General features: G+C 57.2%; 53 protein-coding genes, 1 tRNA gene and 2 rRNA genes (1 of these 56 running past the window's edge). 28 read left to right on the top strand and 28 right to left on the bottom strand.

Annotated elements, in window-relative coordinates; all coding sequences use genetic code 11:
* From proB to gpt, 6 genes are all read right to left on the bottom strand, one after another.
* Positions 1–656: the 5' portion of a glutamate 5-kinase gene (gene proB, locus OB87_RS17070; RefSeq protein ID WP_033570608.1), read on the bottom strand. 448 nt of this gene lie to the left of the window's left edge; only the first 656 of its 1,104 coding nucleotides appear in the window; it begins with the start codon at positions 654–656; its stop codon lies beyond the left edge, outside the window.
* A 125-nt stretch (positions 657–781) separates the two neighbouring features.
* Complete coding sequence (gene crl, locus OB87_RS17065) at positions 782–1,141, bottom strand: sigma factor-binding protein Crl (RefSeq protein WP_033570607.1); 360 nt, start codon at positions 1,139–1,141, stop codon at positions 782–784.
* Positions 1,142–1,297: 156 nt separating this feature from the next.
* On the bottom strand, positions 1,298–2,566 hold the full coding sequence (locus OB87_RS17060) for a diguanylate cyclase domain-containing protein (RefSeq protein WP_033570606.1): 1,269 nt from the start codon (positions 2,564–2,566) through the stop codon (positions 1,298–1,300).
* Positions 2,567–2,569: 3 nt separating this feature from the next.
* The gene (locus OB87_RS17055; RefSeq protein ID WP_033570613.1) at positions 2,570–3,109 is read right to left on the bottom strand and encodes a YfiR family protein; all 540 of its coding nucleotides are present in this window, start codon (positions 3,107–3,109) and stop codon (positions 2,570–2,572) included.
* A 101-nt stretch (positions 3,110–3,210) separates the two neighbouring features.
* On the bottom strand, positions 3,211–4,461 hold the full coding sequence (gene frsA / locus OB87_RS17050) for an esterase FrsA (protein ID WP_033570605.1): 1,251 nt from the start codon (positions 4,459–4,461) through the stop codon (positions 3,211–3,213).
* Positions 4,462–4,614: 153 nt separating this feature from the next.
* Positions 4,615–5,073 (bottom strand): xanthine phosphoribosyltransferase, encoded by a 459-nt coding sequence (gene gpt, locus OB87_RS17045; protein WP_033570604.1) that lies wholly within the window; start codon positions 5,071–5,073, stop codon positions 4,615–4,617.
* 231 nt (positions 5,074–5,304) lie between these two features.
* On the opposite strand from gpt, the gene OB87_RS17040 reads away from it, so the two are divergent.
* Complete coding sequence (locus OB87_RS17040) at positions 5,305–5,499, top strand: hypothetical protein (RefSeq protein WP_033570603.1); 195 nt, start codon at positions 5,305–5,307, stop codon at positions 5,497–5,499.
* 245 nt (positions 5,500–5,744) lie between these two features.
* The gene (gene pepD, locus OB87_RS17035; RefSeq protein WP_033570602.1) at positions 5,745–7,205 is read left to right on the top strand and encodes a beta-Ala-His dipeptidase; all 1,461 of its coding nucleotides are present in this window, start codon (positions 5,745–5,747) and stop codon (positions 7,203–7,205) included.
* A gap of 66 nt (positions 7,206–7,271) precedes the next feature.
* On the opposite strand, the gene dinB is transcribed toward pepD, so the two are convergent.
* Positions 7,272–8,330: a DNA polymerase IV gene (gene dinB, locus OB87_RS17030; RefSeq protein WP_033570601.1), complete on the bottom strand. Its 1,059-nt coding sequence runs from the start codon at positions 8,328–8,330 to the stop codon at positions 7,272–7,274.
* A gap of 315 nt (positions 8,331–8,645) precedes the next feature.
* Here dinB and dpaA point away from each other — a divergent pair, with 315 nt between their 5' ends.
* Positions 8,646–9,368 carry a peptidoglycan meso-diaminopimelic acid protein amidase gene (dpaA, locus tag OB87_RS17025; RefSeq protein ID WP_033570600.1) on the top strand — a complete coding sequence of 241 codons (723 nt, stop codon included), beginning with the start codon at positions 8,646–8,648 and terminating at the stop codon, positions 9,366–9,368.
* Here the strand turns inward: dpaA and OB87_RS17020 are convergent.
* Both OB87_RS17020 and lpcA read right to left on the bottom strand, forming a co-directional pair.
* Positions 9,339–10,106, bottom strand: coding sequence for a class II glutamine amidotransferase (locus OB87_RS17020; RefSeq protein WP_033570599.1), 768 nt, complete (start codon positions 10,104–10,106; stop codon positions 9,339–9,341). The genes dpaA and OB87_RS17020 overlap by 30 nt on opposite strands.
* A gap of 61 nt (positions 10,107–10,167) precedes the next feature.
* A complete protein-coding gene (gene lpcA, locus OB87_RS17015; RefSeq protein ID WP_033570598.1) occupies positions 10,168–10,749 on the bottom strand; it encodes a D-sedoheptulose 7-phosphate isomerase in 582 nt (193 codons plus the stop codon).
* Between the two features lie 344 nt (positions 10,750–11,093).
* On the opposite strand from lpcA, the gene fadE reads away from it, so the two are divergent.
* Complete coding sequence (gene fadE, locus OB87_RS17010) at positions 11,094–13,538, top strand: acyl-CoA dehydrogenase FadE (protein ID WP_033570597.1); 2,445 nt, start codon at positions 11,094–11,096, stop codon at positions 13,536–13,538.
* A gap of 63 nt (positions 13,539–13,601) precedes the next feature.
* Here the strand turns inward: fadE and mtnK are convergent, their stop codons facing one another.
* Positions 13,602–14,804: an S-methyl-5-thioribose kinase gene (gene mtnK, locus OB87_RS17005; RefSeq protein WP_033570596.1), complete on the bottom strand. Its 1,203-nt coding sequence runs from the start codon at positions 14,802–14,804 to the stop codon at positions 13,602–13,604.
* A gap of 338 nt (positions 14,805–15,142) precedes the next feature.
* Here mtnK and mtnA point away from each other — a divergent pair, with 338 nt between their 5' ends.
* Positions 15,143–16,174, top strand: a complete 1,032-nt coding sequence (gene mtnA, locus OB87_RS17000) for an S-methyl-5-thioribose-1-phosphate isomerase (RefSeq protein WP_033570595.1) — start codon at positions 15,143–15,145, stop codon at positions 16,172–16,174.
* 55 nt (positions 16,175–16,229) lie between these two features.
* On the opposite strand, the gene OB87_RS16995 is transcribed toward mtnA, so the two are convergent.
* From OB87_RS16995 to OB87_RS16985, 3 genes are read right to left on the bottom strand one after another with little or no spacing between them, the layout of a single operon-like run.
* Positions 16,230–16,772, bottom strand: a complete 543-nt coding sequence (locus OB87_RS16995; protein ID WP_033570594.1) for a 1,2-dihydroxy-3-keto-5-methylthiopentene dioxygenase — start codon at positions 16,770–16,772, stop codon at positions 16,230–16,232.
* A 13-nt stretch (positions 16,773–16,785) separates the two neighbouring features.
* Entirely contained in the window at positions 16,786–17,478 is a 693-nt protein-coding gene (gene mtnC, locus OB87_RS16990) for an acireductone synthase (RefSeq protein ID WP_033570593.1), read from the bottom strand.
* Positions 17,475–18,089: a methylthioribulose 1-phosphate dehydratase gene (locus OB87_RS16985; RefSeq protein ID WP_033570592.1), complete on the bottom strand. Its 615-nt coding sequence runs from the start codon at positions 18,087–18,089 to the stop codon at positions 17,475–17,477. Before OB87_RS16985 ends, mtnC begins: the two co-directional genes overlap by 4 nt.
* A gap of 221 nt (positions 18,090–18,310) precedes the next feature.
* Here OB87_RS16985 and OB87_RS16980 point away from each other — a divergent pair, with 221 nt between their 5' ends.
* Together OB87_RS16980 and OB87_RS16975 are read left to right on the top strand one after the other, a co-directional pair.
* Positions 18,311–19,468: a pyridoxal phosphate-dependent aminotransferase gene (locus OB87_RS16980; RefSeq protein ID WP_033570591.1), complete on the top strand. Its 1,158-nt coding sequence runs from the start codon at positions 18,311–18,313 to the stop codon at positions 19,466–19,468.
* Positions 19,456–20,223: an amidohydrolase gene (locus tag OB87_RS16975; RefSeq protein ID WP_033570590.1), complete on the top strand. Its 768-nt coding sequence runs from the start codon at positions 19,456–19,458 to the stop codon at positions 20,221–20,223. Before OB87_RS16980 ends, OB87_RS16975 begins: the two co-directional genes overlap by 13 nt.
* Before the next feature lie 26 nt (positions 20,224–20,249).
* Here OB87_RS16975 and hpxK read toward each other — a convergent pair whose 3' ends face one another.
* The 7 genes from hpxK to OB87_RS16940 form a co-directional block, all read right to left on the bottom strand.
* Positions 20,250–21,515, bottom strand: a complete 1,266-nt coding sequence (hpxK, locus tag OB87_RS16970) for an allantoate amidohydrolase (protein ID WP_033570589.1) — start codon at positions 21,513–21,515, stop codon at positions 20,250–20,252.
* Entirely contained in the window at positions 21,512–22,756 is a 1,245-nt protein-coding gene (locus OB87_RS16965; RefSeq protein WP_033570588.1) for a pyridoxal-phosphate-dependent aminotransferase family protein, read from the bottom strand. The genes hpxK and OB87_RS16965 overlap by 4 nt, the downstream gene beginning before the upstream one ends.
* A 62-nt stretch (positions 22,757–22,818) precedes the next feature.
* Entirely contained in the window at positions 22,819–23,550 is a 732-nt protein-coding gene (locus OB87_RS16960) for an amino acid ABC transporter ATP-binding protein (protein WP_033570587.1), read from the bottom strand.
* A complete protein-coding gene (locus tag OB87_RS16955) occupies positions 23,531–24,187 on the bottom strand; it encodes an amino acid ABC transporter permease (protein ID WP_033570586.1) in 657 nt (218 codons plus the stop codon). The genes OB87_RS16960 and OB87_RS16955 overlap by 20 nt, the downstream gene beginning before the upstream one ends.
* Positions 24,187–24,852, bottom strand: a complete 666-nt coding sequence (locus OB87_RS16950) for an amino acid ABC transporter permease (RefSeq protein WP_033570585.1) — start codon at positions 24,850–24,852, stop codon at positions 24,187–24,189. The genes OB87_RS16955 and OB87_RS16950 overlap by 1 nt, the downstream gene beginning before the upstream one ends.
* A gap of 13 nt (positions 24,853–24,865) precedes the next feature.
* A complete protein-coding gene (locus tag OB87_RS16945; protein WP_033570584.1) occupies positions 24,866–25,657 on the bottom strand; it encodes a transporter substrate-binding domain-containing protein in 792 nt (263 codons plus the stop codon).
* Between the two features lie 275 nt (positions 25,658–25,932).
* Positions 25,933–26,772, bottom strand: a complete 840-nt coding sequence (locus OB87_RS16940) for a MurR/RpiR family transcriptional regulator (protein WP_033570612.1) — start codon at positions 26,770–26,772, stop codon at positions 25,933–25,935.
* A gap of 160 nt (positions 26,773–26,932) precedes the next feature.
* Between OB87_RS16940 and OB87_RS16935 the strand changes: the two genes are divergently transcribed.
* From OB87_RS16935 to hpxZ, 4 genes are read left to right on the top strand one after another with little or no spacing between them, the layout of a single operon-like run.
* A complete protein-coding gene (locus OB87_RS16935; protein ID WP_033570583.1) occupies positions 26,933–28,522 on the top strand; it encodes a gamma-glutamyltransferase family protein in 1,590 nt (529 codons plus the stop codon).
* Between the two features lie 43 nt (positions 28,523–28,565).
* Entirely contained in the window at positions 28,566–28,763 is a 198-nt protein-coding gene (gene hpxX, locus OB87_RS16930) for an oxalurate catabolism protein HpxX (RefSeq protein ID WP_033570582.1), read from the top strand.
* Positions 28,760–30,172: an AtzE family amidohydrolase gene (locus tag OB87_RS16925; RefSeq protein WP_033570581.1), complete on the top strand. Its 1,413-nt coding sequence runs from the start codon at positions 28,760–28,762 to the stop codon at positions 30,170–30,172. Before hpxX ends, OB87_RS16925 begins: the two co-directional genes overlap by 4 nt.
* Positions 30,169–30,549 carry an oxalurate catabolism protein HpxZ gene (hpxZ, locus tag OB87_RS16920; protein ID WP_033570580.1) on the top strand — a complete coding sequence of 127 codons (381 nt, stop codon included), beginning with the start codon at positions 30,169–30,171 and terminating at the stop codon, positions 30,547–30,549. The genes OB87_RS16925 and hpxZ overlap by 4 nt, the downstream gene beginning before the upstream one ends.
* 54 nt (positions 30,550–30,603) lie before the next feature.
* Here hpxZ and puuE read toward each other — a convergent pair whose 3' ends face one another.
* The 3 genes from puuE to OB87_RS16905 are packed head-to-tail and all read right to left on the bottom strand — an operon-like array spanning position 30,604 to position 33,075.
* Positions 30,604–31,551 (bottom strand): allantoinase PuuE, encoded by a 948-nt coding sequence (puuE, locus tag OB87_RS16915; protein ID WP_033570579.1) that lies wholly within the window; start codon positions 31,549–31,551, stop codon positions 30,604–30,606.
* 46 nt (positions 31,552–31,597) lie between these two features.
* The gene (gene hpxA / locus OB87_RS16910; protein WP_033570578.1) at positions 31,598–32,335 is read right to left on the bottom strand and encodes an allantoin racemase; all 738 of its coding nucleotides are present in this window, start codon (positions 32,333–32,335) and stop codon (positions 31,598–31,600) included.
* A complete protein-coding gene (locus OB87_RS16905) occupies positions 32,332–33,075 on the bottom strand; it encodes a GntR family transcriptional regulator (RefSeq protein ID WP_033570577.1) in 744 nt (247 codons plus the stop codon). The genes hpxA and OB87_RS16905 overlap by 4 nt, the downstream gene beginning before the upstream one ends.
* 152 nt (positions 33,076–33,227) lie before the next feature.
* On the opposite strand from OB87_RS16905, the gene OB87_RS16900 reads away from it, so the two are divergent.
* The 12 genes from OB87_RS16900 (at position 33,228) to emrB (ending at position 48,190) form a co-directional block, all read left to right on the top strand.
* Positions 33,228–34,712 (top strand): NCS1 family nucleobase:cation symporter-1, encoded by a 1,485-nt coding sequence (locus OB87_RS16900; RefSeq protein WP_033570576.1) that lies wholly within the window; start codon positions 33,228–33,230, stop codon positions 34,710–34,712.
* 201 nt (positions 34,713–34,913) lie between these two features.
* Complete coding sequence (atzF, locus tag OB87_RS16890) at positions 34,914–36,758, top strand: allophanate hydrolase (protein ID WP_152605906.1); 1,845 nt, start codon at positions 34,914–34,916, stop codon at positions 36,756–36,758.
* A gap of 17 nt (positions 36,759–36,775) precedes the next feature.
* A complete protein-coding gene (locus OB87_RS16885) occupies positions 36,776–37,492 on the top strand; it encodes a GntR family transcriptional regulator (RefSeq protein WP_033570573.1) in 717 nt (238 codons plus the stop codon).
* A gap of 825 nt (positions 37,493–38,317) precedes the next feature.
* The gene (gene proV, locus OB87_RS16880) at positions 38,318–39,520 is read left to right on the top strand and encodes a glycine betaine/L-proline ABC transporter ATP-binding protein ProV (protein WP_033570572.1); all 1,203 of its coding nucleotides are present in this window, start codon (positions 38,318–38,320) and stop codon (positions 39,518–39,520) included.
* The gene (proW, locus tag OB87_RS16875) at positions 39,513–40,730 is read left to right on the top strand and encodes a glycine betaine/L-proline ABC transporter permease ProW (RefSeq protein WP_033570571.1); all 1,218 of its coding nucleotides are present in this window, start codon (positions 39,513–39,515) and stop codon (positions 40,728–40,730) included. The genes proV and proW overlap by 8 nt, the downstream gene beginning before the upstream one ends.
* A 121-nt stretch (positions 40,731–40,851) precedes the next feature.
* Entirely contained in the window at positions 40,852–41,850 is a 999-nt protein-coding gene (gene proX / locus OB87_RS16870; RefSeq protein ID WP_033570570.1) for a glycine betaine/L-proline ABC transporter substrate-binding protein ProX, read from the top strand.
* A 351-nt stretch (positions 41,851–42,201) separates the two neighbouring features.
* On the top strand, positions 42,202–43,407 hold the full coding sequence (locus OB87_RS16865) for an MFS transporter (protein ID WP_033570569.1): 1,206 nt from the start codon (positions 42,202–42,204) through the stop codon (positions 43,405–43,407).
* A gap of 100 nt (positions 43,408–43,507) precedes the next feature.
* The gene (locus tag OB87_RS16860; RefSeq protein ID WP_033570568.1) at positions 43,508–44,269 is read left to right on the top strand and encodes an AzlC family ABC transporter permease; all 762 of its coding nucleotides are present in this window, start codon (positions 43,508–43,510) and stop codon (positions 44,267–44,269) included.
* Positions 44,266–44,607: an L-valine transporter subunit YgaH gene (ygaH, locus tag OB87_RS16855; protein ID WP_033570567.1), complete on the top strand. Its 342-nt coding sequence runs from the start codon at positions 44,266–44,268 to the stop codon at positions 44,605–44,607. The genes OB87_RS16860 and ygaH overlap by 4 nt, the downstream gene beginning before the upstream one ends.
* A 174-nt stretch (positions 44,608–44,781) precedes the next feature.
* A complete protein-coding gene (gene mprA / locus OB87_RS16850) occupies positions 44,782–45,294 on the top strand; it encodes a transcriptional repressor MprA (protein WP_033570566.1) in 513 nt (170 codons plus the stop codon).
* 170 nt (positions 45,295–45,464) lie between these two features.
* Complete coding sequence (gene emrA / locus OB87_RS16845) at positions 45,465–46,640, top strand: multidrug efflux MFS transporter periplasmic adaptor subunit EmrA (RefSeq protein WP_033570565.1); 1,176 nt, start codon at positions 45,465–45,467, stop codon at positions 46,638–46,640.
* Between the two features lie 17 nt (positions 46,641–46,657).
* On the top strand, positions 46,658–48,190 hold the full coding sequence (gene emrB, locus OB87_RS16840) for a multidrug efflux MFS transporter permease subunit EmrB (RefSeq protein WP_033570564.1): 1,533 nt from the start codon (positions 46,658–46,660) through the stop codon (positions 48,188–48,190).
* An 88-nt stretch (positions 48,191–48,278) separates the two neighbouring features.
* Here the strand turns inward: emrB and OB87_RS16835 are convergent, their stop codons facing one another.
* Complete coding sequence (locus OB87_RS16835; RefSeq protein WP_033570563.1) at positions 48,279–49,382, bottom strand: tRNA/rRNA methyltransferase; 1,104 nt, start codon at positions 49,380–49,382, stop codon at positions 48,279–48,281.
* A 242-nt stretch (positions 49,383–49,624) separates the two neighbouring features.
* Between OB87_RS16835 and trxC the strand changes: the two genes are divergently transcribed.
* The 5 genes from trxC to OB87_RS16810 all read left to right on the top strand — a co-directional run bounded on the left by trxC (position 49,625) and on the right by OB87_RS16810 (position 55,495).
* Positions 49,625–50,050 (top strand): thioredoxin TrxC, encoded by a 426-nt coding sequence (gene trxC / locus OB87_RS16830; RefSeq protein WP_033570562.1) that lies wholly within the window; start codon positions 49,625–49,627, stop codon positions 50,048–50,050.
* Between the two features lie 87 nt (positions 50,051–50,137).
* Complete coding sequence (locus tag OB87_RS16825; RefSeq protein ID WP_033570561.1) at positions 50,138–50,854, top strand: tRNA-uridine aminocarboxypropyltransferase; 717 nt, start codon at positions 50,138–50,140, stop codon at positions 50,852–50,854.
* 33 nt (positions 50,855–50,887) lie between these two features.
* Positions 50,888–53,554, top strand: a complete 2,667-nt coding sequence (locus OB87_RS16820; protein ID WP_033570560.1) for a bifunctional acetate--CoA ligase family protein/GNAT family N-acetyltransferase — start codon at positions 50,888–50,890, stop codon at positions 53,552–53,554.
* Between the two features lie 154 nt (positions 53,555–53,708).
* Positions 53,709–55,064: a CDP-diacylglycerol--serine O-phosphatidyltransferase gene (gene pssA / locus OB87_RS16815; RefSeq protein ID WP_033570559.1), complete on the top strand. Its 1,356-nt coding sequence runs from the start codon at positions 53,709–53,711 to the stop codon at positions 55,062–55,064.
* A gap of 107 nt (positions 55,065–55,171) precedes the next feature.
* The gene (locus OB87_RS16810; protein WP_033570558.1) at positions 55,172–55,495 is read left to right on the top strand and encodes a YfiM family lipoprotein; all 324 of its coding nucleotides are present in this window, start codon (positions 55,172–55,174) and stop codon (positions 55,493–55,495) included.
* Here OB87_RS16810 and OB87_RS16805 read toward each other — a convergent pair.
* The 4 genes from OB87_RS16805 to rrf (OB87_RS16790) all read right to left on the bottom strand — a co-directional run bounded on the left by OB87_RS16805 (position 55,492) and on the right by rrf (OB87_RS16790) (position 57,569).
* Complete coding sequence (locus OB87_RS16805; RefSeq protein ID WP_033570557.1) at positions 55,492–56,790, bottom strand: MFS family transporter; 1,299 nt, start codon at positions 56,788–56,790, stop codon at positions 55,492–55,494. The genes OB87_RS16810 and OB87_RS16805 overlap by 4 nt on opposite strands.
* A gap of 415 nt (positions 56,791–57,205) precedes the next feature.
* Positions 57,206–57,321 (bottom strand): 5S ribosomal RNA (rrf, locus tag OB87_RS16800).
* 42 nt (positions 57,322–57,363) lie between these two features.
* A tRNA-Thr gene (locus OB87_RS16795) sits at positions 57,364–57,439 on the bottom strand.
* A gap of 14 nt (positions 57,440–57,453) precedes the next feature.
* Positions 57,454–57,569: ribosomal RNA gene (rrf, locus tag OB87_RS16790) — 5S ribosomal RNA — on the bottom strand.
* Positions 57,570–57,671 lie beyond the last annotated feature (102 nt).

Below are 57,671 nucleotides of genomic sequence, written 5' to 3'. Positions count from 1 at the left end.
TGTAATTTAGTAGACATCCCGCCCGTGCCCAGGCCGGAGACGCTACCACCCGCAATCTGGCGCAGTTCGTCGGTCACACCCTGCACTTCGCGGATCAACTCGGCATCAGGGTTGGAACGCGGGTCGGCGGTAAACAATCCAGCCTGGTCGGTCAGCAGCAGCAGTTTGTTAGCATCCGCCAGCATAGCGGCCAGCGCCGACAGGTTATCGTTGTCGCCGACTTTAATTTCGGCGGTGGCAACCGCATCGTTCTCGTTAATCACCGGGACGATATGGTTGTCTAGCAAAGCACGCATGGTGTCGCGGGCGTTGAGGAAACGTTCGCGGTCCTCCATATCGGCACGGGTCAGTAGCATCTGGCCGACGTGAATGCCGTAAATGGAAAACAGCTGCTCCCACAGTTGAATCAGTCGGCTTTGCCCTACCGCAGCCAACAGCTGCTTGGTGGCGATGGTCGGTGGCAGCTCCGGGTATCCCAGATGCTCGCGGCCGGCAGCAATCGCCCCGGAAGTCACAATGACGATGCGATGCCCTGCGGCATGTTGCTGGGCGCACTGGCGCACCAGTTCGACAATATGGGCACGGTTGAGACGGCGCGAACCGCCGGTCAGCACACTGGTGCCCAGTTTTACAACCAAGGTCTGGCTGCCACTCATAATTTTTCTGCCGTTGCGTTAAACAATAAATAATTAAGGATGAAAAAACGTTGTAACAGGAGAGACGCGCTATGCCAACCGGCACAACGCGAAAACCCCAGGCTCCGGCGCGATGCCGGACAGCATCATGGTCGTGCGGAGAGGGAAAAAGGTGGGTCGAGTTGTTCTACCAGCGCCTGCAGGCGGGTATGGAAATCTTCACGGGTAGCCAGCACTTTCTCATGTACCTCAGTATCGTTGATCGTTTCTTCGCACCAGTTGCCAGCCTTATCAAACAGACCGATACGGTAGGCATAGAACAGGGTTTGATCCTGCCACTCCAGATCAAGCCACCAGCCCCAAAATTCTCGTTTTTCCGGCGCAGGTTTTACATTGACACAAACCGCAAGGCAATCAAAGAAAAAACGATTTTCTTCGCACTGGCCTTCACGCAAATAAGGCCCCAACGAAGCAAAGCGCTTCATAAGCCTACTTTTCACTGCCATGACACCCTCCTTAAATCAGAAGACTTCCAAGCATTCACAGTGTTCGAAGATGGGTCAACCCTGCCGGACTTCACACATGGGTTCAAGTTTTTTCGCATCCGACGTTTCAGGGCGCGAGCCGTGTCACACCAATGTGCATCATATTGATAAGCAACGCTACTGATTCACCATCGCATCTTCATCAAAATAGCGTAAAACACGCTCAAAATCATGACGACGCTGACGCTGTTTATCCTGATACATCGCCTTGTCAGCCAGTTCGATCAACATTTCTGGCGTCATCGACGGCAACGCCTGCGCCATACCGATGCTGAGCGACATGACGACTTCCTGCCCGTCCGGCAGAACAACCGGCTCCAGCATAACCTGCCGGATCGCCTCCACCCGTTGTTGCACATCCTGCATGTCGTGTACCCCCACCAGAATCAACGCGAACTCGTCGCCCGCCAACCGCGCCGGTAAATCCTGATGGTATGCGCAGAGCGTTAACCGGTTGGCTACCGCCAGCAGCACTTGATCGCCCGCACCATGACCATAGGTGTCATTGATTTTCTTGAAACGGTAACCATCCATAAACAACAGTGCTGTATTGGTTTGGTATTGCGGGTCCTGCAAGACACCGGCAAGCGCACTAAGAAACGCAGTACGATTCGCCAGCCCGGTCAGTGGGTCACGTAGCGAATGTCTGAGTAGCGAATCATTTTCATGCTGCATCTGGCGCTGCCAGCACTCAATCTCGTCCAACAGGCTGTTAAGGTCGCGCCCAAAGCCATCCAGCTCAGCAAGCTTAACCGTCGGCACCCGGCGGGAAAAATGGCGGTTTTCGCGAATGTCATGCACCACTTCGGCAATATGATGCAGCGACAGGATTAATCCGCGGTGCAGGCGGCGGGAAATCACGATGGCGAGCAACGACGCCAGCAACATGCATAAGGTCAACGACCCCAGCGAGAAGAACACAAAATTTCGGGCGGGCGTGTCCACACCGCTGATCTCCAGATACCCGATTCGCTGGCCGCGGTGGGTAATGGGCTGTATCACACTGCCGGGAAACAACCATTTTGACGTCAGATGACTGAGCCAATCTGGCTCCGTCAGGCTCTCCGCACGCCATTGCGCCAGCAGTTTGCCTTTAGCATCCGTCAGCAACGCGCTACTGAACTGCCCCTGTAGCCCCAAACTGCTTAGCGTTTCGTTTGCTGCCGTCACATCGCGAAACACCACTGCCGCTTCGACGTTGCGACTTAGGGTATACCCCAGCAGTTGCAGGTTTTTCTCAGCATATTGCTTGAAGCAGAACATGGAGGCGACGGTAATCAACAGCCATGAAAACACCATAGCGATCACCACCCCCAGCGTATTGATACGGGTCAGTGCCTGCCTGAACGTTTTCTGCCGATAAGCGTGTGGTACAGGAATCGTCATGGTTCAGTTCCTGACTCGGGCCAGCATTAACGCATCCGGATTCACCCTGACCCCGGTACGAGATAGCGCCTCCATGTTGATGGAGAACCCGACGGTCTTCCCGATAAATACCAGGCAGAACGCACTGCCTTCATGGCAGTCGGGGGACTGTTCGGCGATAGTCATCAGCGGGTGTCCAATAGCGTAACTGGCGACATTCACCTGCTCAGGAACCGTTTCTTCACCGAAGTACACCGCGTCACAATCGGAAGCAAACAGCTCCTGAGTGTCTTTGATGATTATGGTGTTAAAGAGTCGCTTTTCCTGCGTCTCTACCGGCATGGTCAACCCCGATAAAAAATGCGCGGAAGAGAACACACACAGCGTGGGAAGCTGGGTTAGGCGTGGCCAGTGGGAGTAACTGATGATCCCGGAGACGGTACGGCGTACATCGGCATCCGAAACCTGTGTCAGGTCATCATGCGGTGCCTGCGCTCTTAATGAGGGACAAATTCCTATCGATGCCAGTACTATCACGGCAAATAACGTCGCTTTTCCTACCATGTCAGCTCTGGTCGTCCGTTGAAACGAAATTGCCATACAGTAGCTGACGCCGCGGCGACGAACCAGACACCGCGGCATAATTTTTTCACATGATGCGAGGGCTACCGCAACTGGCGACGCAACCAGTCGGTCATCTGCTGCAACGCCAGGTGAAACGACTGATACACCGGCGAGAAACTCAGCGACAGCAATTTCCCCTGCAGCGATGAATTGACGATCAACGTCGACTCCTCTTTCGGGCTTATCAGGTCGTCCTTCCAATAGCCGGAACACATCGGTGTTGGGCAGCGCCGCCCCAATAACCCCTGCGTTTTCAGTGAATAACGCCCCACTTCCACCAACAGTGCCGCATCAGAGGAATAGGTCATACCGAGTCGGCTCGCCAGCACATCCATAAACATGTCTGGCACCTGCTGCTGACGCCGGGCATCCGAGAGCAGATGATGGACGATCGGCCCCAGGCAAGCGACCGCCCGCAACCGGTTAGCCTCCAGATAAGCCAGCCGTACCGCGATGTTCGCGCCGAAACGAAAACCAAAAGCACCAACACGGGTATGATCAACCCAAGGCACATTCGGCAAAGCCTGCAATACCTGCTGATGCAAAAAGCTGGAATCCTGATCCAGTTTCCAGCGCGAAGAGAATCCTACCGACGGTATATCCACCGTCAGCATTGCGATCCCTGCCGGGGCCAGATAGTCCTGAAATAAACGATGATAATCACATTGCAACGTATCCAGGCTGCCACACATCAATACGGTCGGAAACGGTGCCTGCCCCTGAGCAGGCAAATGCAAGAACGCGGTCACCTGCCCCCCTCCGTCCACCGGCAAGGTCAGGCTTTTCAGTTCATAAGACAAGTGACCGGCAGCCTCTTCATAAGCGCGATTAGCCAGCGTTTGAGCCTGTTCCGCCAGTTCATCGCCTTTGAGATGAGGATAAGCGGCGATACTGTACAGGTTAGCGGCCTTCAGCCAGCACTGTCCGGCCTGCTCGCCTTGCGAATACTGCCCAGCCTGTTGTTGCCAGCGCATACCTTGCGATACCCACTCGTATATCCAGTTGCCGCCCCGATAGCCGATGACCGTATCCAGTAATTGATCATCGCTGCGTTCCGCCTCGCTGGCGGCAATGCGCGCCAGGACTTCTTCAATCTCCCACGGGTGCACACCGCGCCAAATCCACAACAACCGGTTGATCATACGATACCAGTTGCGGGTGTTTTCCCCCTCCAGTGCCGATTGTATAACAGCCACATCAGCCGTATTGCGTGAACGCTGGATCAGCGTGGACGTTTCCTGATGCGTTACCGACGGTTTAAATAAGGTTTCGGACAGGTTGGCCTGGCTCACAGCAGCCTCCGGGACGAATAAAACAAGAAAGATAACGGCAGAAGGGGAAGTGTACCGAACCGCAGCAGTGAAAAACAAATACGGCGCGTAATCTCGCTCACAGAAACAAACACGCCCGGCATAACCGGGCGTATCAGAAGCGATCAGGCGGGATTAACGGCCGACCAGAGGCGGTATGAACACCACACCCATGTCCCACGGCTGTTCAATCCAGGTATCTTGCGGGATATCGACTTCGTAGTCATCGACCAGCGGCTTACCAGCCGGTTTGGCGAAGATAGTAATAAAGTGAGCTTTCGGATACATATCGCGGATAGCTTTGGCGGTGCCACCGGTATCCACCAGATCGTCGATCACGATGTAGCCTTCGCCATCGCCTTCAGCCCGTTTCAGCACTTTCAGCTCGCGCTGGTTGTCATGGTCGTAGCTGGAGATACACACGGTATCGACGTTTCGAATACCCAGTTCACGGGCTAGCAGAGCCCCAGGCACCAGGCCACCACGGCTCACGGCAATAATGCCTTTCCACTGTTCGGCAGGCAGCAAACGCTGAGCCAGTTTACGGGCATGGATTTGCAACATATCCCAGGTGACGATGTATTTTTCACTCATAAAACATATCCCAGCCAACAGAGAAGTCGGCTTAATCAGAGTCAGAAGGGGAAAATAAGGTTGCGCGAGATTATAGATAGCTGGTCGGACAAAAACCAGTATTTATGCGCACACTAACAAATGGTAACTCACCGTAATTAATTAACCATTCGTAATGTAAAAAAGTTATTAGACGTCATGTTTCATATAAGTTACAAACAAGGAGAACAAAAAACAGCCAGGAGAACACCTATGACGATTTTTGACAGTTTCCTCCTCGCACAACTGGACGTGTTCGCCCCTTTCTTCATCATTACCGTAGTGATGCTACTTTGCTTCGAACTGAGCGTCAGCTTACGTCTGCTGCGTCAGCGACAACCCACCTTGTTGCCGATAGCCATACGTCAGCAAAGCACAGTACCTGATAAGCATCATCACAACGATTAATCACCAGGCATGGGAAGAGATCACCGCTCTTCCCTCTGATTCTGCCACACGACGATACATTCATCGCCTTCATGGCATCACCATCCCCGTTAGCCATGCATAATCCTTATGTCGTGGACATTCTCCCCGATCGCGGGAAAGTGTTATTCTTTCCTGACGAGCCTGCGTTTTCAGGCGATCAATAACGGTTTTTCGGCATCGCACGCCATCTGTCGCGTGGATGCCTTAACTGGAGAGCTTAAATAGTGTCTGCCTTGTCTCAACTCTCCCCACAGCCGCTGTGGGACATTTTTGCCAAAATCTGTTCTATTCCGCATCCGTCCTATCATGAAGAAGCGTTAGCCGCTTACATTCTGTCGTGGGCGCAGGAGCGCGGTCTTCATACAGAGCGCGATCAGGTGGGCAATATTCTGCTGCGTAAACCGGCGACGCCCGGCATGGAAAACCGCAAACCGGTGGTGATTCAGGCGCATCTGGACATGGTGCCGCAGAAAAACAACGACACAGTGCACGACTTCACCACCGACCCCATCCAACCTTATATCGATGGCGAGTGGATCAAGGCCCGTGGCACCACGCTGGGCGCTGACAACGGCATCGGCATGGCCTCGGCGCTGGCAGTGCTGTCTGACGACAGCGTGGAGCACGGTCCGCTGGAAGTACTGCTGACCATGACGGAAGAAGCCGGTATGGACGGCGCATTCGGCCTGCAACCCAACTGGCTACAGGGTGACATCCTGATCAATACCGATTCCGAAGAGGAAGGCGAAATTTACATGGGCTGCGCCGGTGGTATTGATTTCCTGACTCGTCTGCCGCTGCAACGCGAAGCGGTTCCGGCCGGTTATCAGACGCTGAAACTGGTTATCAAAGGGCTGAAAGGCGGCCACTCCGGTTGTGATATCCACCTGGGGCTGGGCAACGTCAACAAACTGCTGGCGCGTTTTCTGGCCCAGCACGCCGCAGCACTGGACCTGCGGGTCATCGACCTGCACGGCGGCACGCTGCGCAACGCCATTCCGCGTGAAGGTGCCGTCACGCTGGCGGTATCAGCCGACAAGGCGGACGCGCTGAACGCCGCGGCACAAACCTATCTGGCGGTGCTGAAGCACGAACTCGCCACGGTGGAAAAGAACATCACCCTGCTGCTGGAAGCGACAGACAGCACGGCGGCAGCGCTGACCACCGCCAGCCGAGATCGTTTCATCGCCCTGCTGAACAGCACGCCGAATGGCGTGATCCGCATGAGCGACGACGTGAAAGGCGTGGTGGAAACCTCGCTGAACGTCGGCGTGGTCGGCATGACCGACACGCAGGCAGAAATTCACTGCCTGATTCGTTCGCTGGTCGACAGCGGCAAAGACTACGTGGTGAGCGTGCTCACTTCACTGGGTCAACTGGCGGGTGCCGACACCCAGGCCAAAGGTGGTTACCCTGGCTGGCAGCCGGATGCCCAGTCGCCGGTGATGCATCTGGTGCGTGAAACCTACCAGAAGCTGTTCGACAAAACGCCTAACATCATGGTGATCCACGCCGGGCTGGAGTGTGGTCTGTTCAAGAAACCGTATCCGGATATGGATATGGTTTCCATTGGGCCGACCATCACCGGTCCGCACTCGCCGGATGAACAGGTGCATATCGAAAGCGTCGGCCAGTACTGGAAACTGCTGACCGCACTGCTGAAAGCCATTCCAGAGCGCGCGTAACCCGCGCCGGAGACGCCCGCTCCGTCGGGCGTCTCCGCCCAATGCCGATGCCCTCGCCGCAAGGCGTTACTCCCACTGAAATACCAGTTGCCGTTCAAGTTGCGGGTCGATCAACGCAACATGCAACCCCACTAGCCGCACACCCCGCGCTTCACGGCGCTGCTCCCAACTCTCCCGCGCCAGCCTCAGCAAATCGGGTTTATTCAGCACCGGCCAGACATGTTCCTGCGTCGTCTGGCGAAAATCGTCGAACTTCAGCTTTACCCCTTGTCGGGCAATATGCAGGTCCGGGCGAACACGCCGCAGGCGTAATTCCAGTTCATCGTATAATCGTTCAATCAGTGCTTCGCAGGCCGTCCAGTCGTGAATATCCCGTGCCAGCGTTTTCTCAACGCCAACCGATTTACGCAGACGATCCGGTGACACCTCGCGCTCATCAATACCGTGGCAGCGTTCCCACAGCACTCGACCGAATTTACCGAATTCCCGCAGCAGTTCGGTCAGCGCATAACGGCGAACATCGGCACAGGTGTGTAGCCCACATTCCGCCAGCCGTTTGGCGGTCACTTTGCCGACGCCAGGGATTTTTTCCAGCGGCAGCGCCAGCAGGAATGCCTCCATTTGCCCCGGTGAAATCACAAACTGCCCGTTGGGTTTGTTCTGTTCAGAGGCAACTTTGGCAAGGAACTTGATTGGCGCGACGCCAGCCGAAGCCGTCAGGTGCAGCTCGTCAAAAATCGTCTGGCGGATTTCCTGCGCCATTAAGGTGGCGGAACCGCCACAGTGCGGACTGTCGGTCACATCGAGATAAGCCTCATCCAGCGAAAGTGGCTCAATCAGCGACGTGTAACGAGAAAAGATCTCCCGAATCTGGTAGGAGGTGGCTTTGTAGACCTCCATCCGACCGGGCAGCAGCGTCAAATGAGGGCACAGCCGCAGTGCAGTGGCGGTTGCCATAGCACTGCGCACACCATAACGACGGGCGGGATAGTTGGCGGTGCAGATCACGCCGCGCCGATCGGCACTGCCGCCAATCGCCAGCGGAATATCACGCAGGCGCGGGTTATCCCGCATCTCTATCGCCGCGTAAAAGCAATCCATATCGACATGAACTATCTTGCGCATCGCCCCTCCAGATTACTGTATAAATATACAGATTGATTTTGCAACAGGCAACACCTCTGCTGACAAGGTGCCAGTGCATCAAAACGGGCAGCGAGCGCTATTGGCCGGAATAGTCCGATTTTTTATTCTTTTTTCCTTCCTGAATAAAACGGATACGGTGATAATGTGGTTACGCGACTTGACATCAGCCTATCCCCCGCTATGGGGCATAGCCTAATGGCAGGACAAAGCCTGACAGAGAAGAGACTGTGGAGCGGCACCTCCGCCGCCACACACCGTACCGGATAAAAACAGCGCCAATAATCAGGATTAATGATGCACAAAGTCGCGTTTTCGCTTGCGATGTTGTTTATTTTGCCTTCCGTCGCCATCAGCAACAGCTACGCCAATCAGGTGTCACCGACGACAGAAATGAAACAGCAGGTGGCAGGATCACCGGTTTATATTCAGATCTTCAAAGAAGAGCGGATACTGGAGCTTTACACCAGAACAGGCGGTGAGTACAAGCTGGTACAAAGTTACCCGATCTGTAAATACTCAGGTGGCCTCGGCCCCAAAATGACCGAGGGCGACTTTAAAAGTCCGGAAGGGTTTTATCAGGTTGATTTAAAACAACTGAAACCTGACAGCCATTATTATCGCGCCATCAACGTCGGCTTCCCGAACGAGTACGATCGCGCACATGGCTATTCCGGCCGCTACCTGATGATCCACGGTGAATGCGTGTCTATCGGCTGCTATGCCATGACCAACAAATACATCGAAGAGATTTATACTTACGTGGAGAAAGCACTGCGCAACGGGCAGCAGAAAGTCGAGCTGGCGATTTATCCGTTCCGTATGACCGAGCAGAACATGAAGCGCCACAGCCGCTCCAGCTACTACAAATTCTGGAGTCAGCTGCAGCCGGGTTACGCCTACTTCAACCGGACCCACCAACCCCCAGCGGTGTCGGTGCTCAACGGGCAGTACGTGGTTAACCAGTCCACGCCCGTCGGTCAGCCTGAGTCAAATTACACGCTCGCCAAAACAAAATAACACGAACTCGCCTGGCGCAATCGGGTGCCAGGTTTCGTTGCCAGTCAACGGCTGAGTCGCCAGCACCGTGACCACATCGTTGGGTGTGGTCTGCTGCTGGAAGTCGATTTCCACATCATCATCCAGTAACGTTGCCTTGCCAAACGGTGCCCGCCGGGTAATCCAGTGCAAGTTGGTTGAACTGAAGCCCATCACGAACTGCCCATCCGACAGCAGCATATTAAATACGCCCTTTTTACGCAGTTGATCCGCCAGCGTGGCGATATAACGGAATACCGCTGGCCAGTTGGACGGCGTGCGCGGATAACGCTGCGACAGCTGATACAACAGCCAGCAAAAGGCGTATTCGCTGTCGGTTTCTCCAACCGGACGAAAATGGCCGGTTTTCAAACGGCGATAGCCTTTGAGTTGTCCATTATGGGCAAAAGTCCAGTTTCGGCCCCATAGCTCACGGGTAAACGGGTGAGTATTTTCCAGCGCCACGGCACCACGGTTGGCCTGACGAATGTGCGAAACCACCGCACGGGACTTGATGGGATAGTTCTGCACCAGTGCGGCAATCGGCGAATTGAAGCTGGGCAGCGGGTCTTTGAAGGTACGGCAGCCGTTGCCTTCATAGAAGGTAATTCCCCAACCATCACGGTGCGGCCCGGTACGGCCGCCCCGCTGCATCAGGCCGGTAAAACTGAAACAGATATCCGTTGGGACGTTGGCGCTCATCCCAAGCAGTTCACACATGTCCGATTCCTTTAATTAACGGCGTCTGATTTTTTGAGCTGCTGTGTGCGATGGCCGGCGATCAGTTGCCGACCATTTCCTTTTCAATCAATTGAATCAGAATGTGGATCGCCTTAATGTGCACTTCCTGAATGCGGTCGGCGTAACCAAAGTGCGGCACGCGAATTTCCACATCGGCGGTGCCCGCCATCTTGCCGCCGTCTTTACCGGTCAGCGTAATCACTTTCATACGCTTGGCGCGCGCGGCGCTGATCGCCTTGATGATGTTGCCGGAATTGCCGGAGGTAGAGATGCCGAGCAGTACGTCCCCTTCGCGCCCCAGCGATTCCACATAGCGGGAGAACACAAAATCATAGCCGAAATCGTTGCTGACGCAGGACAGGTGGCTCGGGTCGGAAATGGCGATCGCCGGATAACCGGGGCGATTTTCGCGATAACGGCCGGTCAGTTCTTCCGCGAAGTGCATGGCATCACAGTGAGAGCCGCCGTTACCGCAGGAAATCACCTTCCCGCCCGCTTTAAAGGCATCCGCCAGTAAAACGGCCGCATCCTGAATCGCCTGAATATTGGCATCATCACTTAAAAATGTGTTCAGCGTGGACGCCGCCTCTTTCAGCTCATTACGGATTAAGTCCTGGTACATGGAATCCTCTCATTCAATGACATCATGATATTTAGGCTGTGTCCCTTAGATGCTGCACGGGCCGCGGCAGGCGGTGTTGTCAGGCTACGCCAGCGAGAGCGGCATGAAGGGACATAATCTGTGTTGTCGTGCAGTGTAGCGGATCACCCAAACCACGAGAAGCAGACAATTGCCAAACGGCGGCATCACGCCTCTGCAGTGCCGTTCGGGTGTGACTTTGTGAGTCAAGTTGTAATTGCGTTGTAAAAGAATTGATAAAAACATTTCACTGAACTAAAACCACAGTATACCAACAGGTCAGACCACCAAGCGTGAACTGATTATACGGACTGGAGAATAAAACCATGGTTGCAGTCAGTGTCCTGATCGTTTTGATGCTTATCGGTGCTCTGTTCTACCACCGGTTGTCACTGTGGCTGAGCAGTGCGTTGATTGTACTTTGGGTCGTCGCGATGGCGGTGCTGAAGCTGTGGTCAGCCTGGCTGCTGATTCCGCTGGGCTTATTGTTATTGCCGCTGCTGGTGACGCCACTGCGGCAACGGTTTTTTTCCGCACCGGCGCTGGCAGTGTTCCGGCGTGTGATGCCGCCGATGTCCAAAACCGAAAAAGAAGCCATTGACGCCGGTACGACCTGGTGGGAAGGCGAACTGTTTCGCGGCGCGCCCAACTGGCATACCCTGCACGCCTATCCCCGCCCGACGCTGACGCCGGAAGAACAGGCGTTTCTGGATGGACCGGTGGAAGAAGCTTGTCGCCTGGCGAATGACTTTGAAATCACCCACGAACGCGCCGACCTGCCGCCGGTGTTGTGGGCGTTCCTGAAACAACATCGCTTCTTCGCGCTGATCATCAAAAAAGAGTACGGCGGATTAGCGTTTTCCGCTTATGCGCAGGCGATGGTGCTGCAAAAACTGGCCGGGGTATCGAGCATTCTGGCGATCACCGTCGGGGTGCCCAACTCGCTCGGTCCCGGTGAGCTGCTACAGCACTACGGCACCGACGAACAGAAGGATCACTACCTGCCGCGGCTGGCGCGTGGCGACGAAATCCCCTGTTTCGCGCTGACCAGCCCGGAAGCCGGGTCCGATGCCAGCGCCATCCCGGATTTAGGGGTAGTGTGCTACGGCCAGTGGCAAGGCCAGCAGGTGCTGGGAATGCGGCTGACCTGGAACAAGCGCTACATTACGCTGGCTCCCGTCGCCACCGTGTTGGGCCTGGCGTTCCGTTTGTACGACCCGGACCACTTGCTGGGCGACCGGGACGACATCGGCATCACCTGCGCGCTGATCCCCACCCGTACCGAAGGCGTGAAAATCGGCCGCCGCCACTTTCCGATTAATATCCCGTTCCAGAACGGCCCGACGCAGGGCGAAAACATTTTTGTTCCGCTGGACTACATCATCGGCGGGCCGCAGATGGCGGGTCAGGGCTGGCGGATGCTGATGGAATGCCTGTCGGTCGGTCGCGGCATCACGCTACCGTCCAACGCTACCGGCGGCCTGAAAAGCGTGGCATTGGCGACCGGCGCTTACGCCCACATTCGCCGCCAGTTCAAACTGCCGATCGGCAAAATGGAAGGCATTGAAGAGCCACTGGCTCGCATGGCCGGTAACGCTTACGTGATGGACGCTGCTGCTACGCTTATCACCAGCGGCATCATGCAAGGTGCACGGCCGTCGGTGCTGTCCGCCATCGTCAAATACCACTGCACCCACCGCGGCCAGCGCGGCATCATCGACGCGATGGACATCACCGGCGGCAAAGGCATCTGCCTGGGTCCGTCCAACTTTGTCGCCCGTCACTATCAGGGCGCGCCGATCGCCATCACCGTCGAAGGGGCCAATATTCTGACCCGCAGCATGATCATCTTCGGACAAGGCGCTATCCGCTGCCATCCATACGTGCTGAAGGAGATGGGCGCGGCGCAGGACAACGACCTGAAAGCCTTTGACCGGGCGCTATTCGGCCACCTGGGACATATCGGCGGTAATACCATGCGCAGCCTGTGGCTGGGGCTGACCAACGGGCGCACCAGTCACGCCCCCGTCAGCGATGCCACCCGCCGTTACTACCAACGTCTGAACCGGCTGAGCGCCAATATGGCGCTGCTGGCGGATGTGTCGATGAGCGTGCTGGGCGGCAGCCTGAAGCGCCGCGAGCGTCTTTCCGCCCGGCTGGGCGACGTACTGAGTCAGTTGTATCTGGCGTCCGCCACGCTAAAACGCTACGACGAGGAAGGCCGTCAGCAAGCCGACCTGCCGCTGGTGCACTGGGGCGTGCAGGACTGTCTGCATCAGGCGGAACAAGCGATAACCGAGCTACTGCGTAACTTCCCTAACCGGTTGGTAGCTGGGCTGCTGCGGGCGATCCTCTTCCCGCTGGGCCGCACCAGCCCGGCCCCCACCGACCAACTGGACCATCAACTGGCGCGGTTGTTGCAAATGCCATCGGCGACCCGCAGCCGACTGGGGCGCGGTCTGTATCTTAAAACAGGGGCTAACCATCCAGCTGCACAGCTGGAGCAATCGTTGCAGGATATTTTGGCAGCCGAGCCTATCCATCAACGGCTGTCACAATCCGCTGGTCATCCGTTACCTTTCATGCAACTGGATAAACTGGCGGAACATGGGTTGGCGGAAGGCGTGATCACGCAGGAAGAAGCCGACATATTGATGCAGGCGGAAGCCAGTCGGCTGCGTGCCATCAACGTTGACGACTTCGCACCGGACGCACTGAGCGCGCACAAGGCGGCGACAGAGCGACGACTGCCTGCTGATACCGCCGCCTGAAACAATAATGGTGCCTTTTCTGTCTGCACAGAGGCGCCATTTTTCTGCTATTGGCTATCCGAATCAGGCACCGCATTGACGCACCCGAGCCAGCAACGCTTCCGGGCCGTCGATGTGTGCGGCGGCCAGAATCAGCGTCTTGCCAAGCTGAATGGCATGACGCTGACAGGATTGACGGGCAGCAGCATCGGCAATGGTATCGAGGTCCGCGACATGCGCCAGCCCAATGGTACGACGAATCAGCTCAGTGCCGCCGTACCCCACCGCATCCTGCCATACCTGTTGCAGGAACCGCTCAACGTAGCCTGCCACCGTCAGCGCCGGATCCCGGCTTTTCTCGCGACCTAATGCCGCAAAGCGGCTGGCGAAGGTCTGCCACAGCGTCACAATGTCCTCCAGACGCCGTTCACGTGCGGCACTCGCTTCACGTGGTGGCAGCAATCCCGGCAGCCCGCAGTAGTTCAGCAGCAGGTTGCCCAGCGCCGTACCGATATCAAAACCCGCCGGGCCGTAGAAACCGAACTCGGCGTCGATCACTTTCAGGCGGTTTTCCGCCACGAAAATCGAGCCGCTGTGAATATCGCCGTGCAGCAGCGTTTCCGCTTTGCTCAGAAAGGCATGTTTGAGGGCGGCGACGGCGCATTTCAGCGGCTGGTCATCGCGTAACGCCAGCACATCAGGCAGCAACGCCAGGTCAAACTGGTTACGTTCATGATCGATGTAGGGATCGGTGAAAAACAGATCTTCGGTGATCTGGCACAGTTCCGGGTTGGTAAAACGGCTCACCGCCGCCTTCTTATCATGGGGCAACTGGTAGAAATCCGTGTGGTGAAATAGCGCTTGCGCCAGGTATTCCCCCAGTTGTGCCGCCGCCAGCGGATAGTCACGTCCTTTCACCAGTTCGCGCCGCCAGATTTCATGATCTGACAGATCTTCCTGCACCATCACCGCCAGCTCCGGATCATGATGCAGCACCGTTACCGTGTGCTGCGGGCAATACTGCGCGTGCGCCAACAGCGTTTCCGCTTCGATGCGTGCGCGATCCAGCGTCAGCGGCCAGGACTCACCCACACACCGGACATACGGCAACGCCTGCTTGACGATCACCCGGCTGATACCCTGTGTATCACGAATCTTGAACACCAGATTCAGATTACCGTCGCCGATTTCATCGGCAGTCACCAACGACTGCGGATCGGTAACCCCGCCATACTGTCGGGCGTACTGCACGGCATCGTCCGCGTTAAAAGTACGGTAAAGCGACATGACCCACCTCATGATATGCGTTTGTGTTTGCTTGTTACCAACGCCGAGCTTTATACCCAAAATAATTCGAGTTGCAGGACAACACGCTCGCGTGTTGAACAACGCCATGCGTTGGCCCTTTAGGGCAAGGCTCGTTAGAGCCTTGTAACGCGGCAACCGAGCTAGTCCCCAGGCGCTTACTCAAGTAAGTGACTGGGGTGAGAGAGGGCAGCCAACACACCTGCAACTTGAAGTATGAAGGGTATAGACATAAAAACGTTTGGACGTCTATACTTCTGTATCGCATATTGGCAGAATAAGAATCCTGATGCAATAACGCAACACGGATTTAACCACCCATGCAGACCGTTAACACCACCAGCCTCAAAGTCGTTGATAATCAGCTCTGGATCCTGGATCAACAGGCGTTGCCGCAGGAAAAAATCTGGTGCCATTGCCCGGATACCGATGCGTTGGTCGACCATATCCGCACCCTGCGGGTACGCGGCGCGCCGCTGATCGGGCTGTCTGCCAGCCTGTTGCTGGCGCTACTGGCGGAACAGGGTCTGTCGCAGGCGCAACTGGCGCAGGCGCTGGATACGCTGCGTGCTTCCCGCCCGACCGCCGTCAACCTGATGAACAATCTGGACCGCATGAAGCAGGCGCTGGCCGCCGATGATTTCATCAGCGCCATGACGCAGGAAGCACTGCGGCTGATTGAGGAAGATAAAGCGCTGTGCGAGAGTATCGCCAACAACGGTGCCGCGCTGGTGAAACCGGGCAGCCGTCTGCTGACCCACTGCAACACTGGCGGGCTGGCGACGGCGGGCGTCGGCACGGCAATTGGAGTCATACTGCGTGCTCACCAGCATGGCAAGGTGGAAAACGTCTGGGTGGATGAAACCCGGCCGCTGCTACAGGGTGGCCGTCTGACCGCCTGGGAATTGGGCGAACTGGGGATACCCTATCATCTGATCTGCGATTCGATGGCCGCGTCGCTGATGGCGCAGGGCCGGGTCGACGCCATCTGGGTCGGCGCGGACCGCATCGCCGCCAACGGCGACGTCGCCAACAAGATAGGCACTTACAGCCTGGCGGTGTTGGCGCACTACCACGGTATTCCGTTTTACGTCGCCGCCCCGCATACCACCCACGATCCGCACTGTCCGGACGGCAATGCTATTCCTATCGAGCAGCGCGACACCCGCGAAGTCACTGGCGTGTCCGGCAGCTTTGGTCAGTGCCAGTGGGCACCGCACGACGCGCCGGTTTACAACCCGGCGTTCGATGTCACACCAGCGGCGCTTATCAGCGGCTGGGTTCTGGATTGCGGTGTGATCACCCCAGAGCAAGTCCAGCACGGTGTTTTTCAGCGCTCGCTGGCTGAGTGAGCGTTGCAAGTAGGGCAGCCGTGTCTGACACAGGCAGACACGGCTTCATGCGGGATTACGCCAGTTTCGGATAGGCATCGGCGATAGCATCGCCAGTGAAGTGGGCAACCCAGCCATCTGGATTGTTGAACAGGCGGATAGCGGTAAAATGCGGCTCAGACCCCATGTCGAACCAGTGCGGAATACCGGCGGGCACCGACAGCAGGTCATTCTTTTCGCACAGGATCTGGAAAATCCGGCCGTCTACGTGCAGGCAGAACAGCCCAGCCCCTTCCACAAAGAAACGCACTTCATCTTCGCCGTGGGTGTGCTCCGAGAGAAATTTGGTGCGCAGCGCCGCTTTCTGCGGGTTGTCGGCACGCATACTAATCACATCCCAGCTTTGATAACCTTTTTCTGCCACCAGCTTGTCAATCTCGTGCTGATAGGCGGACAGCACCTCTTCAGCGACAGGCGTAGCGCTCAATTCACGATCCGCCTGCCAGCGCTCAAAATGGACATTGATGGCGCTCAGTTGCTGTTTGATCGCCTCCGCGTCGCGGCTTTGCCAGACCGGCTGACGGGCATCCGTATCACTGAAAATGGTTAAGGCACTCATGACGGTTCTCCTGTTAGTTGGCCTGATAGGCATTCAGATCGATCTGATCAAAGCGGTTTACCTGACGATGATGGCTGTCAGTATCCGCGTCGTCACGGATCAACTGGCAGGTATGCCAGCCCGCCTGTTCGGCCGCGTCCAGTTCCTGGCGAATATCAGACAGGAACAGCAACGCACCGGCGGGCAGCCCAATAGTACGGGCGATGTTCTGGTACGATGCCGTCTCACGCTTGGCACCGACGCGGGTGTCGAAATAGTCACTGAACAGCGGCCGCAAATCACCGGCATCGCTGTGACCAAACAACAGATGCTGTGCTTCCACCGACCCCGATGAGTAGACATACAGCGCGATGCCCTGCTCGCGCCAGCCGCGCAATTGCGGTGCGACATCCTGATACACATGGCCGCGAAAATCACCGTTACGGTAGCCGCTACGCCAGATAATGCCCTGAAGCAGCTTCAACGACGGTGATTTGCGATCTTCATCCATAAACTGATTGAGTGCGGCCAACAGCTGCGCGGACGACGCGTCCGGCTGCCCCAGTTCCTGACGCGTTAACGTCAGCGCGGCGGCAATCTCCGGGTCACAGTCCGCCTGTGCCACCGCGTCAGCCAGCCTGGCGCGGGCGTAAGGGAACAGCACGTTGTGGACAAAGCGAATATCGCTGGTGGTGCCTTCAATGTCGGTGACAATCGCTTTGATCATTTCGCCTCCAGTAAACGTCGTTGCAGTTCACACTGGAACAGGAATTCCAGCCCTTCCAGATGGCGGCGAGCCGCTTGAACATCATTGCCCCAGCAGTACAGGCCGTGCCCGCGCACCAGAAAACCGTAGCACAGCGGTGCCGCTTCATGATGGGCCGCCACCCGCCGCGCCAACGCCGGAATATCCTGATCGTTGTCGAAAATCGGGATCGCCACCTGATCCAGATGGGTATGCTGACCACTCAGCGATTTCTGCATTTCATACCCTTGCAGCACCAGTGCGTCGCTTTTTTCTACCCGCGACAGCACCGTGGCGTTGACCGAATGAGTGTGCAGCACTGCACCTGTCGCCGGGAATAAACGGTAGATCAGCGTATGCAGCCCGGTTTCCGCCGACGGCGTGCGGCCGCTCGGCACATGGTTGGTGGCGATATCAACCAGCAGAAAATCGTCTTCACGCAGGCTGCCTTTATCCTTGCCGGATTCGGTAATCAGGCACTGCTGTTCATCAAGGCGAACAGACATGTTGCCGCCCGTCGCCGGGCACCAGCCTTTCTCGCCAATCCAGTGGCAGGCCGCCACCAGCGCGGCCAATTGTGGAGTATCACGCATAAATCATCCTGTACAGGTGAAGGCATCACTGGGTTGCCAAACCGGATAGGGTCAAACCCTATTATTGTCAAACCGATCAATGAGCCTGCTTATTATATTTGGTTATGGCTTAGTAAATTACGGAATTTAGCCGTTTAAACGTCCAAGCGTCTTGATTGCCAAATACTAGCATCCTGTATATAGTGGCAGCAATAACAGGCTTGCAGGAGTCCTTTTCAGCCATGAGCGCCGCACTGATCCCCGACAGTAAACTCCCTTCCCTCGGCACCACCATTTTTACTCAGATGAGCGCATTGGCGCAGCAGCATCAGGCGATCAACCTGTCGCAAGGCTTCCCGGATTTTGACGGCCCGGACGACCTGAAACAGCGTCTGGCTTATCACGTCAGTCAGGGCGCTAATCAGTACGCACCGATGACGGGCGTAGCGCCGCTGCGACAGGCGATTGCGGAAAAAACCGCCGCGCTCTATGGCTGGCAACCGGACGCCGATAGCGAAGTCACGGTTACCGCTGGTGCCACTGAAGCGTTGTTTGCCGCCATCAGCGCGCTGGTACGGCCGGGTGATGAAGTTGTCTGCTTCGATCCCAGCTACGACAGTTACGCTCCGGCGGTGCAACTGGCCGGTGGCGTATTGAAACGGATCGCCTTGCAGCCCCCGGCGTTTCACGTCGACTGGGCTGCTTTCGGTGCATTGTTGAATGATCGCACCCGGCTGGTGATCGTCAATACACCGCATAATCCCTCTGCCACCGTCTGGCAGCAGGAGGATTTCCGCCAGCTCTGGCAGGCTATTGCTAACCGCCACATCTATGTGCTGAGCGATGAAGTGTACGAGCACATTTGTTTCGCCGCCGACGGTCACGCCAGTGTGCTGGCACATCCGGAACTTCGCCAGCGGGCGATTGCCGTGTCCTCCTTCGGCAAAACCTATCACATGACCGGCTGGAAAGTGGGTTATTGCGTCGCGCCAGCAGCGCTCAGCGCTGAAGTACGCAAGGTTCATCAGTACCTGACGTTTTCCGTCAATACACCGGCGCAGTTGGCGATTGCCGACATGTTGCAACACCAACCACAACACTGGCGCGAACTGCCCGACTTCTATCGTGCTAAACGCGACCGGTTCGTTAACGCGCTGGCAGGCAGCCGACTGGAGATTCTGCCCTGTGAAGGCACCTACTTCCTGCTGGCGGACTACCGTGCCATTTCCAGCCAGGATGACGTCAGTTTCTGCCGCTGGCTGACCGAGCACGTCGGCGTAGCGGCGATTCCTCTGTCCGTTTTTTGCGCAGCCCCCTTCCCACATACGCTGATTCGGTTATGCTTTGCCAAACAGGAATCAACCCTGGATGCTGCTGCGGAGCGCTTATGTCAACTTTAAAGGTTACCCTGTTACAACAACCGCTGGTCTGGATGGACGGTCCCGCCAACCTTAGTCATTTCGACGGCCTGTTAGGCGAGATTACCGACCGCGATCTGATCGTGCTGCCGGAAATGTTCACCACCGGTTTTGCGATGGAGGCAGCCAAAAGCAGCCTGGAACAGTCGGTGGTGGAAGCCTGGCTGAAACAGTGGGCGCAGCGCAGCAATGCGCTGGTGGGCGGCAGTGTGGCGGTGCAGACCGGCAAAGGCGCGGTCAACCGTTTTCTGTTGGCCGACCCGCAGGGCCGGGTGTACCAGTACGACAAGCGTCACCTGTTCCGCATGGCGGGCGAGCACGAGTATTATCAGTCCGGCCAGACGCGGGAAATCGTGGAGTGGCGCGGCTGGCGCATTCTGCCGTTGATCTGCTACGACCTGCGTTTCCCGGTGTGGTCCCGTAACTGTCAGGATTACGATCTGGCGCTGTACGTCGCCAACTGGCCAGCGCCGCGCGCGCTGCACTGGAAAACACTGCTGGCAGCTCGGGCGATTGAGAATCAGGCTTATGTGGCTGGCTGCAACCGCGTCGGCACCGACGGCAACGGCCACAGCTATCAGGGCGACAGCCTGATTATCGACGCACAGGGCGCGATTCTGGCTTGTGCGCCGGAACATCAACCGGCCCGTCTTGACGCCGAGCTGTCGCTGGAAACGCTGCAAAGCTACCGTGAAGCCTTCCCCGCCTGGCGCGACGCCGATAAGTTCGGTTTGTAATATCAAGCGCGCTCAGGCGCGCTTGATTATCGATACCCCAACACCGTCAACAGCAGCGCCTGCACCGCCAGCGCTACATCGTCCGTCAGCACTGACTCGTCAGGATGGTGGCTGACACCGCCCTTGCAGCGCATAAACAGCATCCCCACCGGCCAGCGTTCGGCGATGGCGATGGCGTCATGGCCCGCACCGCTCGGCAGCAGCAAATTATCGCCCTGCACCTGCGTCACCGCAGCGGACAAGCGCTGTTGCAGCGCGTTGTCGCAGCGGGTAGCGGCGATGCGGTAATACTCTTCAGCACTGAACGCACAGCCGCGCTGCATGGCGATGTCGTGCGCCAGCGTCAGCAACCGTTGTAACAGCGCATCCAGCGGTTTGTCGTCCGGGCCACGGATATCCAGCGTCAGCCTGACCTCACCGGGAATCACGTTGGCGGCCCCCGGCAGGCACTGCAAGGTGCCAAAAGTCGCCACCAGATAGGGATCGCTGTCGCGCGTCACCTGTTCAGCCTGGGTCATCCACGCCGCCGCTGCTGCCAGCGCGTCCTGCCGCTGTGACATCGGCACCGTACCAGCATGGCCAGCATGACCGACAAACGTACAGTTCAGCCGCCGTGCACCGTTAATGGCCGTGACCACGCCCAGTGCCAGTCCAGCCTGTTCCAGACACGGGCCTTGTTCGATATGCAATTCCAGATAGGCCAGAATATCCGCAGCCGGACGTGCCGCCAGTGCGATAGCCTCCGGATCCAACCCGGCCTGCGTCAGCGCCTGTGCGACGGTGATGCCATTGGCGTCCGGACGCGACAGCCAGCCGTCGGGCCAGGTGCCGGTCAGTCCGCGGCTGCCGAGTAGCGTGACGTCAAAGCGGGTGCCTTCCTCGTCGCCAAAACCGATCACTTCCAGCGCCACCGGCAAACGGATCCCACGCTGATTCAGCAATGACACGGTTTCGATGGCCGCCAGCACCCCCAGCATACCGTCGTAACGGCCAGCGTTGCGCACGGTGTCGAGGTGTGACCCCAACAGCAGAGCGGGCGCACCCGGCACACGGCCTTCATAGCGACCACAAATATTTCCGACGCTATCCTGCCACACGCGCATACCCGCTTCCCGCATCCACGCCCCCGCCTGCTGATTAGCCTGCAAGTGTTGCGGCGACAGATAAACCCGTGTGAGCTGGCCTGCGGTTTCACTGATGGCCGCCAACTGATCGCAACGCGTCATCACCCGACGGGCGGCCGCCTGCGCATTGAAATCCGTCATCACGCTGTCCATCAGCACCTCGCTCATGTCGGCGCCTGCGCGGCATCATACACATTCCAGGCGGCTTGCAACGCCGCCCCCTGAACGGAGCGGAACCCCAGCCGGTTCAATACCGCTTCCAGCGCAGTCAGCGTTTGCATCACGCAGTCTTTGCGGGCGTTATAACCCATAGTGCCGATGCGCCAGATCTTGCCCTGCAACGGCCCGAACGAGGTGCCGATCTCAATGGCAAAATCCTCCAGCAGCAGCTTACGCACCTGCTCGCCGTGCACGCCTTGCGGGATCACCACGCCCAACACATTGTTCATTTTGTTGGCAACATCGCCGTAAGCTTGCAACCCCATGCCTTCGATACCGGCCAGCAATGCATTACCGTGCAACTGATGTCGGGCGATACTGGCATCCAGCCCCTCTTCCAGAATAACGCGGGCGCATTCACGGGCGGCGAACAGCATACTGGTGGCCTCGGTATGGTGGTTCAGCCGCTCCGGCCCCCAGTAATCCATGATCATGCCGAGGTCGAAATAGTTGGAATAAATCATTTCGTCGTCACCGTCCTGATGGTCGGTGGTACGGATACCCTGCTCTACGCACTTACGCTGGCGAATCACCGCTTCCATGCGCGCGCTGAGGGTCACCGGCGAACTGCCGGACGGCCCGCCCAGGCATTTCTGCAATCCGGCAGATACCGCATCCAGCCCCCAGGCGTCGGTTTCCAGCGGGTTGCCGCCGAACGAGGCGGTAGCATCGGTGTAAAACAGCACGTCATGACGGCGGCAGATAGCGCCCAGCTCCGCCAGCGGCTGCAACATGGTGGTGGAGGTATCACCCTGCACGGTCAGCAGCAGACGCGGTTTCACCCGTTTAATGGCGTCTTCGATCTGGTCCGGCGTGAACACCTCACCCCACGGCGCTTCGATAGTGTGCACCTCCGCGCGGCAGCGGCGGGCAATCTCGCACAATAGGTGACCGAAGCGGCCGAACACCGGCACCAGCACGCGATCGCCAGGGCGGATCGCCGAGACAAGAATCGCCTCGATACCAGCGCGCGACGTCCCGTCCACCAGTAGGGTCCAGCGGTTGTCGGTGCGGAACAACTGGCGGTACAACGCCATCACCTGATTCATGTACTCGGTCATCGCCGGGTCATACTGCCCGACCAGTTGGCTGGCCATCGCACGCAATACACGCGGGTCGGCATTGATCGGGCCAGGCCCCATGAGTAAGCGATGGGGCGGATTGATCTGCGCAAACAGGTCGTTAGGCATGTGATGAACTCCTGATGTCCTTGATAACATTAAAATCGTAATGGCTCATACCGCTCACGGTGCTACAGCCGCACCGAGGCGATAAACTGTTTCAGTTCGGCAGTCTGCGGGTTGGCGAACAGTTCATCGCCTTTGCCTTGTTCCCACACCTTGCCCTGATGCATGAACACCACCCGGTCGCCGACCTCGCGGGCGAAATTCATTTCGTGGGTGACCAGAATCAGCGTCATGCCTTCGGCCGCCAACTGCTCCAGCACTTTCAGCACTTCGCCGACCAGCTCCGGGTCCAGCGCGGAGGTGATTTCGTCGCACAGCAGCACCTTCGGGTTCATCGCCAGCGCACGGGCGATCGCCACACGTTGCTGCTGGCCGCCGGACAGGCTGGATGGGTAGTAATCGATACGCTCGCCCAGCCCGACCTTCTCCAGCATCTTCACACCCAGTTCACGGCACTCGGCGGCGCTTTTCCCCAGCACCAGTTTGGGTGCCAGCATCACGTTTTCCAGCGCGGTCATGTGCGGGAACAGGTTGAAGTTCTGAAAAATCATACCGACCGAACGGCTAATTTCCCGCGCCTGCGAGTCGCGGTCGGTAATGGTCATGCCACCGAGCTTGATGCTGCCGTCCTGATAGCCTTCCAGCCCGTTGATGCACCGCAGCAGGGTACTTTTGCCGGAACCGCTACGGCCGATGATGGAGATCACCTCGCCCACGTCGATATCCAGATCCACCCCTTTCAGCACGTGGTTCTGGCCGTAATATTTATGGACCTGATTAATGGTGATGAGCGGCATTGAATTTCTTCTCCAGATAACGGCTGTAGTACGACAGCGGATAACACAGCAGGAAATAGCCCAGCGCCACCAGCCCGAATACCTTAAACGGCTGGAAGGTGACGTTATTGAGCATGGTGCCAGCCTTGGTCAGCTCAACGAAACCGATGATCGACGCCAGCGCGGTGCCCTTGATCACCTGCACCGAAAAACCGACCGTCGGCGCAATAGCGATACGCATCGCCTGGGGGGCAATCACCCGACTCAGCGTTTGGGTAAAGGTCAGCCCCAGGCAGCGGCAAGCTTCCCACTGCCCTTTCGGCAACGCCTGCACGCTGCCGTACCAGATATCCAGCAAAAACGCGCTGGTAAACAGCGTCAGCGCCAGGGCGGCAGCGGTCCACGGGCTGACGTCGATACCAAATAATCCCAGCCCAAAAAACGCCAGAAACAGCTGCATCAGCAACGGTGTGCCCTGAAACACATCGGCGTATAACCGGGTCAGACGCAGCGGCCAACGTCGTTTGGTCAGGCGCAACAGCAGCAACGGTAACGTCACCAGCCCACCGCCGAAAAACGCCGCCAGCGACAGCAGTACCGTCCAGCGCCCGGCCAGCAGCAGGTTGCGCACAATATCCCAGTCAGTAAACGTCATCATCAGCGCGGCGTCCCCAAAAAACGTCGCCCGGCCAGCAACAGCAACTGACGCATCAGCATCGACAGCACCAGATAGCAGAGCGTGGTCACCAGATACACCTCAAAACTGAGGAAGGTCCGGGACTGAATTAAATTGGCAGCGAAGGTCAGCTCTTCGTACGACACCTGTGATACCACGGACGAACCGAGCATCACGATGATGCACTGGCTAACCAGCGCCGGATAAATCCGTTGCAGCGCGGGCGGCAGAATCACCCGCGTAAACGTCTGGGTCCGCGACAGCCCCAGTACCCTCGCGGCTTCCCACTGGCCTTTCGGCGTCACCTGAATACCCGCGCGGATAATCTCCGTGCTGTAGGCCCCCAGGTTAACCAGCATCGCCAGCAGGGCGGCCTGCCCGGCGGTGAGTTTCAGCCCCAACCCCGGCAGACCGAACACGATGAAAAACAGTTGTACGACAAACGGTGTATTGCGAATCGCCTCGACGTACAGGCCCCACAAGCGGCTGACCACGGTCGGCTTACCGCTGCGCAATGCCGCGCCACAGATGCCGATGGCGATCCCACCGATCGTCGCCATCGTCGTCAGTTGTACGGTGACCCACAGGCCGGCCAATAACGCTGGCCAGTAAGGCCATAGCGCCGCGAAATGAAGCTGATAGGTCATGGCTTATCCTTACTTACGCGCCAAGATTGGCTGGCAGCGGTGCTTTCAGCCATTTCTCAGACAAGCCGTTGAGCGTGTTATCCTTGAGCGCTTTCTCAATCAGTTCATCAACCTTCGCCTTCAGCGCCGGTTCATCTTTTTTCAGGCCGATGTAACAGGGCGAATCTTTCAGCATGAATTTCGCTACCGGTGCTTTGGCCGGGTTCTTCTCGGCAATCGCCGCCACCACCAGGTTACCGGTGGCGATATACTGCACCTGACCGGACAGATAAGCAGACAGCGTGGTGTTGTTATCTTCATAGCGTTTGATGTCAGCGGTCTTCGGCGCAGCCTCGGTCAGCACCATGTCTTCTACCGCACCGCGAGTCACACCGACGGTTTTGCCCTGCAATGCATCCGGCGCACTGACGCTGGCATCTTTCGGACCAAATACGCCGAGGAAGAACGGCGCATAAGCGCGGCTGAAATCGATCACTTTTTCACGTTCGGCGTTTTTACCCAGGCTGGAAATCACCAGGTCCACCTTATCGGTTTGCAGATAAGGGATGCGGTTAGCGCTGCTGACCGGCACCAGCTGCAACTTTAGTTTCATCTCACTGGCCAGATAGCGCGCCATGTCGATGTCGTAACCTTGCGGCTGCAGATCGGTGCCGACCGAACCAAACGGCGGGAAGTCCTGCGGCACGGCGATACGCAGCACGCCGCGTTTCTGGATATCCTGCAACTGATCCGCCATCGCCTGCCCGGCCTGAACCACCAACAGCGCTGCACCTACTACCGCCAAAAAACGTTTTCCGATCTTCATTGCTGTGCCCCCGGTTAAGTTAATTTGAAACCAAAGATTCTTCAATAAAAATATTGAAACCTTTGTTGCAGAAATAAAAGCAAGATGTATGCCAGATATCGCATAGCCACATCACCACGGCCAGCAAGGGTAGAGACAGCTTGAACTGTGCGAGAAAAGCTATCGTTCAGTGAGTGCGTGCGTCCGGAAACGTCGTCCGCAACGCACAATGACAGGGCATGAAAACGGGAAAAGATTGCACCAAAATAGAACAAACGCACCAGTGGAGCGCGTGTTTATCGCTGTTCCAGTTCGTCGAGTTGCAGGTAAAGGTCGGCAATATCGTGGATGCGCTGACGCCCCTCCGCCAACATCTGATGCAGCAACGCGTTGCTGATCAAGTTAACCAGACTCATGGCGCTGGCGTAGCTGTCAAAGGCCGATACGCTGTCCAGCGGCGCGGTCAACGCCCAGGAAGCCAGCGGTGGCAGCGTATGCGCCTGCGGTTCACACAACAGCAACACCGGAATCTGCCGGGCGCGCAATTGCTGCAACAGCGGCAGGATCAGGCGCGGACGGCGGCGGAACGCCACCACCACCACCACATCGCGTGCGTCCAGATCCGCCAGTTCTTCCGCCAACGTCTGGCCGGGTTGCGCCAGCAGCGGCACCTGCGGGCGGATTTGCAGCAATTGCTGACGCAGGTGCAGCGCCACCGGGTAGCTGTTGCGCAGCCCGAGCACACAGACGCGCTGCGCCTGCTGTAACGCCGCGATCACCGCGCCGAACTGTTGTGGGTCTATCTGGTTGACCCACTGCGTCAGGTTAGCCATTTCCTGTTTGTAATGGCGCGCCAGCAGGGTGTTGCCCTGCACCGCGTCCCGGTTATCGGTCAGCGGCATACCGCTCTGGCGCAGGGTGCGCAGCTCATCGCGCATTTCCCGGTAGCTGGGGTAACCGAGGCGGCGGAACAGGCGGCTGACCGTGGCTTTGGACACGCCGCTCAGCCGCGCCAGCTCCGCGCTGTTATAGCTGATCAGGTCATCGAGATGATCAAAGATAAACTCCGCCACCCGTTGTTCCTGCGGTGACAACTCGCTGTACTGACTACGCAGCCGTTCATCAATTTGTTTCATGCCTGTCTCTGCCATTTTTTGAATCCTGTAACTTTTGTTTCATCCTTTCGGCGCTATGCTGAACATAGCATACAACCGTCGGTCGGCAGCAAGCAGAAAAGGTGGAACGGCTTTTGCTTAGCATCGACCACCCTACAGTCCAACAAGAGCCTTATCCCTCATGATGCAAAGCAATATCGCCCCATCGGGCATGGCGGTCACGCCGCATCATCTTGCCAGCGCCAGCGCGCAACGTATTCTGCGCGCCGGAGGCAACGCTATCGAAGCAATGGTTGCCGCAGCAGCCACGATTGCGGTGGTTTACCCCCATATGAACGGTCTGGGCGGTGATGGTTTCTGGCTGATTGTGCCGCCGCAGGGCGACCCGATTGCCATCGACGCCAGTGGCGCAGCCGGTTCACTGGCAAACCGCGCATTCTATGCGGGGGAAAGCCGTATCCCACACCGTGGCCCCACAGCGGCGCTGACCGTAGCCGGTACGGTAGGCGGCTGGCAGGAAGCGCTGACTTATGCTGCCGAGCAGGATATCAGCCGTCCGTTGCCACTCGCCAACCTGCTGGAAGACGCCATCGGCTATGCCCGCAACGGTATTCCGGTCACCCAGTCACAGGAAGACGCGCTGATCAGTCGTTATCATGAGCTGAGCGATGTCGCCGAATTCTGCCGTGTCTTCATGCCGCAGGGCGTCATCCCACGTACCGGCAGCCGTTTTATCCAGTCGGACCTTGCCGACACGCTGCAACAACTGGCACAAGACGGTCTGGACAGCTTCTACCGTGGCGCGCTGGCGGCACGCATGACGGAACAAATGACGGCGTTGGGTATGCCGGTCACCGCTGACGATCTGGCGAACTACCATGCCCGACGCGCCACACCGCTGGTGCTGAAACACAGCAAAGGCGAGGTGTTCAATCTGGCACCACCGACACAGGGGCTGGTGTCGCTGGCGATTCTGGGCATCACCGATCGGTTGGGGATGGAAGACCTCAGCGACAGCCAGACCATACACCGCGTGGTAGAGGCCACCAAGCTGGCTTTCAGGCTGCGCGACAAGTACATCACCGACCCGAAACGGATTACGCAGGATATTCAGGCGCTGTTATCCGCCAGCCATCTGGATACGTTGAGCAAGCACGTCGACACCCGATCCGCCGCGCCCTGGGGGCAAGGCAAGGGGCCGGGCGATACCGTCTGGCTGGGCGTGTCCGATCGCCACGGGCTGTCGGTGTCATTTATCCAGAGCATCTATCACGAATTCGGCAGCGGCGTGGTGTTGCCGGACACCGGCGTGCTGTGGCAAAACCGCGGTGCCTCCTTCAGCCTGGACCCAAATCACCTGCTGGCGCTGGAACCGGGCAAGCAGCCGTTTCACACTCTTAACCCGGCGGCGGCACGGCTGGCTGACGGGCGCACCATGGTCTACGGCTCAATGGGCGGCGACGGCCAGCCACAAACACAGGCGGCGCTGTTCATCCGTCACGTGGTACAGGGCGTGCCGCTACAGCAGGCCATTACCGCACCGCGCTGGTTGCTGGGCCGCACCTGGGGCCAGTCTTCCGATACGCTAAAACTGGAGGACCGCTTTACCCCCGCTACCGTCGAAGCGCTACGCACGCTCGGTCACGATGTGGAACTGCTCACCGGGTTTAACGAAACCGTCGGCCATGCGGGGGCTATCATCCGCCATGCCAACGGTATGCTGGAAGGTGCCAGCGACCCGCGCAGTAACGGCAGTGCCGCTGGGTTTTAATCTCGCTACCTGGCTACTTTCACCCCTGATGAGGTTTGTGTTGATGGAAAAAAAGGATATCGATCAGGCTGCGCTGGCCGCGTACCTGCAACAGATGGAAACCCTGCTGCAACTGGAGCTGGATGATGCCCGACGCCAGGAGCTGCATATGCAATTCACACGCATCGCCGCGATGGCGCAGCCGCTGATGGCGTTCCCGCTGGACGAACGTCAGGAAGTGGCGGGAGTGTACCGGCCATGAACCCTGCTCAACTGTCTATCCGCGCGCTACGGGCTGAACTGACCGGCGGCCATCTTTCCGCCACCGACATCGCTCGCGACACACTGGCGCAAATCGAACGTGGTAATCCAGCGGTCAACGCTTATACCAGCATCACCGCGCAACGTATGCTGGCGGAAGCCGCCGACATCGACAGCAAACGTCATCAGGGTCATGCGCTGCCCGCGCTGGCAGCGGTGCCCTACGCGGTAAAAAACCTATTTGACGTCGCGGGCGAAACCACGCTGGCTGGTGCCAGGCTGTTCAGCCAGCGCACACCGGCAACGCAAGATGCGTTTGCGGTGCGTCAGCTACAATCCTGCGGCGCTCTGCTGTCAGGGCTGCTGAATATGGATGCCTACGCCTACGGTTTCACCACCGAAAACAGCCACTATGGCGCGACCTGCAATCCACATGATCTGACGCGTATCGCCGGGGGATCGTCCGGTGGTTCCGCCGCCGCGGTCGCCGCCGGGCTGGTGAATTTCTCGCTCGGTAGCGATACCAATGGGTCGATCCGCGTACCCGCTTCACTGTGTGGGATCTTCGGGCTGAAGCCCACCTTCGGCCGACTGTCGCGCCACGGCACCCAGCCGTTTGTCGGCAGCCTCGATCATATTGGCCCGCTGACGCGCAGCGCTGAAGATCTGGCGCTGGTGTATGACGAGCTACAAGGGTTTGATCCGGCGGACCGCTTTCAGGCGATCCAGCCATTGCGCTCGACCGTTCCGTCGCTGACGGACGAGACACCGCTGCGCAGCCGGGTGTTGGGTGGCTACTTCGCGCAATGGTGCGATGAACAGGCCGCCACCGCGGTACGGCAAGTGGCACAGGCGTTAAACGCCGATGATGACGTGGTGCTGGATAATGCCGGTTTGGCGCGTACAGCGGCGTTTATTCTCTCCGCCAGCGAAGGTGGCAACCAGTATCTGCCCGCCCTGCGTGCCACGCCGGATCTGTTTGAACCCCTCTCCCGCGAACGCCTGCTGGCCGGTGCGATGATCCCGGCTGCCTGGTACGTGCAGGCACAGCGTTTCCGCGATCATTTCCGCCGTGAAGTACTGGCACTGTTCGCCGATACCGATCTGCTGATAGCACCCGCCACGCCCTGCCCGGCAACGCGCATCGGTCAGGAAACCCTGCGCATCAACCACACCGATTTGCCGATTCGCGCCAGCATGGGGATGCTAACTCAGCCGATTTCGTTCGTTGGCCTGCCGGTGGTGACGGTGCCGCTGACCACCGCTAGCGGGCTGCCGATCGGCGTGCAGTTGATCGCCGCACCGTGGCGGGAAGATGTTGCGCTGCGCGCCGCCTGGCGTCTTGAACAGCAGGGTATTGCTCAGGCTTTGCCGCCTGCCTCTTTTCACTCACAAGGAATTTCCGCATGACACCCGAGATCAACTTGCCTGACGTTCTGGCCGAGGTAACCACCGCGTTTTATCGTTATGAAAAGGCGCTCACCGGCAACGACATCGAAGTACTGGACGCGCTGTTCTGGCACGATGCACGTACCGTGCGCTATGGCGCGTCGGAAAACCTGTACGGCATCGAACAGATCCGTGAGTTTCGCGCAGCCCGCCCATCGGCCGGGCTGGATCGTCAATTGCACAACACGGTGATCACCAGCTACGGCCGCGATATGGCGGTCGCCAGCACCGAATTTCGTCGTGAAGGCAGTGAAAAAATCGGCCGACAGATGCAAACCTGGCTGCGTACCGAACAAGGCTGGCGGATTGTCGCCGCCCACGTCAGCCTGATGGTGTAACCCGATACGGCTTTTCAGGCCGATAGATTGCCGTATCAGGCCGGTGGCACCTCATCACCCCTGATACGGATGTACCCGATACCAGTGTTCGGCAATATCCTGACGGCGGCACACCCACACCCGCTCGTGCTGCTGGATATAATCGAGGAAACGCTGCAACGCCCGGAAACGCCCCGGCCGCCCCAGCAAGCGACAGTGCATACCGATAGACATCATTTTCGGCGCATCTTCGCCTTCTGCGTACAGCACATCAAAACTGTCCTTCAGATAGCTAAAGAATTGCTCGCCGCTGTTGAACCCCTGCGGTGAGGCGAAACGCATGTCGTTGGCATCCAGCGTGTAGGGAACGATCAGATGCGGTTTCACCCCGCCGTCCGCTCGCTGCACTGGCAGCCAGAAAGGCAGATCGTCACCGTAGTAGTCGCTGTCATACAGAAAACCGCCCTGCTCCAGCACCAGTTGCCGGGTGTGTGGGCTGTCGCGCCCGGTGTACCACCCCAGCGGCGGCTGGCCGAACAATGCCGTGTGCACCGCGATCGCCTGTTGCAAATGCGCACGCTCAGCGTCGATAGCCATATTCTGGTAGTGAATCCAGCGCCAGCCGTGGCTAACCACGTCATAGTCCGCCGCTCTGATGGCCTCGACCACCGCCGGGTTGCGCGCCAGCGCCATCGCTACACCGAACACCGTTAGCGGCAGGCCACGGTGCTGAAATTCCTGATGAATACGCCAGAACCCGGCGCGGGAACCGTACTCATAGAGCGAATCCATCGACATATGGCGTGCCGGGTAGCTGGCCGCACCGATGATATCAGACAGGAACTGCTCGGAACCGGCGTCACCGTGCAGCACATGGTTTTCCGCCCCTTCTTCGTAATTGAGCACAAACTGCACCGCGATACGCGCCTGCCCAGGCCAGCGGGCGTGCGGCGGTTGGCCAGCATAACCGATCAAGTCACGCGGGTAATCAGGGTCAGAGCCCCATTGCTGAGAGAGTGTCATGGTGTCTTTCCTTGTTGCTTTCCTGAGTCGTGGTGACCGCCGCCGATTAACGCAACGTCTCGAAAGGGCCGGTCAACGGTTTGTCCAGCGGATAGTCAAGATCGCCGTGTTTACTGGTGGTCAGCCCCAGCCCGATCAACGACTCCACCATTTTTACCGCCGCGCCCACGCCATCGATAACCGGAATGCCCAGTTCCTGCGTCAGCGCCTGTGCCAGATCGGCCATGCCACCACAACCGAGCACAATGGCACCGGATCCATCCTGCCGCTTTGCTTGTATACACATTTCCCGCACCTTGTGCTGCGCCAGCCCCTGACCGTCTTCCAGCGCCAGCACCGGCAGGTCGATGGCGTGCAGCGCAGCGCAGTGATGCTCGAAGCCGTAACGCTGCAACAGATGACGGGCGATGATCAGCGTGCGTGGCAGTGTGGTGACGATAGAAAAGCGCGTCGCCACCAGCATCGCCAGGTGCATCGCCGCTTCGGCGATGCCCACCACCGGTGCGCGCGCCAGCTCCCGCGCTGCCAGCAGACCGGGGTCGCCAAAACAAGCGATGACATGGCCGCTGACGCCCTGCTCGCGGCCCAGCCGAATCTGCTCTAGTACCCCAAGCGTCGCCACCGCTTCGTCAAAATGCCCTTCTATCGACGGCACGCCCTGCGACGGGCATACCGCCAGAATCTCGGTGCCGGGAGCCGCCACTCGCCGCGCCGCCTCACCGATGGTTTCGGTCATCGCCAGGCTGGTGTTGGGGTTGATCACCTGAATTACGCATTGGCTCATTCGACTTGCTCCTCTTTATTACGACCGAACGGCGTCAGATGGCTGAACAGCCGCGAGAAATCCGGCGTAGTCGCGCCATCACCGTCAAAACGCAGGCTGGCGACGATATCGTCGAAATGTTGCTGCATGGCAGCAGTCAACGCCGTCCGATCCCGGTTACGCAATAACGCCAGCAGATCCTGATGATCGTGACAGCGGCAACCCTGCTGCCAGGGCGCGCCGTAGGCGGCGATCACCAGTGATGATCGCAATGTGAGTTGCGACACCATGTTGGTCAGCACGCTGTTGCCGGAAATCGCCTGCAACTGGATGTGAAACGCCGCCGACAGGCGGATCGCCTCCGGCCCGTTGCGATCCTGATGCGCCTTCTCCTCTGCCGCCATCAGTTTCTCCAGCGCCGCCAGATGCGGCGGTTGGCAGTGTGCGATCACCGCAGGTAGGTTGGCGCACTCCATCAGGCTACGGGTCTGAAAGATCTCACGCGCTTCTTCTACCGTTGGTGTCGCCACCTGTGCACCACGTTTGGGCAACAATGTGACCATTTGCACCGTCGCCAGACGTTGCAGCACTTTGCGGATCCCGGTACGGCTGACGCCGAACACCTCCGCTAACGCTTCTTCTGGCAGGCGAGCACCGGGCAACAATTGATGCTCGACGATCGCGTTCAACAGCGCCTGATAGATAACTTCATCTTTTTGCTCGAAAAATGTCTCTTTTCCAAGACCGTAAATATCGCTCATCAGTTTCTTCCGTTATCACGTTCATCGCCAAATCGTACACACAAAATAAATTTATTGTATACAAAATTCACTGATCTGGCCCAAATCCTGCAACACCCCATAGCCTGATTTTTTCACCTTTATTGTTATCGTCACCAAAAGGAGCAGATTCCATGCCAGAAAACATGACATCCGCCGGAACCACTCCGGCGCATTACAGCCCGAGACTGTGCAATGACGATTTGGCCCCGACGCGTGTACAAAGCTGGTCCTGGTACAACATCTTTTCATTCTGGATGTCGGATGTACACAGCATGGGCGGCTACGTGGTGGCGGCCAGCTTTTTTACGCTGGGCCTGGCCAGCTGGCAGGTGCTGCTGTGCCTGCTGGCGGGTATTTGTATCGTGCAACTGTGCGCCAATCTGGTCGCCAGACCCAGCCAACTCAGCGGCGTACCCTATGCGGTGATTTGCCGTCAGTCCTTCGGCGTGTTCGGTGCTAACATCCCGGCGGTGATCCGTGGGCTGATCGCTTTCGCCTGGTACGGTATCCAGACGTATCTGGCCGCCAACGCGCTGATGCTGGTGTTGTTGAAATTCGTGCCGTCACTCACCCCGCTGACCACCAGCCACTGGCTCGGTCTGTCGACGCTGGGCTGGCTGTGCTTCGGTGTGATGTGGCTGTTGCAGGCGATGGTGTTCTGGCATGGCATGAGCGCCATCAAGCGCTTTATTGATATCGCCGGTCCAGCGGTCTACGTGGTGATGCTGGCGCTGGCCGGGTGGATTGTATACAAAACTGGGCTGGAGAATATCTCCTTCACGCTGGGCAGCAAATCCCTCAGTAGCAGTGAGCAGGTCTGGCAGATGATCACCGCCACGGCGCTGGTGGTGTCCTATTTCTCCGGTCCGTTGCTCAACTTCGGCGACTTCTCCCGTTACGGTAAAAGTATGCAGGAAATCCGTCGTGGCAACCGCTGGGGTTTACCGTTCAACTTCCTGCTGTTCTCCATCGTCACGGTGGTGATCGTCTCCGGTACGCAGTCGTTGTTCGGTCAGATGATCACCGACCCGATCGAAACCGTCAGCCGTGTCGGCAACAGTGTGGCGGTAGCGCTGGGCCTGCTGACCATGATTGTCGCCACCATCGGTATCAACATTGTCGCCAACTTCGTCTCCCCGGCGTTCGACTTCTCTAACTGTGCCCCGCAACGCATCAGTTTCCGTACTGGCGGGATGATCGCCGCAGTCGGCTCGGTGCTGCTGACGCCCTGGAACTTGTTCAACTCACCGGAACTGATTCACTACACGCTCGACGTACTGGGTGCGTTTATCGGCCCGCTGTTCGGCATCCTGCTGGCGGATTTCTACCTGATCAAAGGCGGCAAGGTAGACGTAGATGCGCTGTTCAACGACACCCCCAGCGGGCGCTATTGGTATCGCAACGGCATCAACCCGAACGCGGTACTGGCGCTGCTACCCTCGGTGGCTATCGGGCTGGTCATCAGCTTTGTGCCAGCCTGGCATGAAGTCGCCAATTTCAGTTGGTTTATCGGCGTGGCACTCGGTGCAGGCAGTTATCGCTATCTGGCACGCCGTGAAAAAGCCGCTTCACCAACGGCAGCCGACCTGTCTGGGCTGGTGTTGGGTAAAGAATAAATCACACCGGGATCGCGACGTGGCGTCGCGATCCGTCTTTGTGCCTTTCCATGCTCTTTTCCCTATGCCCATATGCCCTGTTTTCGAGCCCGCACCGAATTTGGCTGTGCCATGACGGTGCGTTCTTCGGCTGCCACAGCAGCCTTGATAGAACATAAAGCAAGTAAAAACAAAACATTAAAAAACTGGCATAAGGTTTGAATGTTGCACTCCATCTTGTATACCAACTGGAATGCATTCATGACATCGCAAACTGTTTATACCGGCTTCACCTTGTCTCAGTGGCAACAGCAGCATCAACAGCACCCAGACCGCCTGACTGAAACCCTGCTGACCGTTTGGCGATCGCTGCGCGCTGACGACCCGGCGTGGATTTATCTGCCCGATGAAGCCCGGTTGCATGAACAAATCACCCACCTGCTCAGCCAACCTGACGCCCATCGCCTGCCGCTTTACGGCGTGCCGTTTGCAGTCAAAGACAATATTGACGTCGCGGGTTGGCCCACCAGTGCGGCCTGCCCTGCATTTACTTACACCGCAGCGCAAGACGCCACGGTGGTCGCCCGGCTCAAAGCCGCCGGTGCCATCGTGCTCGGCAAAACCAACCTTGACCAGTTCGCCACCGGGTTGGTGGGCACCCGCTCACCGTTTGGCGCGGTGCCCAACAGCATTAACCCAGAGTACGTCAGCGGCGGCTCCAGCTCCGGTTCTGCCTCGGTCGTCGCACGCGGGCTGGTGCCGTTTGCACTCGGCACCGACACGGCTGGCTCCGGTCGCGTTCCGGCCGGATTCAACAATATCGTCGGTCTGAAGCCCACCAAGGGCTGGTTGTCGACACAGGGCGTGGTGCCCGCCTGCCGCCTGAACGACTGCGTGTCGGTGTTCGCATTGACGGTGCCGGATGCCTGGCTTGTCACCACGCAGGCGGGCGGTTATGACGAAGACGATGCCTATTCACGTCATCACCCCCGCACCACGCCAGCGGATGTCTCCGCCCAGTTGCGACTGGCGGTGCCGCATCCGCTGGAATTCTTTGGCGATCAGCAGGCGGAGCAGGCGTTTCAACAAGCGCTGTTACACTTGCAGTCAATGGGGGCAACGCTGGAACCGCTGGACTTCAGCCCGTTCGAACAGCTGGCGCGTCAATTATATGAAGGGCCGTGGGTGGCGGAACGCACCGTGGCGGTAGGCAATCTGCTACGCGACCAGCCACAAGCGATGGACCCGACAGTGCGCCACATCATCGCCAAAGGCACCGATTACAGCGCCTGTGAGGTGTTTGAAGCGGAATACCTTCGAGCAGGGCTGGCCCGGCACATTGCCGCCCGACTAAGCGGATTTGACGCGCTGGTGGTGCCCACCGCGCCGACCATTCATACGCTGGAAGAGATGAAACAGCAGCCGGTGGCCTACAACTCACAGTTCGGCTTCTACACCAACTTCACCAATCTGGCGGATTTGTGCGGGCTGGCGTTACCGGCACCGTTTCGTGATGATGGTTTACCTGCGGGGATTACGCTGATTGCGCCAGCCTGGCATGACACCGCCCTGGCGGCATTCGGTCAGCGTTGGCAATCCGTCACGGCGCTGCCGCTGGGCGCGACCGGCAATACCTTGCCGCCTCTTCTTCCGCCACAGGAAACCGCTTCACCGCATCATGTGCGACTCGCCGTAGTAGGCGCTCACTTAAGCGGTATGCCGCTCAATTTTCAGTTGCTGACCCGCAACGCCGTCAAAGTAGAAGAAACCCTCACCTCAGCCGACTACCGCCTGTACGCCCTGGCGAATACCCAACCGCCCAAGCCCGGACTGGTCAAAACCGGTCAGGGACAACCCATTACGGTGGAACTGTGGGATGTCCCGCTGGCGCGCTTCGGCGAACTGGTGGCGGAAGTTCCCGCCCCGCTCGGCATCGGTACGCTGACACTGGCGGATGGCCGTCAGGTCAAAGGTTTCATCTGTGAACCGGCGGCGCTTAACGGCGCGCGGGATATTACCGAATTCGGTGGCTGGCGTGCCTTTATCACCCAAGGCTCGCCAGCCTGACAACGGGAGGAAACAGGATGCAATTCGCTACACCCAACGGCCCAAACTCGCGTCATAAAAGTAAGCCGCCAGTACTGGCAGAACAGGTTTACCAACGGATCAAACAGGATATTTTCGATTTTCGGTTGCTGCCGGGCGATCGCTTTACCGAGAACGAACTGGCGGAGCGGCTGTCAGTCAGCCGTACACCGATCCGCCAGGCGCTGTTCCGGCTGGAAACCGAAGGGTTTGTGAGCGTCTACTACCGCAGCGGCTGGCAGGTCAAACCGTTTGATTTCGCTTACTTCGAGGAGCTGTATGACCTGCGTATCGTACTGGAACGAGAAGCGGTGCAGCGGCTGTGCCTACTGTCGCCAGACACCTGCGCGGCGCTGCTCCAGCCGTTGCATCAGTACTGGATAGACGACCCGCAGCAGGATGACGGTCAGCAGGTTTCCGAGCAGGATGAAGCATTTCATCTGGCGCTGGTCGCGGCCGTTGGCAACCGGGAAATGGCGCGCGTACACCGGGACGTCACCGAAAAAATCCGCATTATTCGCCGACTGGACTTCACCCGTCAGGAACGCATTCAGGCCACCTATCAGGAACATGCCATCATTCTACAGACCATCCTCGCCCAAAATGGCGAACAAGCCTGCCAGTTACTTGCCGAACATATTGCCGACAGCAAAGCCGAGGTTCGCAACATTACTCTGCATCTGTTACAGCAAGCCAGAAATCAGGCTAACGATTGACATCCATACTGCCGCCCAGACCGGCAGTATTTTCTGGTTGTGTTCCACCATTATTCGCGCCGCTGGCGCGGTGTCTCCCCCTGTTCATCCCATCTCCGACCAACGTAAGCCGCCGGGGATTTATACCCGTCATACTTCAAGTTGCAGGTGTGTTGGCTGCGTTCATTCACCCGAATCACTTACCTGAGTAAGCTCATCGGGATTCACTCACTTGCCGCCTTCCTGCAACTCGAATTATTTTGGGTATATACCCGGTTGCCGCCGTTCTGTCCCCTGACATTATTTCGGGCATAAACACTCAGAATCATCCGATTATTTCATCACGATATCGTGACATATCACACCGCATTACCCGGACAAAAACCTGCTCTCAACAGCACGCTATTTCCCCGCGATATAGCCTCATTTCAACGCAACCAGAATCACCATAATCCAGCCATGTCATCCGCCCTATCACACACTTCAAAACACAGGGTTCACGCATTGAATGACATTATTATTTCACTCATCTCTTCATCTTGTAAAAATCATTATCTACCGATATCAAACCCACAAACAAAATCAATTAAATAGCAAAAAACAAAACCAATAAAACATTGAATTAAAACAAAAAATAAACAACAACAAAAAAAATAAAAATACATTTTCATTTTTAAATAGAAAACAATAAATTCAAATAAATATCACCATCCAACCACCAAAAATGGATATCCACCGTCATCAAAGGGTTGTCAGAGCGTCAGTTTATGGTAGGGTATAAAAAGTTTCACTCATCATAAGGCAGCGAGAAAAAACAAATAAACCACACAGGAAACCCTTAATTACATGGCAATTAAACTTGAAATAACACATCTGTATAAAATATTTGGCGAGCATCCTGACAGAGCATTCAAGCTTCTGGAGCAAGGGCTTAGCAAGGATCAAATTTTTGAGAAAACCGGTCTGACGGTAGGGGTAAAAGACGCCAGTCTGGCCATTGAAGAAGGCGAGATTTTTGTGATCATGGGGTTGTCCGGTTCCGGCAAATCCACCCTGGTACGCCTTCTCAATCGCCTGATAGAACCTACCCGTGGTCAGGTGCTGATCGACGGCGAGGATATCTCTCGTCTGCCGGACAGTGCGCTGCGTGCGATTCGCCGCAAGAAGATCAGCATGGTGTTTCAGTCTTTCGCGCTGATGCCTCACCTGAATATTCTCGACAACACCGCATTCGGTATGGACCTGGCCGGAGTGCCCCGCGCAGAACGCGAGCAGAAAGCGCTGAGCGCGTTGCAACAAGTCGGCCTGGAAGCATACGCCAATGCCTACCCGGACGAACTCTCCGGCGGGATGCGCCAGCGCGTCGGCCTGGCCCGCGCACTCGCGAATGATCCCGACATTCTGCTGATGGATGAGGCGTTTTCAGCACTCGACCCGTTGATTCGCACCGAGATGCAGGATGAGTTGATCAAGCTGCAAGCGCGCCAGCAACGCACCATCGTGTTCATTTCGCACGATCTGGACGAAGCGATGCGCATCGGTGATCGCATCGCCATCATGCACAGCGGCGAAGTGATTCAGGTCGGCACACCGGATGAGATTCTTAATAACCCAGCTAACGACTACGTGCGCACCTTCTTCCGCGGCGTGGATATCAGCCACGTATTCAGCGCCAAAGACATCGCCCGCCGCCGCCCGATAGCAGTGATCCGAAAAACGCCGGGTGTTGGCCCGCGATCCGCACTCAAAATCCTGCAAGAGGAGGATCGCGAGTACGGCTATGTGCTGGAACGGGGGCACAAGTTCATCGGCGTAGTCTCCATCGACTCCCTCAAGCAGGCGTTACGTGAGCAGCAACCGCTGGAGCAGGCATTATTGCCCACTCCGACGCCGGTCCCCGCAGAGATGTCGCTCAACGAGCTGATATCTCAGGTGGCACAAGCCCCCTGCGCCGTACCTGTTGTGGACGATAACCATGAATATCTCGGCATTATCTCCAAAGGGATGCTGCTGCAGGCACTGGATAAGGAGAGCACGCTGAATGACTGATTCCACACAAAACCCCTGGGACGAAACCCAGACACCGGATGCAGCGACCAACACTGCCCACAGCCACGCCGCCGCCACACCGAGCGACCCTGTGACGACGGCGGGTTCATCGGGCACACCCGCGCAGGCTGACCCCTGGGCGGCGTCATCAGCACCGGCCAATAGCCCCTCGCCGACGGATAATTCCGCCGACGCCTGGAGCAACGCACCGCCGCCCGCCGCCAGTGACGTACACCAAAGCGGAAGCGACTGGCTGAACAGCGCACCGGCACCAACGCAGGAACACATCAGCCTGATGGATCCGTTCCACCATACCCTGGTGCCGCTCGATCGCTGGGTGACCGAAGGTATCGACTGGCTGGTGCTGCATTTTCGTCCGCTGTTCCAGGGCATTCGCGTACCCGTCGACATGATCCTCACCAGCTTTCAGCAACTGCTGACCGGCCTGCCCGCGCCGATTGCCATTCTGGTGTTCTCATTGCTGGCCTGGCAGGTGTCCAGTTTTGGCATGGGGGTGGCGACACTGCTGTCGCTCGTTGTCATCGGTGCTATTGGTGCCTGGTCACAGGCAATGGTTACGCTGGCACTGGTGCTGACCGCGCTGTTCTTCTGCGTGATCATTGGCCTGCCGCTGGGGATCTGGCTGGCACACAGCGATCGCGCGGCCCGTATCGTGCGTCCACTGCTGGACGCCATGCAGACGACGCCCGCGTTCGTCTATCTGGTGCCGATCGTGATGCTGTTCGGTATCGGTAATGTGCCAGGCGTGGTGGTGACCATTATTTTCGCCCTGCCGCCGATTGTTCGTCTGACCATCCTTGGTATTCGTCAGGTGCCAGCGGACCTGGTGGAAGCGGCGCAATCTTTTGGTGCCAGCCCGCGCCAGATGCTGTTTAAGGTGCAGTTGCCGTTGGCAATGCCAACCATCATGGCTGGTATTAACCAGACCCTGATGCTGGCGCTGTCGATGGTGGTCATCGCCTCAATGATCGCCGTCGGCGGGCTGGGGCAGATGGTATTGCGCGGCATCGGCCGCCTCGACATGGGGCTGGCGTCCATCGGTGGGGTCGGCATCGTGATTCTGGCCATCATTCTGGATCGCCTGACCCAATCGTTGGGGCGTGACGCCCGCAGTCGCGGCAACCGCCACTGGTACACCCACGGCCCACTGGGGCTACTGGTTCGCCCCTTCATGAAATCCCGGGCCTAAGCCCGAGCGTATCGCGTCACCTGACCCTGCGGCTGGCACCAGCTGGCCGCCTTCTCTGACACAGGTGTCTGTGCGTCGTTTACGACTGCTTATTGAATAAAACAAGATGAGGACTCTCCGTATGCGTAACATCAGCATGGCAACGCTTGCCCTGACTACCGTACTCAGTACCAGCCTGTTTGCCGCCGACAACCTGCCCGGCAAAGGCATCACCGTAAAGCCGGTGCAAAGCACCATTTCCGAAGAAACGTTCCAGACCCTGCTGGTCAGTAAAGCGCTGGAAAAACTGGGGTATACCGTCGATAAGCCCAGCGAAGTGGATTACAACGTCGGTTACACCTCAATTGCTAACGGTGACGCCACCTTTACCGCCGTCAACTGGCAACCGCTGCACGACGACATGTATCAAGCAGCCGGTGGCGATACCAAGTTCTACCGCCAGGGTGTCTACGTTTCAGGGGCAGCCCAGGGGTATTTGATCGACAAGAAAACCGCCGATCAGTACCACATCACCCGTCTGGATCAGCTTAAGGATCCGAAGCTGGCGAAACTGTTTGATACCAATGGCGACGGCAAGGCGGATCTGACGGGTTGTAACCCCGGCTGGGGCTGCGACAGCGTTATCAATCACCAGATTCAGGCTTATGGGCTGAGTGATACCCTCACCCACAATCAGGGTAACTACGCGGCGCTGATCGCCGATACCATTACCCGCTACAAGCAGGGCAAACCGATCCTGTACTTCACCTGGACGCCATACTGGGTGAGCGATGTACTGGTGCCGGGGCGTGACGTGGTATGGCTGCAGGTGCCGTTCTCCTCGCTGCCCGGTAAACAGAAAGGCACCGACACCAAACTGCCTAACGGCGCTAACTACGGTTTCCCGGTTAATAATATGCGCATCGTCGCCAACAAAGCGTGGGCAGAGAAAAACCCGGCCGCAGCCGCCCTGTTCGCCACCATGAAACTGCCGCTGGCAGACATCAATGCCCAGAACCTGCGTATGCATCAGGGTGAAGCGTCTCAGGACGATATCGAGCGCCACGTCAACGGCTGGATCAAAGCACATCAGGCGCAGTTTGACGGCTGGGTCAATACGGCCCGTGCAGCGGCAAAGTAAGCCGCGACGTCACCGCCATCCAGAGGATGCCCGCAAGGGTATCCTCTCTCTCTATTCACTGCATTCACTGCATTCACTGCATTCACTGCGGCTTCGGCCCCCGCCTTTCCCTTCGTTCGCTGTTTTGCCTTTTTATCGCTTCCCGGCCTTACCCGCCCTTACCACGCCAAAAGTAAACGCTTACCTTTACCGGAAGCAGAGAATAATCGGCTTATTCTAGTTTGGTTGATAAAACTCCTGATTATTTTCATGGCAATTTATAAGACAAATTGCTGGATTCTCCGACGTGACTGTTCAATACTAAATTAATAATTCCTATTTTAAATTTAACACTAAGCCAACATTTCTCGCATGTCTGCATCGACCACCACTACCGCCGGTCTAAGCCCGGCACTGACGCTGTTAATGTCCGCTGCCACCGGGTTAGCGGTAGCCAGCAACTATTACGCCCAGCCGTTGCTGGACACCATCGCCCATGCATTCAGCTTGTCGGTCAATCAGGCCGGTTTTATCGTCACCGCCGCCCAGTTGGGATATGCCTGCGGCCTGATGTTTCTGGTGCCATTGGGTGACCGCTTCGAGCGCCGCGGTTTGATTGTCGGAATGACCCTGCTGGCCGCTGGCGGTATGGTGATTACCGCAGCATCCCCTTCGCTGTGGTTGATGGTGGTCGGCACCGCCATTACCGGCCTGTTCTCGGTCGTGGCGCAGATTCTGGTGCCCCTGGCCGCCACGCTGGCCTCACCAGAAAACCGCGGTAAGGTCGTCGGCACGATCATGAGTGGTCTGCTGCTGGGGATCCTGCTGGCCCGAACGCTGGCCGGTGCACTGGCGTCACTAGGCGACTGGCGTACGGTGTACTGGGTCGCCAGCCTGCTGATGACGGGGATGGCATTGCTGATGTGGCGCGCGTTGCCGCGTTACCACCCGTCAACCAACCTTAACTATCCACAGTTACTGATCTCCATCTTTCAGCTATTCGGCAGTTCCCGCCCACTGCGCACCCGCGCGATACTGGGCGCGCTCGCCTTCTCCAATTTCAGCATCATGTGGACATCAATGGCGTTCCTGCTCTCTGCTCCCCCTTATCACTACAGCGAAGGCGTGATTGGGTTATTCGGCCTGGCAGGCGCTGCCGGTGCGTTGTCCGCCAGCCGGGCCGGTCGTCTGGTGGATCGGGGCAAAGCGAAACTCTCCACCACCATGGGATTACTGCTGCTGGCGCTGTCCTGGCTGCCGATTGCCACTGGCGTCAGTACCGTAGTGCCGTTGCTGATCGGTATTGTGGCGCTGGATATGGCGGTGCAAGGGGTACATGTCACCAACCAGAGCGTGATTTACCGCATGTTGCCGGACGCGCGCAACCGCCTGACCGCCGGTTATATGACCAGCTATTTTATCGGTGGTGCTATCGGCTCACTGGTTTCCGCCTATGCTTATCAGCATTTCGGCTGGCTGGGCGTCTCAGGGGCTGGTGGCATTCTCAGCCTGCTGGCACTGCTGGTGTGGTGGCAAAACCATCATGACGAATCGTCACAGCCGGAGGCTCTCGGATGATGCCTTACTGCCGCTCTATTGACGGCAACGTGCTATCACTGACGGTGGTTTGTGCCTATGATGTTGTTTTTTCGACCAGTAAATTTTTTTCAATCCGTGGATGAGCCCAGATACTGTGAATGCCGTTTCTTCCAGCCAGACTGATAGCCGCACGACGGCCGATGCCTCGTTTGCCAGTGGTCTGTTTAATAGCCTGCCGATCGTCATCGGTTATGTGCCGGTGGCGTTTGCCTTTGGCCTGAACGCCGTCAAGCTGGGTTTCACTCCGCTGGAAGCCATTTTTCTTTCCTGCATTATTTACGCCGGTGCCAGCCAGTTCGTCATTACCGCACTCCTGAGTGCGGGTGCCTCTATCTGGGTGGCAGCGTTGACCGTGATGGCGATGGACGTGCGCCACGTGTTGTACGGCCCTTCACTGCGTCACCGTATCCTGCAGAAACTGCCTACTGGCAAAACCGCCTGGTGGGCATTTGGTCTGACCGATGAGGTATTCGCCGCTGCGACGGTGCGGCTATCGCGGGATAACCGGCGCTGGAGCGAGTCCTGGATGCTGGGCGTGGCGCTGAGCGCCTGGCTATCGTGGGTTATCGGCACGGTACTCGGCGCGGTATTCGGTAATGGCCCGCTGGAAGATTACCCTGCGGTCGAAGCCGCCCTGGTATTTATGCTACCGGCGCTGTTCCTGAGTTTTCTGCTCGCGTCCTTTAAACGCCGTCAGAGTCTGGTGGTGGCTGCCGCGCTGATCGGTGCCTGCCTGGGGCTGTTGGTATCGTCCATTCCCGCCGCCATCCTGATCGGTATCGGCGGCGGTTGTCTGGCATCGCTGCATCAACCGACAGCAGTAAAGGAAGAAACGCGATGAATACTTCAGTATTATTGATTGGTTTACTGGTGGGAACAGTTAACTTCCTGTTCCGATACCTGCCGTTGCGGCTGGGTGCCGACCGGGCATCCGGTAACCTGCGTCGGGGCAGAACCGCCCTGCTGCTTGACAGCATCGGTATTGCTTCCATTTGTGCCTTGCTGGTGGTGTCCTCTCTGCCGGATATCATGCAGCACACAGAAAGACTGTTGCCAACGCTGGTGGGGTTCGCCCTGCTGACGCTGTGTTTTTACAAAACCCGCAGTATCGTACTATCGACACTGTTGGGCGCGCTGTGCTACGGCATAGTGTTTAAGTGGCTTCAGACAATAGCCTGAACATCATTGGCTAATGTCACTCACACAGCCCAAAGACAATAAACGGCGACAGACCGTACCATCTACACATGTTTCGACCAGTGACAAAATAAGCACTAATCGACAAGTCTCTCGCATTTACCTAATTAGTAACATTAGTTACTATACGGGTCGTGATTAATAAGGTTGACATCTATGGAAAGTTCATTCGCTCCAATTGAAGACATGCTGCGTATGCGGGCTTCACGTCGCCCGGATTTCCCTTATCGTGAAGTCCTGCTGCTACGTTTGTTCCTGCATATGCAAACCAAAATACTGGAACATCGCAACCGTATGCTGAAAGAACAGGACATCAACGAAACCCTGTTCATGGCGCTGCTTACGCTTGAGTCGCAGGAAAACTATTGCATTCAGCCTTCTGAACTGAGTGCAGCGCTCGGCTCCTCACGTACCAACGCCACCCGTATCGCGGATGAGCTGGAAAAACGCGGCTGGATTGAACGACGCGAGAGCGACAGCGACCGCCGCTGCCTGTATCTGTACATGACCGAGAAAGGTAAAGCCTTTCTGGATGAACTGCTGCCGCCCCAGCACCGAAGCCTGAATATTCTCTGCGCTGCCCTTGAAGACAGTGAAAGAGAACAGTTGGAAGTGCTGATGCGCAAGTTGTTACAGCGTCTTGATGAAATGGACCAGAACGGCATTTAACGCTCGTCGCCATTCCTGACGAAGACCACCGCCATCGTTGCCTGCAAACCGTCATGGTTTGCAGGGGGTGTTGTGTTTTTTCAAAAAACCGTCACCGCACGATACCGCCATGAAAGGCAATCAAAGGCCATGAAAGGCCGAGAAAAAAGAAATTTAACTGGGAGAGAAGCATGAATGCCAACGTGGAAAAGCAGACTCCACCTACTACGCCATCGAAGTCCAGAAAATCTCGCAAAGGAATTCTCACGCTACTGATGATTCTGTTTTTCTTTATTGGCTGTGTGTGGTTTGCCTACTGGTATCTGGTGTTGCGACACCATCAGGAAACCGATGATGCCTATGTCGCAGGCAACCAGATTCAAATTATGTCGCAGGTCAACGGCAGCGTTGCCCGCGTCAACGTCGATAACACCGACTTCGTTAAAAAAGGTGATGTGCTGGTAGAGCTTGACCCAACCGACGCAGAGCAAGCCTTCGAGCGGTCAAAAACTACACTCGCCAACAGTGTGCGCCAGGTTCATCAGCAGATGATCAACGTCCGCCAGTACAAAGCCAACATCGACTTGCAGCAGATTGCGCTGGACAAAGCCATCAGTGACCTGAATCGCCGTGAAGCACTGGGGCGCGCCAATGCTATCGGCCGGGAAGACCTGCAACATGCACGCGATGAAGTCTCCAGTGCCAAAGCATCGCTGGAAGCGGCTAAACAGCAGTACGCCGCCACCCAGGCGCTGGTGCTGAATACCCCATTAGAACAACAGCCCGCCATTGCCCAGGCCGCTACTGATTTACGCGATGCCTGGCTGGCACTCAAACGCACCCATATCGTTAGCCCGGTGGACGGCTATGTCTCCCGCCGCAGTGTGCAACTGGGTGCACGCGTCACCCCGTCTTCCGCTCTGATGGCCGTAGTGCCATCCGCCCCGCTATGGGTTGATGCCAACTTTAAGGAAACCCAGTTGGCCAACATGCGCATCGGCCAACCCGCCACGATTGTCAGTGACCTCTATGGCGATGACGTGGTGTACAAAGGCAAGGTGGTGGGTCTGGATATGGGGACCGGCAGCGCCTTCTCACTGTTACCGGCTCAGAACGCCACAGGTAACTGGATCAAAGTCGTCCAGCGCCTGCCAGTACGTATTGAATTGGATCCGAAACAGTTGGCTGACGCTCCGCTGCGTATTGGCTTGTCGATGCTGGTTAAGGTAGATACCGCCAATACCGACGGCAAGGTACTGTCCGATGCGCCCCGCACCACGCCTGCTTACCAGAGTGATGCCCTGGATCTGGACCTGGCACCGGTTGATCAGTTGATCAGTCAGATCATCGGCGCCAACGCTGGCTGACCCCAGAGGAGAGCAGCGTGACAAGAAAACCACTTGAGGGCATGACGCTAGCTCTGATGACGATCGCCCTGTCGCTGGCGACGTTCATGCAGGTGCTGGATTCGACCATTGCCAACGTAGCTATCCCGACTATTGCCGGGAATCTTGGTGCATCCAACTCACAGGGGACCTGGGTCATCACGTCTTTTGGGGTGGCGAATGCCATCTCCATCCCGATCACCGGCTGGCTGGCCAAACGATTCGGCGAGGTACGCCTGTTTATCTGGGCTACCGTGCTGTTTACCCTGACCTCCTGGATGTGTGGCATGTCCACCAGTCTGGAAATGCTGATTATTTCCCGTATGCTGCAAGGTCTGGTGGCCGGGCCAATCATCCCGCTGTCCCAAAGTCTGTTGCTGAATAATTACCCGCCAGCCAAACGCGGCATTGCATTAGCGCTGTGGTCGATGACGGTGGTGGTGGCCCCGATCTTTGGCCCGATCCTCGGCGGCTGGATCAGCGACAACTACCATTGGGGCTGGATCTTCTTCATCAACGTACCGTTAGGTATTGTGGTGGTGTTGATCACCTTGCAGACATTGCGTGGGCGCGAAACCAAAACGGAAATCCGCCCCATCGATACCGTTGGTCTGGTTCTGCTGGCCGCAGGTATTGGCAGCCTGCAAATGATGCTAGACCGTGGCAAAGAACTGGACTGGTTTAACTCAACGGAAATCGTGATACTGGCGGTGGTGGCGGTGGTGGCGCTAACCGTGCTGGTGGTCTGGGAACTGACCGACGACCACCCGGTGGTCGATCTGTCGCTGTTCAAAATGCGCAATTTTACCATCGGCTGCCTGTGTACCAGCCTGGCGTTCATGCTCTACTTTGGCGCCATCGTACTGTTGCCGCAGCTGTTGCAGGTGGTGTTCGGCTATACCGCCACCTGGGCCGGGCTGGCCTCGGCGCCCGTGGGCTTGATGCCGGTGATTCTCTCACCACTCATCGGTAAATTCATGCATAAGCTGGATATGCGCCGTCTGGTCACGTTCAGCTTCATCATGTATGCAGTCTGTTTCTACTGGCGTGCCTACACCTTTGAACCAGCCATGGATTTCGGTGCGTCCGCCTGGCCGCAGTTCGTCCAGGGTTTTGCCGTAGCGTGCTTCTTTATGCCGTTAACCACCATCACGCTCTCCGGGCTACCGCCGGAACGAATGGCGGCTGCCTCCAGCCTGTCGAACTTTGCCCGAACACTGGCTGGTTCCATCGGCACGTCGATCACCACCACACTGTGGGAGCGTCGGGAGGCGTTACATCACGAACAGCTTAGCGAAGTGATCAATCCCTACAATCCGCTGGCACAGCAGACCTATCAGCAACTGGAAGCGATGGGAATGAGTCAACAGCAGGTATCCAGCTATCTGGCACAGCAGATTACGGCGCAAGGGTTGATTATCGGTGCCAATGAAATCTTCTGGCTGTCGGCTGGGGTGTTCGTCGTGCTAATCGTGCTGGTGTGGTTTGCTAAACCGCCCTTCGGCAGTCACTCGGCTGGCGGCGCACACTGATTTCCCACGCCGAACGGCGCAACACTAAAGCGTAAAAGTAAAAAAGGTGGCCAGGCCACCTTTTTTTTATTACCGCACGATATCGGGCTTAACCGTGATTCTGACGCCACCACTCCGCCAGCAGGATCCCAGTCGCTACCGAGATATTCAGGCTTTCCACGTTGCCGGTGCCGTCAATCGACACTTTGACGTCGCCCTGCTGCCAGGCGTTGTCAGACAAGCCATCCCCTTCCTGCCCCAGCACAATCACCGTTTTGGCTGGCAGCGACGCTTTCGACAAGGTTGTGCCTTTGTGACTGGAGGTGGTAACGATGGTGTAACCGGCGGCACGGAACTGCGCCAACGCATCGACCAGGCCGTCTGTGCTGATCGCTTTCACGTGCTCGGCACCGCCTTCCGCCGTGCGCACCGCCGCGCCGGATTCCAGCTGCGATGCATCGCGCACCAGCACGCCTTTCACGCCGAAATGGGCGCAGCTACGCATGATACCGCCCAGATTATGCGGGTTGCCGACATCTTCCAGCGCCAGCACGCAGTCGGTATCCCCGGCTTCGCGCAGGTACGCCGTCACATCCAGGCCACGACGTTTCTTGATCAGGAAACACACGCCACCATGATGCTCAGTACCGGACGCGCGGATCAGTTCGTCGTCTTCCACCACGTGGTAAGCCTTGCGGTTAGCCGCCATCCAGCGCAGCGCTTCACGAAAGCGCGGCGTGACTTCTTGCAGGAACCAACCGCGCACAATCGCATCTGGTCGGCTCAGGAACAGTGCCTGACAGGCATTCTCTCCGTAAACACGCGTTTCTTCCGCCCGCTGACGGCGAATCTGTTCTGGATCGATCTGGCTCTTGCCGCTGATGCCACCGTGATCCGGCTCTTCTCCCGGTGCACGCGACACCGTTTTCCACGGAGAATCCGCCTGATCAACCGGTTCGCGACGCGGTGGACGTGGACGCTCACGCCCCGCCGACTCGCCGCGCCATTTGCCGCCACGTTCGGCACCTTCTTTGTTATCTCTATCCCGCCCGCCGCGTGGCGCGCTGTCTCGCCCTTTACGACCACGGTTGTCGCCATCGCCACGGCGCTTGTCCGACGTACGCTTCGGTTTACCGTTCTTATCGTCCCCATCTTCGCTGCGGACGTACATGACGCGGACTTTGCCGCTCTTTCCACTTAATTCATCGCTCATGCTATTCTCCACCTACGCGCTGGGCGCGAAGATTACCCTATGTCCACCGGCTTAGCCACCAACCCGATCATAAAAGTCACTAACTATTATAACCATTGGATAAAACGCCTTGTTGGCGTTCGACCCACTATCCATACTTATCCTGCTTTCGCACCACCGTCTGTTGATCTCTTCGCGTATGCTGGGTGCGCTTGCGTCAACAGTACACTTGATTCCAGCCCTTTTGCTACCGAGGCCCGTTTATGAATACGGTATGTGCATCCTGCAACGCCACCAACCGCCTGCCAGAAGAACGCAACAATGATCATCAACACGCCAAATGTGGCCGCTGCGGTCAGGCGCTGTTCAGCGGCAAGGTAATTAACGCTACGGAAGAAACGCTGGATAAACTGTTGCAGGACGATCTGCCGGTGGTGGTGGATTTCTGGGCACCCTGGTGCGGACCGTGCGTTAACTTTGCCCCGGTATTTGAAAGCGTCGCTGACGAAAACAGTGGCAAAATTCGCTTTATCAAGGTCAACACCGAAGCGGAACCAGGCCTGAGCGCCCGCTTCCGTATCCGCAGCATTCCTACCATTATGCTGTTCAAACACGGCCAAATGGTGGATATGCTCAACGGTGCTATGCCCAAAGCCCCGTTTGAAAGCTGGCTGAGTGAATCGCTGTAAATCATTCCTCATACGACGCCCCGCCAACACGCGGGGCTTCAGGTCAGCAGCCCGGTCGTTTAGAATGTCCCTTTTTAATGGAAAATCATGACCGGTAACGCCGTCCTGCGTCTGCGCCAGCAACGCCTTGCTCTTTCCACGCGCCCGTTTCGCGCCCGCGGCTGCCGTGTTATTCGCTGCCAGCGTTGCCTGCTGCCGGAAGTCCACTGTCTGTGCGACACCCTCTCGCCACGCACCGCCCGCAGCCGCTTCTGTCTGGTGATGTTCGACACCGAACCGATGAAACCCAGTAATACTGGCCGCCTGATTGCCGATGTCCTACCGCAGACGGAGGCCTTTCTGTGGTCCCGCACCGAGCCGGACCCGGCGTTACTTGCCGCCCTGCAAACAGAAGAATATCAACCCTGGCTGGTCTTTCTGGCGGACGGCGATGAAAGCGGCCGTCAGGTCTGTCATCAACTGCCCGCCGACGGCAAACCGCCGCTGTTCGTGATGCTGGACGGCACCTGGCCGGAAGCGCGAAAAATGTTCCGCAAAAGCCCGTACCTCGATACGTTGCCGATCCTGTCGTTAAGCGTGGATGCCTTATCCAACTACCAGCTACGGGAAGCCAGCAGCGCGGGGCAGCACTGTACGGCGGAAATCGCCATTGCACTGTTACGTCAGGCTGGTGATAGCGATGCCGCCGACGCGTTAGCACAGCATTTCGACCGTTTTCGCCGCCATTATCTGGCAGGCAAAGCCCATCACGCGAAAAAGAAAATTTCTTCCACTGTCACAGCAAAACCGGCAACAGACGTTTAAGATCAATCAGGTGTCTTCTAACAGGAGTAACTGATGAGTCAGTGCGGATTAGAGGCTCTGTTGCGGCCCCGTTCGATTGCCGTAATCGGTGCGTCGGAAAAACCGGAGAGAGCCGGATTTTTGATGATGCGCAACCTGCTTGACGGCGGCTTCAACGGACCGGTGCTACCAGTCACCCCCAAATATCAGGCTGTTTGCGGCGTACTGGCGTACCCTGATGTCGCAAGCTTACCGATGACGCCTGACCTCGCCGTTATCTGCACCCGCGCTGATCGTAATCTGCCACTGTTGGAAGCACTGGGGCAGCGCGGTTGTAAAACAGTCATCATACTTTCCGCGCCGCCCGCGCAATTCGCCGAACTAAAAAACTGCGCCGCTCGCTATGCCGTAAGGCTTCTGGGGCCAAACAGCCTCGGCCTGCTGGCCCCCTGGCAAAGGCTCAACGCCAGCTTTTCACCCGTGCCAATTCTGAAAGGCAAACTGGCGTTTATTTCCCAATCGGCGGCGGTTTCCAACACCATACTGGACTGGGCGCAACAGCGCGGCATCGGCTTCTCTTACTTTATCGCGCTCGGCGACAGCCTGGATATTGACGTCGACGACCTGCTGGATTTCCTGGCACGAGACGGCAAAACCAGCGCCATTTTGCTGCATCTGGAACATATCAGCGACGCGCGGCGTTTTCTCTCGGCAGCGCGCAGCGCATCCCGCAACAAGCCGATTCTGGTAATCAAAAGCGGACGCAGCCGACAGGCGCAACAACTGTTGCATGACGGCCAGCACGGGCTGGACGCCGCCTACGACGCCGCCATCCAGCGCGCCGGGCTGCTGCGGGTGCAGGATACCCACGAACTGTTTTCAGCGGTGGAAACCCTCAGCCACCTGCGCCCGCTACGCGGTGAGCGCTTACTGATTGTTAGCAACGGCGCATCGCCCGCCGCTCAGGCGTTGGATCAGTTAATCGCCCGCCAGGGCAAGCTGGCGACGCTGAGCGAGACGACGCAGCAGGCATTGCGTGCCGTGTTGCCCGATACCGTTTCCATCGGCAATCCACTAGACTTGCGCGACGACGCCACACCACAACGTTATCAGGCAGCGCTGTCGGCTCTGCTGGACAGCGACGATTACGACGCGCTACTGATTATCCACGCGCCGAGCGCCGCTGCGCCCGGCACGGAAAGCGCTGAAAGCCTTATTCAGCTGTTGCAGCAACATCCGCGCGGCAAACGCATCACGTTGCTGACCAACTGGTGCGGTGAATTCTCATCCCAGGAGGCGCGCCGTCTGTTTAACGAGGCGGGCATCCCGACTTACCGCACCCCGGAAGGCGCGGTGATCGCATTCATGCATATCGTCGAATACCGTCGCAACCAGAAGCAACTGAAAGAAACCCCGGCGCTACCATCGGATCTCACCGCCAATGCCGCACAGGCGCATCAGTTGATCGGTCAGGCGCTGCAGGAAGGTGCTACCCGGCTCGATACCCACGAGGTCCAACCCATTTTGCAAGCGTATGGCCTGAACACACTGCCAACCTGGATTGCCGGTGACAGTACCGAAGCGGTATACATCGCAGAAAACATCGGCTACCCGGTGGCGCTTAAACTGCGATCCCCGGATATCCCCCACAAATCGGAAATTCAGGGCGTCATGCTGTACCTACAGAATGCTCAGGAGGTGCAACTGGCAGCGGAAGCGATGCTGGAGCGAGTCAGACAGACCAATCCGCAAGCACGCGTACTCGGTTTGCTGGTACAAGGCATGGCTAATCGTACCGGCGCGCTGGAGTTACGTATTACGGTTGAACAGGATGCTATCTTTGGCCCGATCATCATGCTGGGTGAAGGCGGCATAGAATGGAACCGGGAAACGCAGGCGGCGGTGGCATTGCCGCCGCTGAATATGGCGCTGGCGCGCTATCTGATCGTTCAGGCGTTGAAAAGCGGCAAAATCCGCAGCCAAAACGCGCTCAAACCACTGGATATTCCGGCTCTCAGCCGGTTGCTGGTGCAGGTTTCCAACCTGATTTTGGATTGCCCGGAGATCTCGCGTCTGGATATTCACCCGCTGCTGGCCTCCGGCGAGGAGTTCACGCTACTGGATGTTACGCTGCATCTGACACCGTTCAGCGGTGACCCGCAGTCTCGTCTGTCTATCCGCCCTTACCCGCAGGAACTGGAAGAAACCGTCCAGCTCAAGGATGGCTCGTCCTGTCTATTCCGCCCTATTCTGCCCGAAGACGAGCCGCTGCTAGCTCATTTTATCGGCAAGGTCACCCGCGAAGACCTGTATTACCGTTATTTCAGTGAAATCAACGAGTTTACCCATGAAGACTTAGCCAATATGACCCAAATTGACTACGATCGTGAAATGGCTTTTATTGCTGTGCGGTCAGGGGTGGAGGGCGAGCCGGAGATCATCGGCGTCACTCGCGCCATCGCCGACCCGGATAATACCAACGCGGAGTTCGCTGTACTGGTGCGATCCGATCTGAAAGGGCTGGGGCTGGGCAGAAAATTGCTGGAAAAGCTGATCCACTATACCCGCGCCCACGGTCTGACACGTCTGAGCGGCATCACCATGCCGACGAATCAAGGTATGGTCACGCTGGCGAAAAAACTGGGCTTCGCCGTTGATGTGCAACTGGAAGACGGTATTGTGACGCTGGAACTGCCGCTGAACTCGTCCGCACGGCCATAATCAGACGTGCAGATGCGGGCGGGATCTCGCTACGGGCAGTAAAACTTGCTCACAACGCTTGCCAAGTAGTGGTATCATCGCCCGATTCGGCTATGCCTTAACGTATATTTATGACCACGCGGTCATCCCACGATGAGAGAAGAATCGCACTGTGATGTTGTCAAAATTAAAGCGTACGAAATATCAACAACACCTTGCACAACTGCCTAAAATTCCTCAGTCTGCCGATAACGTCCAGACGCTCCACAGCCCGGCACTTTTTCGCACTACGCTGACAGAACAGATTCTGCAAGCGAAGAAGCGCATTTATCTGGTAGCCCTGTATCTGGAACACGATGACGGCGGCGAAGGCATTCTGTCTGCGCTCTATCAGGCCAAACGCCAATGCCCGGAACTGGAAATCACCGTACTGGTCGACTGGCATCGCGCCCAGCGCGGCCGCATCGGCGTTGCTGCCGACAGCACCAACGCTGACTGGTACTACGAAATGGCGCAACGGTACGACGATGCGTCTTTCCCCATTTATGGCGTTCCGGTCAATACGCGTGAAGCGCTGGGCGTCTTGCATCTGAAAGGGTTTATTATCGACGATACGGTACTTTACAGCGGTGCCAGTCTGAACGATGTCTACCTGCATCAGCATGAAAAATACCGTTATGACCGCTATCAGTTGATCCATAACCCTGTGCTGGCTGATGTCATGGCGCGGTATGTGCAGGACCTGCTGGCGTCGTCCGCTGTGCAGCGGCTGGACCGCTCGTCTCGTCCCAAAACCATCGACATCAAAAACGATATCCGTCAGTTCCGCCAGTCATTGCGTTCAGCAACGTATATGCTGCCTGGCGTCGGCGATAATAACCACCAATTGACGGTAACGCCGCTGGTCGGTCTGGGCAAACAGAGCCCGCTGAACCAGACTATCCATCACCTGATGTACTGCACCGAGCAGCGTTTAGTGATGTGCACCCCGTACTTCAATCTGCCAGCGCTGCTGGTTCGCAACATTATCCGCCTGCTGCGCAACGGCAAGCAGATCGAGATCATTATCGGCGACAAGACGGCAAACGACTTCTTTATCCCCGAAGATCAACCGTTCCGAATTATCGGCGCGCTGCCGTACCTGTATGAAATCAACCTGCGTCGTTTCCTGAGCCGGTTGCAGAAATACATCGACAGTAACCAGCTGATGATCCGTCTGTGGAAGGACGGCGATAACAGCTTTCACCTAAAAGGCATGTGGGTGGACGATAACTGGCAACTACTGACCGGCAACAACCTCAATCCTCGCGCCTGGCGGCTGGATCTGGAAAACGCCATTCTGATCCATGACCCGGAGCAAGTATTACAGGTACAGCGTCAGCAAGAGCTGGAGTGCATCCGTGCGCATACTCAGATCATCACGCACTATCAGCAGTTGCAAAGCATCGCGCAATATCCGGTGAAAGTGCGCAAGCTTATCCGCCGTCTGCGCCGTATCCGTATCGATCGCCTGATCAGCCGAATTTTGTAACCCTCTGCCGTATTCCCGGCACAATTTGTTAATACTCTGCCGGGAATGATCATGGCTGTAGTAAGCTTTGTCAGCGTTCTTCAGCCACAGGTCATAAGGGGGAGAGGATGCGCAAAGCGCTGCTATTACTGCTGTCCGTTTGTTCAGGGTGCGCGCACATGGCGCAGGATCAGTGGACGGGGCCCGACAAAGCGAAACATTTCATGGCATCAGCGCTACTAAGCGCCGCAGGCAGTGAATGGGTGGAGCATCAGCATCAGAGCCGCGACCGCAGCGCCGCATTCGGATTGATGTTTTCCGTCAGTATCGGCGCTGTCAAAGAAGCCTATGACAGCCGACCGCAAGGTAGTGGCTGGAGTTGGAAGGATTTCACCTGGGATATCGCCGGTGCAACGACCGGCTACTGTGTATGGCAGGCAGCCCATCACTAGAGCGTCTCGCCTTTCCCTTTGTGATGCAACCCGAGCGAAACCAGAAACGCCAGCGCGCCCATCAGCGAAACATACCAGAAGAAAGCCTCTTCCGTACCCAGCGATTTTAGCGACAGCGCCACATACTCAGCGGAGCCGCCAAACAGGGCGTTTGCCACGGCGTAAGACAACCCGACGCCTAACGCTCGCACTTCCGGAGGAAACATTTCCGCCTTGAGAATTCCACTGATCGAGGTATAAAAACTCACGATCACCAGAGCCAGCATCACCAGCGCAAACGCGACAACCGGGTTAGTCACGCCCTGCAAAGTAGACAGGATCGGCACTGTCAGCAACGCCGAGAACGATCCAAAAATCAGCATGGAACTACGACGCCCCATTTTGTCGGACAGTGCACCGAACAAAGGCTGCAACAGCATGAAAACAAACAACGCCAGAGTCATCAACCCGCTGGCGGATTTGGCATTCATCCCAGCGGTATTCACCAGATATTTCTGCATATAGGTGGTGTAGGTATAGAAGCTCAACGAACCGCCGGCGGTAAACCCCAACACCATGATGAAAGCCTTGCGATTACGCCACAGCGCGCGCAGCGATCCGGCATCTTTACGGGCACGGGTTTCACTGGCTGAGGTTTCATTCAGCGAACGACGCAGAAACAGCGCTACCACGGCCAACGCTGCACCCAATGCGAACGGAATACGCCAACCCCATGTACGCAAATCCGTATCGGAGAGCAATTGTTGCAGGAGCACCACTACCAGTAACGCCAGCAATTGTCCCCCAATCAGCGTCACGTATTGGAACGATGCATAAAACCCCTTTCGCCCTTCCAGTGCCACCTCACTCATGTAGGTTGCACTGGTGCCGTACTCTCCGCCGACCGACAACCCCTGAAACAGACGCGCTATCAGCAACAATAATGGTGCCCAGACGCCAATCGTCGTATAACCGGGCAAGCAGGCGATCACTAATGATCCCAGACACATCATGCACACAGAAATCAACATCGATTTTTTACGGCCATATTTATCGGCGATATAGCCAAATAACCAACCGCCAATCGGGCGCATCAAAAATCCGGCAGCAAATACACCGGCCGTCTGTAATAGTTGTGTTGTGGTATTACCGGTTGGAAAAAAGACATGAGCAAAATAAAGGGAGCAAAACGAATAGACATAAAAATCAAACCATTCCACCAAATTCCCCGATGATGCGCCAACTATCGCCCAGATGCGCTGACGGGTGGAATGTATAGTGGTTGCTTCTTGCTGTGGATTTATTGTATTTGCCATATAAGCGCTACCCTTTCTGTCTGCTGTTTAATGATTATCTTATAGCAGATACAGTAACAAACAGGCTCTGTAATTCAGGCAAAAGCTAACTGGCCCATGTCATTATTTAAGCTGGCGGCGTCACTCTACAATGAAATAACAGCAGAGGTTATTTCATTGCGATTAAAGCAGGGAATTCCGCGAATATAGTAAGGATATAATCAGTGAATATGGTGATGCTGATGTAAAAAGGTTTACCATAATGCATTCAAAAAGTCATTGACTGAACAGGAAAGCCTTCACTGAATTGGGCCCCATCGTGCCGCGACAATACTTTCTTTTACCCGTGTAGAATCTAATGTCTTAACGTTATTCAGGATGAACAATAGAAAAGAAAAAAGGCCATCCGCATGGATGGCCTTTTTTGCTGTTTGATGTCTGGCAGTTCCCTACTCTCGCATGGGGAGACCCCACACTACCATCGGCGCTACGGCGTTTCACTTCTGAGTTCGGCATGGGGTCAGGTGGGACCACCGCGCTCTCGCCGCCAGACAAATTCTTTTATTCAATTTGCCGAACACTATTTAAAACAAGTGGTGCTGATACCCAGAGTCGAACTGGGGACCTCACCCTTACCAAGGGTGCGCTCTACCAACTGAGCCATATCAGCACACGAAATTTGATGCCTGGCAGTTCCCTACTCTCGCATGGGGAGACCCCACACTACCATCGGCGCTACGGCGTTTCACTTCTGAGTTCGGCATGGGGTCAGGTGGGACCACCGCGCTCTCGCCGCCAGGCAAATTCTTTTTATTCCAACCGTTATGCTCACACTTCCCATGCACAACCATCAGAACCAATCCTCGAACAAGCTAAAATTCTCGTCTCTCTCACCAAAACAC

It is taken from the genome of Dickeya undicola (assembly GCF_000784735.1).
GTDB lineage: Bacteria > Pseudomonadota > Gammaproteobacteria > Enterobacterales > Enterobacteriaceae > Dickeya > Dickeya undicola.
Note: the sequence above shows the minus strand (reverse complement) of the source record. Positions and strands in the feature narration are given on the sequence as shown.

Excerpts from the sequence above, each read along its gene's own strand:
- crl (WP_033570607.1), bottom strand. The coding sequence starts at position 1,141 with ATGGCAGTGAAAAGTAGGCTTATGAAGCGCTTTGCTTCGTTGGGGCCT.
- OB87_RS17060 (WP_033570606.1), bottom strand. The coding sequence starts at position 2,566 with ATGACGATTCCTGTACCACACGCTTATCGGCAGAAAACGTTCAGGCAG.
- OB87_RS17055 (WP_033570613.1), bottom strand. The coding sequence starts at position 3,109 with ATGGTAGGAAAAGCGACGTTATTTGCCGTGATAGTACTGGCATCGATA.
- gpt (WP_033570604.1), bottom strand. The coding sequence starts at position 5,073 with ATGAGTGAAAAATACATCGTCACCTGGGATATGTTGCAAATCCATGCC.
- OB87_RS17040 (WP_033570603.1), top strand. The coding sequence starts at position 5,305 with ATGACGATTTTTGACAGTTTCCTCCTCGCACAACTGGACGTGTTCGCC.
- dinB (WP_033570601.1), bottom strand. The coding sequence starts at position 8,330 with ATGCGCAAGATAGTTCATGTCGATATGGATTGCTTTTACGCGGCGATA.
- dpaA (WP_033570600.1), top strand. The coding sequence starts at position 8,646 with ATGCACAAAGTCGCGTTTTCGCTTGCGATGTTGTTTATTTTGCCTTCC.
- OB87_RS17020 (WP_033570599.1), bottom strand. The coding sequence starts at position 10,106 with ATGTGTGAACTGCTTGGGATGAGCGCCAACGTCCCAACGGATATCTGT.
- lpcA (WP_033570598.1), bottom strand. The coding sequence starts at position 10,749 with ATGTACCAGGACTTAATCCGTAATGAGCTGAAAGAGGCGGCGTCCACG.
- fadE (WP_033570597.1), top strand. The coding sequence starts at position 11,094 with ATGGTTGCAGTCAGTGTCCTGATCGTTTTGATGCTTATCGGTGCTCTG.
- mtnK (WP_033570596.1), bottom strand. The coding sequence starts at position 14,804 with ATGTCGCTTTACCGTACTTTTAACGCGGACGATGCCGTGCAGTACGCC.
- mtnA (WP_033570595.1), top strand. The coding sequence starts at position 15,143 with ATGCAGACCGTTAACACCACCAGCCTCAAAGTCGTTGATAATCAGCTC.
- OB87_RS16995 (WP_033570594.1), bottom strand. The coding sequence starts at position 16,772 with ATGAGTGCCTTAACCATTTTCAGTGATACGGATGCCCGTCAGCCGGTC.
- mtnC (WP_033570593.1), bottom strand. The coding sequence starts at position 17,478 with ATGATCAAAGCGATTGTCACCGACATTGAAGGCACCACCAGCGATATT.
- OB87_RS16985 (WP_033570592.1), bottom strand. The coding sequence starts at position 18,089 with ATGCGTGATACTCCACAATTGGCCGCGCTGGTGGCGGCCTGCCACTGG.
- OB87_RS16980 (WP_033570591.1), top strand. The coding sequence starts at position 18,311 with ATGAGCGCCGCACTGATCCCCGACAGTAAACTCCCTTCCCTCGGCACC.
- OB87_RS16975 (WP_033570590.1), top strand. The coding sequence starts at position 19,456 with ATGTCAACTTTAAAGGTTACCCTGTTACAACAACCGCTGGTCTGGATG.
- hpxK (WP_033570589.1), bottom strand. The coding sequence starts at position 21,515 with ATGAGCGAGGTGCTGATGGACAGCGTGATGACGGATTTCAATGCGCAG.
- OB87_RS16965 (WP_033570588.1), bottom strand. The coding sequence starts at position 22,756 with ATGCCTAACGACCTGTTTGCGCAGATCAATCCGCCCCATCGCTTACTC.
- OB87_RS16960 (WP_033570587.1), bottom strand. The coding sequence starts at position 23,550 with ATGCCGCTCATCACCATTAATCAGGTCCATAAATATTACGGCCAGAAC.
- OB87_RS16955 (WP_033570586.1), bottom strand. The coding sequence starts at position 24,187 with ATGATGACGTTTACTGACTGGGATATTGTGCGCAACCTGCTGCTGGCC.
- OB87_RS16950 (WP_033570585.1), bottom strand. The coding sequence starts at position 24,852 with ATGACCTATCAGCTTCATTTCGCGGCGCTATGGCCTTACTGGCCAGCG.
- OB87_RS16945 (WP_033570584.1), bottom strand. The coding sequence starts at position 25,657 with ATGAAGATCGGAAAACGTTTTTTGGCGGTAGTAGGTGCAGCGCTGTTG.
- OB87_RS16940 (WP_033570612.1), bottom strand. The coding sequence starts at position 26,772 with ATGAAACAAATTGATGAACGGCTGCGTAGTCAGTACAGCGAGTTGTCA.
- OB87_RS16935 (WP_033570583.1), top strand. The coding sequence starts at position 26,933 with ATGATGCAAAGCAATATCGCCCCATCGGGCATGGCGGTCACGCCGCAT.
- hpxX (WP_033570582.1), top strand. The coding sequence starts at position 28,566 with ATGGAAAAAAAGGATATCGATCAGGCTGCGCTGGCCGCGTACCTGCAA.
- OB87_RS16925 (WP_033570581.1), top strand. The coding sequence starts at position 28,760 with ATGAACCCTGCTCAACTGTCTATCCGCGCGCTACGGGCTGAACTGACC.
- hpxZ (WP_033570580.1), top strand. The coding sequence starts at position 30,169 with ATGACACCCGAGATCAACTTGCCTGACGTTCTGGCCGAGGTAACCACC.
- puuE (WP_033570579.1), bottom strand. The coding sequence starts at position 31,551 with ATGACACTCTCTCAGCAATGGGGCTCTGACCCTGATTACCCGCGTGAC.
- hpxA (WP_033570578.1), bottom strand. The coding sequence starts at position 32,335 with ATGAGCCAATGCGTAATTCAGGTGATCAACCCCAACACCAGCCTGGCG.
- OB87_RS16905 (WP_033570577.1), bottom strand. The coding sequence starts at position 33,075 with ATGAGCGATATTTACGGTCTTGGAAAAGAGACATTTTTCGAGCAAAAA.
- OB87_RS16900 (WP_033570576.1), top strand. The coding sequence starts at position 33,228 with ATGCCAGAAAACATGACATCCGCCGGAACCACTCCGGCGCATTACAGC.
- atzF (WP_152605906.1), top strand. The coding sequence starts at position 34,914 with ATGTTGCACTCCATCTTGTATACCAACTGGAATGCATTCATGACATCG.
- OB87_RS16885 (WP_033570573.1), top strand. The coding sequence starts at position 36,776 with ATGCAATTCGCTACACCCAACGGCCCAAACTCGCGTCATAAAAGTAAG.
- proV (WP_033570572.1), top strand. The coding sequence starts at position 38,318 with ATGGCAATTAAACTTGAAATAACACATCTGTATAAAATATTTGGCGAG.
- proW (WP_033570571.1), top strand. The coding sequence starts at position 39,513 with ATGACTGATTCCACACAAAACCCCTGGGACGAAACCCAGACACCGGAT.
- proX (WP_033570570.1), top strand. The coding sequence starts at position 40,852 with ATGCGTAACATCAGCATGGCAACGCTTGCCCTGACTACCGTACTCAGT.
- OB87_RS16865 (WP_033570569.1), top strand. The coding sequence starts at position 42,202 with ATGTCTGCATCGACCACCACTACCGCCGGTCTAAGCCCGGCACTGACG.
- OB87_RS16860 (WP_033570568.1), top strand. The coding sequence starts at position 43,508 with ATGAGCCCAGATACTGTGAATGCCGTTTCTTCCAGCCAGACTGATAGC.
- ygaH (WP_033570567.1), top strand. The coding sequence starts at position 44,266 with ATGAATACTTCAGTATTATTGATTGGTTTACTGGTGGGAACAGTTAAC.
- mprA (WP_033570566.1), top strand. The coding sequence starts at position 44,782 with ATGGAAAGTTCATTCGCTCCAATTGAAGACATGCTGCGTATGCGGGCT.
- emrA (WP_033570565.1), top strand. The coding sequence starts at position 45,465 with ATGAATGCCAACGTGGAAAAGCAGACTCCACCTACTACGCCATCGAAG.
- OB87_RS16835 (WP_033570563.1), bottom strand. The coding sequence starts at position 49,382 with ATGAGCGATGAATTAAGTGGAAAGAGCGGCAAAGTCCGCGTCATGTAC.
- trxC (WP_033570562.1), top strand. The coding sequence starts at position 49,625 with ATGAATACGGTATGTGCATCCTGCAACGCCACCAACCGCCTGCCAGAA.
- OB87_RS16825 (WP_033570561.1), top strand. The coding sequence starts at position 50,138 with ATGACCGGTAACGCCGTCCTGCGTCTGCGCCAGCAACGCCTTGCTCTT.
- OB87_RS16820 (WP_033570560.1), top strand. The coding sequence starts at position 50,888 with ATGAGTCAGTGCGGATTAGAGGCTCTGTTGCGGCCCCGTTCGATTGCC.
- pssA (WP_033570559.1), top strand. The coding sequence starts at position 53,709 with ATGTTGTCAAAATTAAAGCGTACGAAATATCAACAACACCTTGCACAA.
- OB87_RS16810 (WP_033570558.1), top strand. The coding sequence starts at position 55,172 with ATGCGCAAAGCGCTGCTATTACTGCTGTCCGTTTGTTCAGGGTGCGCG.
- OB87_RS16805 (WP_033570557.1), bottom strand. The coding sequence starts at position 56,790 with ATGGCAAATACAATAAATCCACAGCAAGAAGCAACCACTATACATTCC.